This window comes from Longibacter salinarum (genome assembly GCF_002554795.1).
GTDB classification, from domain to species: Bacteria; Bacteroidota; Rhodothermia; order Rhodothermales; family Salinibacteraceae; genus Longibacter; species Longibacter salinarum.
Genome location: NZ_PDEQ01000010.1, coordinates 1 through 57671 on the forward strand (window position 1 = coordinate 1; position 57671 = coordinate 57671).

Consider the following 57671-nt stretch of genomic DNA (forward strand, 5'->3'; position numbering starts at 1 on the left):
GATCGTGATCGGGGACGGGGAGTTTCACTGTGTCTCCCTGCTTCAGGCGGTGCAGAAGGCGGGATGGACGTACTGCGTGCGCCTGCATGCCGACACGTTCGTTCGTGCGTTCGTTCGCGAGGACGTTCGTTCAACGGGGGTCGCCTCCTCCGATTCTGCGACGGATCCCGCCCCCGAGGAGACGGATGCCGCTCCCGAGGAGTGGACGTATAGCCGCAATCTCGATCCCGAGCCGGGAGAGCGCCGGGTCCTCTCGCCTGTTCAGGTGACCAAGGCACACGCCTTCGGGCCTGCGCGCCTCGTGTACCACTGGGCGATCGGCGAAGAGCGGCCCTGGCGCCTGGTGACCAACGCCTCCTCGCCGAGCGCGGTGCTCCGGCATTACCGCACTCGGATGTGGATCGAAGAGCTCTTTGGGGACTGGCAAGGGAGCCGCTTTCAACTGCATCGCACGCGGCTGCAGGCCCCGGAGCGCATCGCGAGGCTCGTCCTCGTACTCAGCCTCATCTACGTCTGGCTCATCGCCGTCGCAAGCGCCGTCGTCAAACGAGGCGACCGATGCTCCGTGGACCGATCCGACCGACGGGACCGAAGCTACCTTGCAATCGGCCTGCGATGGATCCGGCGATGTTTGCAGAACGACGCCCCCATCGACATGCGATTTACCCCCTATTTTTGAAAACTGTCCGGTAGCTAGGGTTCAGAGTTCAGGGTTCTTCGCCCTCAAACCGCGAACCCCAAACCCCAAACCCCAAACCCCAAACCCCCACCTTAGATCTTGCCGTCTCCGTTTCGTAGGTTAGCAGCGGACGATTCGTAGACCCTCAAATTCCCCCTTCTGCTGATGGCAAGTTCGACACGCTCACTTGGTCTCAAATTTCTCGGCGTCTGGCTCGTTCTTTACGGACTGATCGACCTGCTTGACCTGTCATTCGCGTACGACGGCTTGATCATGGCGATTCTCGCTATTGTTGCAGGCGTCATCCTTCTGATCGGAGGATGATCCGTCGGTCTGGATGATGCGTCTGGGTGGGTTCACGAGACGCGTTCGGTGTCCCGCCCACAAGAAAAAAGCCCCGCTTCCATTGCTTGGAGGCGGGGCTTTCTCTTTGTGCTTCGGCGTTGTAGCAATCCGTGCTTACGCGGCGGTCGAAGCGCTTGCCGTAACTGCACGGCGCTTGAGAGCCGAGAGCCAGCGCGTGATGTCGATTTCCTTCGGGCACGCCTGGTTGCAGTTAAAGATCGTGTAGCACTTCCAGAGGCCATCGGGCGAGTCCACGATTTCCAGCCGGTCTTCCGTGCCGTCGTCGCGGGTATCGAACGTGTAGCGATACGCCTTCAGCATCGCAGCGGGACCGAGATAGTCCGGGTCTGCCCAGGTCGACGGGCAGGCGTGCGTGCAGGCGCCACACATGATGCACTTCGTGGCGTCCTCGATGATCTCGTGCTCCTCCGGGCTCTGGGCGCGTTCGCGCTCCGGTTCCGGTGTGTCATTGATGAGCCATGGCTTCACCGAGCGGTACTTCTCGAAGAAGCGACTCTGATCGATGACGAGGTCTTTTATAACCGGTGCAGACGGAAGCGGTGCAAACGTGACGGTTTCGCCGCTATCGTCGACCAGGTCTTTTACCAGCACAGAGCAGGCGAGCTTGTTTTCGCCGTTGATCTGCATGGCGTCGGAGCCGCAGATGCCGTGTGCACAGCTCTTGCGGAGCGAAAGCGTGCCGTCGATGTGCCACTTCACATGAAGCAGCAGCGCGAGGGCGCTATCGAGCGGATCGGCGGGAACCTCGTATGACTCCCAGTGCGGCGCATCATCCTTCTCGGGATTGTAGCGCTTGATTTTGACGGTCAGATCCATACCAATTGTCGAAATTCAATGTCGAATACCGGTGTCGGGTGCGGGCGTCGGCCGGGGCGACGCTGCCGAAGCAACGCTCCCCGGTGACGGCTCTGCCATTCGACACGTGCTAGTACTTCCGCTCCTTCGGTTCGAAGCGCGTGATGACGACGTCTTTCTCGGCGAACTCGTAGTTGCCGTCGCACTCGCTGTAGAAGAGCGAATGCTTGAGCCAGTCGTCGTCGTTGCGATTCTGGTAGTCCTCGCGGGAGTGGGCGCCGCGGCTTTCCGTGCGGCGGTGCGCCGAAGCGGCGATCGCTTCCGCGTAATCGACCATGAACCCGATTTCGATCGCGTCCATCAGGTCGGTGTTAAACTGCTTGCCCTTGTCATCCACGACGACGTTCTTCGCACGTTTCCGGAGCTCCTTCAGGTCCTCCAGGGCCGTGGTCAGCGTCTCGTCGTTGCGGAAGACGGAGACGTTTTCCATCATCGTCTCCTGCAGGTCCGTCCGTACATCGACGGTCGGTTCGCCTTCGTCGCGCGTGACGGACATAAGGCGGTCAAGCTCGTTGCGCGTCCACTCTTCCGGGTTCTCCGGTAGCGGAGCGTGGGAGGCGCCCTCGTTGATCTCTTCAGCCATGGCCATGCCGGCGCGGCGGCCGAACACGACGAGGTCGATCAGCGAGTTGGTGCCGAGGCGGTTGGCGCCGTGAACGCTCACGCATCCGCACTCACCGACGGCGTAGAGGCCGGGAACGGTGGTGCCGCGAGAGCCCTTCTCGACCTGGCCGTCCGCGTTGGTCGGGATGCCGCCCATCGCGTAGTGGCAGGTTGGGGCGACCGGGATCGGCTCCTCCTTCGGGTTCACGCCCATGTAGGTGCGCGAGAACTCCGAGATCTCCGGCAGCTTCTTGTCGAGGACATCGTCGCCGACGTGCGTGAGGTCGAGGTGGACGTAGTCTTTGCCCTTGACGCCTCGGCCTTCGCGAATCTCTTTGAAGATGCACTGGCTGACCATGTCGCGCGGGGCGAGGTCCTTCACGGTTGGCGCGTAGCGCTCCATGAAGCGTTCGCCCTCCGAGTTTCGGAGGATGCCTCCCTCGCCGCGAGCGCCCTCGGTGATGAGGATGCCCAGGCGATAGAGCCCCGTCGGGTGGAACTGGACGAACTCCATGTCCTCCAGCGGGATGCCCTTCCGCAGCATGATCGCCATGCCGTCGCCGGTTCCGGCGTGGGCGTTGGACGTCGTTTTGAACGCACGGCCATAACCACCGGTGGCGAAGCAGACGATCTTCGCGTGGAAGGTGTGGATTTCCCCGGTCAGGATTTCGTAGGCGATGACGCCAACGGCTTCACCGTCTTCGCCGAGGATGAGGTCGAGGACCTGAAACTCGTCGTAGAAGCGGACGCCCTGCTTCGTGCACTGATCGTACAGCGTGTGCAGGATCGTATGGCCCGTTCGGTCGGCGGCGTGGCAGGCGCGGCGGACGGGGGCTTCACCGAAGTTGCGGGTGTGTCCACCGAAGCGTCGCTGCGAGATTTTCCCCTGTTTGTTGCGGCTGAAGGGGACGCCGTAGTGTTCGAGTTCGTAGACCGTGCGGGGCGCGTCTTTGCAGAGCACCTCGATCGCGTCCTGGTCGCCCAGGTAGTCGCTCCCTTTAACGGTGTCGAAGGCGTGCCACAGCCAGTGGTCTTCTTCTTCGTTACCGAGGGCAGCACCGATGCCACCCTGGGCAGCGCCGGTATGCGAGCGAAGTGGGTGCAGCTTTGAGACGACGGCGACATCCGCTCCGCCTTCACGGGCGTAGAGCGCGGACATCAGTCCTGAGCCTCCAGCTCCGACGACGACAACGTCGTGCGTGAAAGTCATAACGTGAGTGAGTGCAAATGATCAGGAGAGGGCAGAAGGTGTGGGCCGGGATGCCGGTCCAGGCCGGGCACGTCGCGGTGTCGAGCGAACTGCTGGGACGATCACGCGGGACACCGCAAACGCGAGAGGCAGGGGACCGGAAAGCCGGTGTCTGGGATCACCAGCCGGCCGTTATCACCGAGTAGAGACCAATGATGAGCAAGACAAGTGCGACGGACCATGAAAGAACGCGGGCCATCACACGACCGAGTGGATTCCGAATGTAGTCGGTCAGCACGTTATTGAGGCCGTAAAACCCGTGATGCAGGGCGACAATCAGGAAGAGGATGTTGAATCCTTTCCAGAGCACTGCGTACACGGGGTCGGCGAGACGCTGCATGACGACGTTGTACGGCGTGACTTCGGCATCGGCACCGAATTTTGCTTTCACGCCGGCGGCGGCTTCATCCGAGTATGCGGGAAGCTCGCCCTGCTGGGCGACGACGTCGGTCGTGACGGACGCGACGCTGTGGTCGTAGTGCTGGACCCAGAAGTGCGTGATGAGCATGAACACGAGGAACGTCCCCGTGATGCGATGCAGAAACCAGTTGACGGCGTTAGACTTCGACTTTGCCATGATTCAGGAGGCTGAACGGTTGGAGCAGGCGGGCAAGCAAGGCAAGGAGATGCTGCTACACAACGCCGTAGTGCGCGAGGAGGGCGTAGATCGATGGGTACCCGCCCACGAGGATGAGCACGACGGCGACGGCACCGAGCGTTGCGAAGAGTTTCTTCTGGTTGGGGCTCCAACCGAGGAAATCGATAAGAACGATCCGGAGACCGTTCATCGCGTGGTAGACCACGGCAATCAACAGGCCGAACTCTCCGACCTTGTAGATGGGCGCGTGGTACTTCGCGATCAGGGCGTTGAAGGCGTTCGGGTCCGTGAGCGACTTCAGCCCCCAGACGTGAATCATCAGGTAGACGACCAGCCCGACGCCGGTGAGGCGATGCATGATCCAGGCGAACATGCCTGTGCGGATGCGATAGCGCTGGAAGCGCCCGGAGTCTTCGACGACGGACGGCTGCTTGGCTTGCGCCGCAGGGCGTTCTGCGGTTTCGACGGCCATGAGAAAGAGGGGATTGGGTGATGCAGATCAGGAGACCAGCTTCCAAGGAGGAAGACGGCCGTCACATGTGTGACTGTCGTATGACTCGGAATGAGGGAAGGTTTCGACGAAAAGCGGCGTGAGCGCCGCGAATCGAGGTTTTGCCGTGTCCGTGCTGCAGAAAAACGGGCCGGTGATTGGCACCCGCTCGTTGGAGCGAGCGGGTGCTCAAGTCAGCCGTTGATCCCGGATGCGAGCACGGTCCATAAACCGGGTCTATTCGAATACTCGACCGATCTACCGGTTTTCGACGGGGACAAAGGTCTTGCCTTTTGGCCCAACATATTCGGCGCGCGGGCGGATCAGGCGGTTGTCAGACCACTGCTCAAGCAGGTGAGCCGTCCATCCCGCCGTACGGCTGAGGGCGAAGATCGGCGTGAAGAGGTCCGGGTCGAGGCCCAGCATGTAGTACGTCGATGCGGAGAAGAAGTCGACGTTCGGGTTAATGTTTTTGTCCCCGATCATGGTATTCATGATCTCGAGGCTGTAGTCGTACCACTTCCGCTGGTTCTTCTCCTCGCTGAGGTCTTCGACCATGTCGCGGAGGATTGCGGCGCGCGGATCCATCGTGCGATAGACGCGGTGGCCGAAGCCCATCACCTTCTCCTTATTCGCAAGGCGCTCGCGCACGTACTCGGCCGGGTCCGCTCCTTTCTTATCGATGTCGAGCAGCATGCGCATCACTTCGCGGTTGGCTCCACCGTGAAGCGGTCCTTTCAGCGCGCCAATGGCTCCGCTGACCGCGGAGTACATATCCGAAAGCGTCGATCCGATGACACGGCTCGTGAACGTCGAGGCGTTGAGGCCGTGATCGGCATGCAGGACGAGGCAGACGTCGAACGTATGCTCCGCAGCCTCGCCCGGCTTCTCGTCGTTCAGCATGTAGAGGAAGTTGTAGGCCATCGATCCCTCATCAAGCGGCGCGACCGGTTCCTTGCCTTTACGCAGGCGATCGAACGCAGCAATGATCGTCGGGATGGCAGCGAGCAGACGCGTAGCCTTGCGGCGGTTGGCGTCCTCCTCCATGACCTCCGCCTCATCGTCGAAGAAGCTGAGGGCGGATACGGCCGTACGCAGGACCGCCATCGGGTGCGCAGAACTCGGTGCGTTGCGGAGAATGTCGAGCACCTCGTCCGGCAGCTCGCGGTTGGCGCGGAGGCTGCTGCGGAGCTCGTTCAGTTCGGACTCGTTGGGCAGTTCGCCATTCCACAGAAGGTACACGACCTCCTCGTACGTGGCGTGCTCGGCGAGGTCTTCGATGGTGTAGCCGCGATAGATCAGTTCGCCCTTCTCTCCATCGATAAAGGAGAGTTCGGAGTCCAGCGCAACGACCCCTTTGAGGCCGGGCGCTTTGATTGGGGCGTCTTTTTCTTTGACTGCGTCTTGGTCTGCCATGTCAGGTCGTGCAATTCGTGGTTGCGGTACCGATGCGTTCGGTCGTGCAGGTCGCCGGGCGAAGGGTCGGCTGCGGGAACGACCTCGATGGCTTCATCAGTCAAGCGTGATAGATCCTGGGAGTCGTTCCATCAGCAAAGTGGAATCATCAGCCGGGACATACGCCGGAACGTGCACGAGGAGCCTCCGCCAAAGACACCGCAATGCGGGCCAGGGCGGGCCTCCATGAGAAATCAAGTGGGTACAAAGAACAGGGTGCTCGGTGAGGTGGCACGGTCGGACGGCGCGTCCGGCCCGTCGCTGACGGGCCCTGGGTCATGCCAATACTCGCCGGTAATAATTCGTGCTCGTCCGGGTGTGAAAGCGAGGGCCGGTGGCGAACGCGAGCGTTTGTCTTCGCTCGTCGTGCAGGCGATAGAAGGAGCGAATCCAACTCAGTCACAGATTCGTGCGAAACGACGGCCCGCTGCATTCATGCTTTGCCGAGACGGATCGCGCTCGGAATACAAGCGCTTCCAGCCGTCGTCCGGAAGCTTCACTATTGTCCAGATTAGACGGACAATCGGCATCACACCAAAAGCTTCATCGAGCCGGGAGTTTCGCAAACGGATGTGCCCCTGGACACGATCCATTCATCACCATGCAATAATACGTAATCCTATCGTCTTCCATGCAAGAATTTTGATTTAATCGAACAAAAGCATCGTGCATGAAGTCCCCGTCTTGGCGTAGGGGATTTCCCGTCGGCTATAACGTGCTTGGCGGATGCATCGTAAAAACGTAAGCGGAGCCATTCATGCCTACTCGTTCGATCCTTTGGTAGGGACGCAGGAGGTACGGTGCGCAAGATCAACAACGCCTTGTGCTGCACGTGTGGCGAGGACCGACCATCGGGAGGTCCGTACCGTTGGAAGACCAAAAGCTGTTCGCCAAGCACGTTCTCAAATCGTCTTACGGGCTGGGCGTACGATGTCTGCAGATGGATTGTGAAACGCATGGGATCATTTTGGGGCAATAGGCGATATTCAGTATCGACAGCCGCTTAGCGTCCTCAGTGTCATGTATCTGCACTTGGGATGTGAGAGGAATGCTTTCGTCACCTGCCTTTATTTTGCGGGCCTTCGGGCTCGTGACACGGCAGCTCGCGATGCTCGGGTGATCCGCGTTTGTTACGGGTCCCGCCGCGCGCCGGGCAAGCGCCGGGGTGACGGACGTGCCGACGTGGGTCGAGGCCGGTCGCTCTGCACAGCAGTAGCGCGGCTCTCCTTACCGTCGCACTTGAGATCGGGTGCTTATCACTTGCTCTCACCTCGCCGCGGCATCCACAAACCTGACATGCTCACGAGCGAATCCGTGCCTGCCTCACTTCCGAGGTACGAGCTCCCTGCTCTTCGTCAAGCAACACTCCGGACGGCTCTCCGAAGCGCTGTACGCGCTACACGGCGTGCTTTCCTGCCTTTGCTCGACGCTTGGACTCTACTTCCGGTCTGGCACTGTTCCTTGCTTGTTCCGTTGCGTCGCCCGCGTTCGTCTCACTTCGGACGCGCCCGCGACGCCTGGCGCTTGCGTCATCCCGCGTCCTTGCTCGCCACTCGCGCTGTACACACCGAGTGGCCTCTCGCAGGGACGTCCCCCGGATCGACGTTCGTGCCTCCACCCGGCAGATTGACATTCACAGATTGACCGATGATGGTCGCCGCGTCGTTCGTACCCGCTTGGGTCGCGCCGCGACGATTGTGCCTTCGCGCTGCTTCGCAGGGCACAACGTATGGTTTCGCTCCCCTGGTTCGGCTCTTCGAATCACCGGCGGAATCAGACGGCTCCATCAACTCGCCGGAAGCGCACCCGGTACACGCAGGGGTGAGGCCGCACACATCCAACCCCTATATGTCGAAAGAAATTGTCGTAAACGTCGAAGATAGCCGGACACGCATCGCCATCGTCGAAGATGGCAAGCTGGCCGAGCTATACATCGAAAATGCCGAAAACAAACGTACCATCGGCAACATGTACCTCGGGCGGATCCGAAAGGTGATGCCCAGCATCCAGGCCGCGTTCGTTGACATTGGCCAGGAGCAAGACGCATTTCTACACTTCTCGGACCTCTCCGACAATCTCGGCGCCCTCGTCGACTTTCTCGGGCAGGACAAGCCCCGCGTCGAAACTGTCGATCTCCCCGAGGAAGAGGGCAAACGTCCCGACCTCCGCCGCGGCCAGGAAATTCTGGTGCAGGTGACGAAGGAGCCGATTTCGAACAAGGGAAGCCGCATTTCTACGGACCTGTCGCTGGCCGGTCGCTTCCTCGTCCTTGTCCCGCTTCAGCGCTATGTCGCGGTCTCGCGGAAGATTACGGAGGAAAAGGAGCGCCGCCGCCTGAAGGCACTTGCATCCAGCCTCGTCCCGGAAGGGTTTGGCGTCATCGTCCGCACCGTCGCCGAAGGGCGCGACGCGAAGTCGCTCGACAAAGACCTGAAGCTCCTGATGGAGCGCTGGCGTCGAGCCGAGGAGAAGCTCGATTCGGTCGAGCCTCCGGCCCTAGTGCACGAGGACGTTGATATGGCCTCGTCCATCATCCGGGATCAGTTCTCGGACGACTACGACCGCATCCTTGTCGATCACAAGCCACTGTTCCACAGCATCCGCAGCTACGTTCGTGCGGTGGCGCCGAAGATGGTCGATCGCGTTGAGCTGCACGATAAAACGGATCCGGTCTTTGAGGCGGCCAACATTCAGCGCGGTGCCGACCGGGCCTTCAAGGACCGCGTCGAACTGCCCTCCGGCGGGTATCTCTTTATCGAGCGTACGGAGGCGATGCATGTTATCGACGTGAACTCGGGGCGCTCCGGCCGTGGCAAGTCTCAGTCACAGAACTCGCTGGACGTCAACCTTGAGGCCGCTCGCGTCATTGTCCGGCAAATCCGCCTGCGCGATCTGGGTGGCATTATCGTCGTCGACTTCATCGACCTACGCGACGAGAAGGATCGCAAGAAGGTCTACGATGAAATCAAGAAGGGCTTCAAGGACGATCGAGCCGTGACGAAGGTGCTCCCGATGAGCGACTTCGGACTGGTCGAGATCACCCGCCAGCGTCTACGGCCGAGCCTCACCACGACGTTCTCGTCCGCTAACGGCGAGTCGTCGGAGGAGGACCGGGACAGTAGCAGCGGGAGCGGCAACGGCAACGTGCAGCGCATCGAGCGGAAGCTGGAGCGCACGGAAATGAAGCTTGAGGAGAGCCGCCGTCAGCTGAACCAGAAGGAGAGCGAGATCGAGAAGCTCCGTGAGAAAGCGGATGAAGGAGGCAGTGGCCCCGATCCTTCAGAGCTGCAGAGCCTCCGCGACAAGCTCAAGCATTACCAGCGCGAAGCCCGAGAGGCTCGCAAACGTGCGAAGAAAGCCGAATCCGATGCTAGGAAAGCGACGGAGAAGGCGGAAACCAGCACAAATCGGGCGCCTGCTGCCTCCGGCGACGGCGTAGCCGTGGATCCGGAGCAGGTCGTGCGCTCGATCGAGGAGTGGGTGGAGGCACACCGGAGTGACCGCCGCGCGGTGACCCTGCACGTCCACCCGTTCACTGCGGCCTTCCTGCACCGTCCCGTGCCGAGCTATCAGACGGAATGGTTCATGAAATACTATGTCCGCGTGCACATCGAGTCGGACCCCACGATGTCGCCGCTCGACTACCGTTTTGTTGACACCCGTTCGGGAGCGGTTCTCGAAGAGGCCTGATTCCCCAATCCGGTTCCTGTCATGTTGCGATGCCCCGGCGCGTGCCGCTTCTTGCGGTATCGCTGGGGCGTCGTCGCTAATGACGGCAATCCGAACGCATATCACTGCCGAGGTGACCGGAAAAGGCGACGCTGTATCGTTTTTTAGATGGATCGATTCTCCGCATGAAAACCAAGACCGTCCTCGAAGAGCTCGAACAGGCAGCCGAGCAGCTTGGCTACGTCGTTCGAAAGGAGAAGGGAAACTTTCGCGGCGGCGTCTGCACCATTGACGGTGACGCCGTTATCATGCTCAACAAGCGCCACATTCCGGACGTCCAGCTCGTTGTGCTGGCAGATAGCCTTCGTGACGCACCGATCGACACCATCTATCTGAAGCCGGCCGTGCGCGACGCTCTGGAAGAGGCATGGGACCAGCTTGACGCCCGCGAGGCGGCCGCTGCCAAGGGACCGTCGGGTAACGGAAGCGATTCGACCGCTGATGGGACGGACAATTCGGACGAGGAAGCTCCGGATGCGGCCGGAGAGGTGCCGCATGCCGGATGAACTCACCGTTACGCTGCTCGGTACGGGCACGTCGACGGGCGTTCCGGTTATCGGATGCGACTGCGAGGTCTGCCAGTCCGATGATCCGCGCGACACGCGGACGCGCTGCGCCTGCTATATTGATGCGGGCGACGTTACCTTGCTGGTTGACACGGGGCCCGACTTCCGCGCACAGATGCTGCGCGAGGATCTGCGGCGCATCGACGCCGTGCTCTACACGCATCACCACTTCGATCATATTGCCGGCCTGGACGACCTCCGCCCGTTCTTCTTCTGGAACCGGCGACCGATGCCGTGTTACGGGCACCCGTTGACCGTCGAGACCCTCGCGGAGAAGTACGACTACGTCTTCGGGACCGATCCCTATCCCGGAGCTGCGGACCTTTCCCTCTGTAGCGTCGAGGATACGTTCCGCGTGCCCACGCGCCAGCCGGCGCTTCCCCGGGGGATGAGCCCGGACGACCTCCCGCGGGGCGACGAGGTCGTTGCCGTCGATCCCATCCTGCTGTATCATGGCGATATGCCGGTCTACGGATACCGCGTTGGCGACTTTGCGTATCTCACGGATGTGAACGAGATTCCGAGCGCGAGTCTAGAGAAACTCGAGGACCTCGACACCCTGGTGCTTGATGCACTACGCCCGAACCCGCATCCGACGCACTTTTCGTTCGATCAGGCTGTGGATGTGGCCCGGCGGATCGGGGCACGACAGACGTACTTCATCCATATGACGCATAACGTGCTCCACGCCGAACAGGAGGCCCGACTCCCCGAAAACATCCACCTTGGATACGACGGCCTGCAAATCCAGGTGAACAACCGATCTGATTAGGTAGGCTTGTGGAGCGTTGCAGTTGGCCGTGCTCCTGACCGATGTCCTCTTCACCCGAACCCTTGCTCCTCGTGAAGCTGCTCGTACTGAACGGTCCGAATCTGAACCTGCTCGGCACGCGTGAGCCCGATGTCTACGGCAATGAGACGCTCGACGATGTAGAGGCGGCGCTTCGGTCAAGCTTTCCGGATGTCGAGTTTTCTTTTCGACAAGACAACGGGGAAGGAGCGCTAATCGATCTCTTGCATACGGCACACGAGCGGGGGTTGGACGGCGTTGTCTTCAATCCCGGCGGGTACACCCACACGTCCGTTGCCCTGCGTGACGCCGTTTCTGCCATCGATCCGCCCGTAGTGGAGGTGCACCTGTCGAATGTGCACGCCCGCGAAGCCTTCCGGCACAAATCCTACATCGCTCCGGTCTGCGCCGGGCAAATTGCAGGACTTGGCACGACCGGTTATCACCTCGCCGTCCGCTACTTCCTCGACGCGTGATGTTTCAGCAGGCAAAACGAGCGTTGCACGGCCGTGCAACGCTGTACTGCAACATCTACCAAGCCGAACGCTGCTACGCGCCAACGTCCCAACGCGTCAACGCCCAAATTGACGGCGTCACCGATCGCCATTAGCTTGTTGCGCCGTCCGCCCACCATCGCCTGACCTGTTGCCGCGCCCATGTCGTCCCCCGAACCGAACGACCCTCTCGAACCTGACGCGAGCTCGCAGGCGTCGGATGTAGGCAGGGTCGAAGCGGAGGACACGGAGTCGACATCATCATCGGGGGGCGGAGCATCGCTCGTCGCTGGTGGCATCCTGGTCAGTCGCATCACCGGCCTGCTTCGGGAGCGCGTTCTGGCGTATTTTTTTGGCGTCAGCGCCGTGATGGATGTTTGGACCGTGGTTTTCCGTGTGCCCAATATCCTGCAGAACCTGCTCGGGGAAGGGACGATCTCGGCGGCATTCATCCCGATCTACAGCCGCCTGATCGAAGAGGAGCGGCACGAGGAAGCCGGACGGTTCGCCGGCGCCATCTTCGGCCTCCTCCTGGCCACAGCCTCTGCCATCGCTGCGCTCGGCATTATCTTCGCCGAACCGATCGTCACGGTGTCGGCACCTGGGTTCGTTGACGACGCAGCGAAGGTTGCGGCGGGCACCCTGGAGGTCGACCGATTCGCGCTCTCGGTTCAGGGGATCAAACTGATTTTCCCGATGACGGGCGTGCTGGTGCTGTCAGCCTGGGCCCTCGGCGTGTTGAACAGCCACCGTCGCTTCTTCGTCCCGTACGTCGCGCCGGTGCTATGGAACGTTGCCATCATGGCCGCGCTTGCGGGTGGAGCCCTCTACTCCATCGGCGGATTCCTTCCCACGGAGTACGACACCGACACGCTCTCGTACTTGCTTCTGGTTGGATGCGGGGGAGCGTTTGCGGGCGGCCTGCTGCAGTTTGGCGTCCAGCTCCCGTTTGTCGCGAAGGTGATCCCGTCGTTCCAGTTTTCGTTCTCCACGAAGGTAGCGGGTGTACGCGACGCCATCCGTGCCGTCGGTCCGGTGATTGCCGGGCGCGGCGTGGCACAGGTCTCCGCATTTGTGGATCAGGTGCTCGGGTCGGCGTATCTGGTGGCCGGAGGACTGAGCGCCCTTCGCTTCGGGCAACTCCTGTACATGCTGCCGATCAGCCTCTTCGGTATTTCCGTGACGGCAGCGGAGCTCCCTGAGTTATCTCGGCTGACGAAAGACCGGGTGGAGGACTTCGTGGCACGGTTGAAACGCTCGCTTGGACAACTGGCCTTCCTCACAATACCCACGGTCGTCGGGTACCTGGCGCTCGGTTATCTCTTCGTGGGCGCCCTGCTCCGAACCGGGCAGTTTGGCGTGCAGGACCAGTGGCTCGTGTATTTCACGCTGGTGTCGTACACGATCGGCATTCTCGCGACGAGCATGTCTCGACTCCTGCAGAACGCGTTTTATGCCATCGGGAATACCAAGACGCCGGCTCGGCTTGCCGTTTTCCGCGTTGTGATTTCCGTGGCTGTTGCCTTTCCGGCGATTTTCTGGTTTCGCGAGTTCACTGTGACCGGCGTCACCGGCTTCGCGTTCGACGAACGGACGTTGACGCTCGGTGCCATGGGCCTCGGGGCGGGGGCGTCCGTGGCCGCATGGCTCGAACTGGGTGCCCTTCTCTGGTCGCTGAAGCGCGAGCTTCCCGTAGAGGTGCCGTGGGGGAGGCTGGCAAAAATGACGATTCTCGCACTCCTATCCCTGGCACCGGCTCTGGTCGTATGGTGGGTGATTCCAGGTGCCCCGATCGTTCTACTGGCCGCGGTCGTCGGAGCCGTCTACGCCGCTGCCTACCTTGGGGTCGCCTACTTCTTCGGCTTCTCAGAACTTGATCCGTGGATTCGCCGCTTCGTGAAACGCAGCGGATGATGTGCGATCTGAGCGTTTGGGCAGCCTCTGTGTGTTCATTCACCATGAGTTTCGACTATGCGTCTGCGCTTTTCTCGGGAGGAGGACCTTCCGGCTATCGTCCGGATCTATAATCAGGCGATACGACAGGGAAAGAAAAGCCAGCCTGTGACGGCTTTTCGTGAGCCGCTTACTGTCGCTGATCGCCGGGAGTGGTTCGAGCGCCACGGCCCATCCTCGTATCCCATCTGGGTGGCCTAAGAGGACGACGAAGTCGCCGGCTGGTGCAGCCTGAGTCCCTATCGGTCGGGGCGAGCGGCGCTTCGTCGAGCGACAGAGGTGAGCTACTACGTCGACGCCCGGTGCCGACGGCAGGGAATCGGCTCGGCGCTCATGGATCGCGCCTTAACGGCTGCACCCGGGCTCGATTTTGACACGGTCATAGCGATCCTGCTGGCGGGCAATGACGCAAGCATCGGGTTGCTCCTCCGCTTCGGTTTTTCGGAATGGGGCCGCCTCCCGGATCTTGCTGTTTTCGGAGAGGATCGCTACGATCACCTCATCTATGGATGTCACGTCGGAGATCTCGCTGCCAACGTTGCGGATGATGCCGGCTGACGTGTACCTTATCGACGTTGACCGGCCCGCGTCCTCCGCTCGTATGCTGCGCATCGGCACGGTACCGACCCGCTTCGCCTTCACTTCTCCACCGATTCTGCCATGGGCCGCATCGTTCGCACGGGCTCGACGCCCGCCAAGCGACGTCATCAGCACCGTCGGTCTTGCGCCGAGGTCCTGCGTCTCTTGGCCAAACGAAACCTGGCCGGTGACTTCGATCGAGAAGCACGTGATATGGTCGCGTTTCTTGTCTGGAACCTGCATGGCATCTATCGGACCATCGACGAGAGTGCGCAGACCTGGGACGAGAAGGGGTACTGGCGAAAGGCGGAAGGCTTACGCGATCGCTGGCTCTGGGCACGGACAGCAGCCCGGGAGCTCGAAGAGATGATCCGTAGCGACCGTTGGGAAGACGTCGCCCCCGCGCTCGTGCCGCTCGTCCCTCAATTTCAGGATGTAACCGTTCGGTCGATCACACGAAATGCCGACTGGTGGTGCGGCGCGCATCGCGCCCTACTCAATCAGAGCCGTCCCGCGTCGGCTCCACCGACCGAGGCGGATTCATCCGGCTTTGTCTCATAATTGGACGGCATATGTCCCGTCGATCAATCCGTCTGGCGCGTCGTTTGTGCTGTTGACGGTCCGTTGGGCCCCCGGCCCCAGCACGTCCACGTTTTCGCTTGCTTTGCTCGCCCTGAGTACATTTTTGCCGTATGGCTTCTTCGAACGCGCCGCTATCGCCGGGCACTATGCTCGTCGCCGCGCCCATGATGCGAGATCCGAACTTTCATCGGTCGGTCATTCTTCTGTGTGAGCATGGAGAGAACGGCACCTTCGGATTGATTCTGAATCATCCGCTCGATATGCAACTCGGAGACGTGATCGAGGAGTTCTTTGCCTACGATCCTCCGGTGCATCTCGGGGGACCGGTGCAGCGAAATACACTCCACTACGTCCACCGCCGGCCGGAGGACGTGCCTGAGGGCGTGGCGCTGGCCGACGGCGTCGTATGGGGAGGCGATTTCGAATCGTTGAAATCCATCGTTCGTACCGGCGACGTGGACTATGGGGACGTGCGTTTCTTTCTCGGCTACGCAGGGTGGTCGCCGGGACAACTAGAGGAGGAGGTTGAGGAGGGCGCCTGGATTCCAACATCGATCGTCCCGGACCTCGTCTTTGACAGCGGAGTCCAGGAGTTGTGGCGCGAGGTCTTGCGGCGAATGGGAGGCGAGTACGCTCTCCTCTCGACGTTTCCAGACGATCCTCGCCTTAACTAGGGGCGAGCCCGGTCCTTTTGCGCTTTGTAGCAAGAAAAGATCGATTTCGAGAAACGCAGCCACAGAATGGACGTAGTAACCTTTTGCACAGCACGTACGAGTCCGAAGCCAGTCTCAGCGAACTATCAGCGCGGCCATGTCGTTTTCCGATTCCTTTCTATCGCAAGAAGCGATGCAAAAGCTCGAGGCGATGATCGTCGAGGAGATGCCGATCACAAAGCATCTCGAGTTTTCGTTGGCCGCCGAGGCGGACGGCAAGCTCCGTGCGTCAGCTCCGTTGAAGCCGAACGCGAACCATATGGGAACGGCGTTCGGGGGCAGTTTGAGCATGCTCGCCACGGTGACGGGATGGGCGATGATGCACCAGCTCGTTCAGGATACCGTCGAAGACATGAAGCGACGGGTCGAGGTGATCATTCAGGAGGGAGATATCGAATACATCAAACCCGTCCGCGACAATATCTCGGTGATCTGCGAGCGTCCGGATGATGATACGATTGAACGCTTCCAGCGTATGCTGGACCGCTGGGGTCGTGCGAGACTCGACCTGAAATGCAAAATTGACGCTGCAGGTGAGCGCGCTGTTACGTTCATCGGGCGGTATGTCGCGCTGGCTGAAGGTGAGGATGGAGCGGAGTAGTTTGCCTTCGGACACGTGCGCTGCTTACGTGATGCAGCGTAACGGCAGAAACACGAAAGAGAGCCCTGGATCCCGGGGCTCTTTTTTTGTTCTATGAGGTTTGCGAGCGATTCCCCACCCGAATATATGCAGATGGACTCATGCCATCACGGATTATACGGGTGATCATGGGCTCAGTCTTCGATATGATCCGGCGTCTTTTATCACCGGTAATACTGCGAAGTAATGTCGAACACGTCGTGAAGAAAAAGGGGAATAGAAAATTTCTTGATGTCGCGTGTCCGGTTCGGTGTATGTTTTACGCCTCACTCAACTGACGGCGGGACTGACAATCCACCGTTGACATCTGCGTTTTCAAATCGAAGCGCAGATTCCCCCTCCCCTAATAGATTCTTACCTACCGATGCACAAGGTTACATCCCCCGCGCGGTGGACGATGGTCCTCGCGCTTCTCGTATTCGTTTTCACTGGTTGCGACTCGAATGAGGAGAGCACACCTCCTGTCGACGACGTTGTCGTCATCGGGACGCAGGTTGAAAAAGACTTCCTCAACACCGGACAGTTCGGTGTTTCCGCTACGCCCCTTTCTGCGGAAGGACGCGGGATCATATCCAACGATGTGAAGGGTGAAGTCACGATCAGCGGCCCGAACAGTTCGGCTCTCGTTGCGAAGTCCAATGGTTCGATCAACGGAACCGTCAAGATCGAGCGACTGAACCGAGTGAGCGGTGACCCGCTCGCCGTCGTCGTCGACATTGACGACAGCGGAAGCATGGGGTCAAACGATCCCGACGACGACCGGGTGACCGGTGCTCAGGCGTTTGTAGACGAGGTGTCTGCCAACGCGAGCAACTGGGAGATTGCGATGGCCCGCTACAGCGGCTCGACCCCGGCCCTGAACCTGAACTACACGGACATGCTTCTGGACTTCAGCAATGATGTTCAAGCGCTCAAAGACTCCGCTGCGAACGTTGAGTCTTCGGGTGGCACGCCGACCTACGAGTCTCTCGCCGAACTCCTCATTTACTCGGAGAGCGAGCGTCCGAAGTCGAACCATGAGAAGGCCATCGTTCTTCTATCTGACGGCAACCCAAACTCCATCGCGCTCCGCGACAGCGTTTGCAATGACGCCAATCGGAAAGAGTCGCCGATTTACACGATCGGTCTCGGCCCCGCGTCGGATGTTTCCCCGGCGTCAGAGCAGTCGCAGTTTGCGATTAATGAGATGCGGGCGATCTCCGACTGCAGCGGTGCTTCGTACGCCGGTATCGACCCGAGCGATGCAACGGCTTCGTCTGAAGAGATCTACCGTGCAATCGCGACGGCCGCATCCCAGGGATCGATCATCTTCACGATCGAAATCGATCCTACGGCCCTGCAGAATCACTTCAACCCTGGCGACCTGCTGACGGGAAGCATCAACCTGACCGCCGGCGGCCAGAGCGCAGGCGGCGACTTCTCCTTCACTGTGCCCGATCCGAATGCTTCGCTCAATTATAAGTACACGGGCGAGTAGCATCGAGACCTGGCACACTCCCCTGTAGGGGGAAAACGGGCGGCTTCCCTCGGGAAGTCGCTCGTTTTTTTTGTTGGGTGATTTTCGGACTTACGTATCGATCAGCCTCTGATTAAATCATCTGCTCGTACATTCGGTACGCCGTCTGATTCATTCCGAGGTTCTCGTAGGTCGTCCGAGCAGCGGCATTATCCTTTTCCACGTAGAGGCGGATGCCACAGACGTCGTCCTCGTTTCGCGCCATCGCTTTGACGTGGGCGTACAGGGCCGAATACACGCCTTCACGCCTCGCCTCCAGACGGACGTACACGCTCTGAACCCACCAGAAGGTGCCATTCCGCCAATCGCTCCACTCCGTTGTAATCATGAGTGAGCCGACGACCGTACCGTTTCGCTCGGCGACGAGGTAAAAGCCTTTTTTCGAGTCTAGCATCAAGGCACGTACGCCGGCTTGAAGTGTGGACGTGTCGAGGGATTTGTCCTCGGTCTCCTGGGCCATGGCTTGATTGAATTCGACGAGCGTTTCGACATCGGAGAGGTCGGCAGTGCGAATCTTCATGTTTGAGTTTAAGGTTCAGAGTTCAGGGTTCAAGGGTACGCCCCGGGTACATGGGTAACAGATCACCTCGTCACAGAGCATGTTGTTCAGTGGGGGGCCGAGTAGACTGAAGGGAATGTCTACCGAGACATTAAACAAAACGAGCGTCGCACGGCTGTGCGACGCTTGATCTCTTTGAAAATGGAAGGAGAGCCGAGCATCGAGGTGAACCGGAAAAGGCGAGTCGGGATTGTCCTTAGGTATTATCCATGGTGCCGAGGCCACAGAGTTCAAAGAAAAGAAAAACCGTGTTCACGTTTCTTGACGGCTAAGGCGGTGGGCGTGGCGGGTGGTCTCCGGGATTTTGTACCGCGGGGAGACGCGGAGCGTGAGGTCAATGGCTTCCTCAAGCGTGATGCGATGGCCGATGCTGACGTAAACGGGGTTTACGTTTGCCCGGGTGCGGAGCGCGACACCAACCTGTTCGTCTCCATCGACGAGAGGCACGGTGCTACCTTTCTCCGTGGATAGGGTACCGAGAGGCTCGCCGGTGAGGATCGACTTGGCGACGCCGAACGAGGGGTGATTCAAGACGACGCCGAGGTGACACGCAAGCCCGAATCGGCGGGGGTGCGCTCGCCCCTGACTGTCCGTGACGAGAACATCGGGCAGGGCGCCCATGTCCTGCGCGAGTTGATCGAGCGCTGGCAGAATGGCGGGCATTTCTCGAAAGCTCAGGTATCCCGGGACGTAGGGAAAGGGGATGTCGCACCGGTGTACCGACTCCGCAGCCACCGATAAATCTGGAAGCTCCAGCACACTCACTGCTGCCTGGGCGATGCCCCCTCGGATGCTGACATCAATGCCTGCGATGGTCCGGACGGGTCGGTCGTACGTCTCATCGAGATGGGTTGTCTGAACCTTTGAAGCCAACTGCTCCTGGATGGTCCGCGCTTCAGCAGTTGAGACATCCCACTCGTGAGCGTGTACGATCGGAAGCGACATGGAATTGAGGGCTATAAAGGGAATAACGGGTTGATCCTGTCCAGCATCTTCTCTATCGTCCACGAGCACACCCCGATGGGGTTGCGTGCGGCACAGAGAGGCGAAAGTCAATGCAAAAGTTTCCGTGAAATGGAAATCTTTGGAATCCTATCGCGGTCTTGAGCATTGAGGCTTATCCCGAGCGCAAAAACCGCCGCGTGTATGCGTTTTACGACGGCGATTTTGATGGGTCTATAGCTCAGTTGGTTAGAGCGCTACGTTGACATCGTAGAGGTCAGTGGTTCGAATCCACTTAGACCCACACTTCCTTTCCATTCCGCATCGCACGATGGGTGTTCTTCTCACTGTACAGGCGACCACGCGAACGCCGGTCTTCGGCCCCGCGTACCCCTGCCCGTGAGAGATGGACCCGGTTTGTAGCCCACCCCGTGCGCTGCACGCGCTGATTCTGGCGCTCCGTCCCTCCCGGCGGAGCGCTTTTTTTGTGCACCTCTGTCGGATCCACGAAATCGTACAGGATCGGCATTCCATACACGTTCGCCCGTTCCTTCCTCCACCTGCTATTGTCGCTCGCACGCCATGGCTGAAGTCGACCAGCAAACCATCACTCTTACTCTTCCTGACGGATCCGAGCGCTCGTATCCGGCGGGCACGACCGGTTATGACGTCGCAGCAAGCATCGGCGCCGGGCTCGCCCGTGCCGCTCTTGCGATTAAGGTCGACGGCGAGGTCCGCGATCTGAATCGCCCGATCGAGGAGGACGCTGACATAGCCATTCTGACGTGGGACGACAAAGAGGGCAAGGAGACCTTCTGGCACTCGTCTGCCCACCTCATGGCCGAGGCCCTGGAGGAGCTGTACCCGGGCGTCAAGTTCACGATCGGTCCGCCCATTGATCAGGGCTTCTACTACGACATCGATCCCGGCGAGCACCAGATTTCCTCGGACGATTTCTCCGAGATCGAGGACAAAATGTTGGAGCTTGCGCGGCGCGACGTTGAGTACGAACGGCGGAATGTTTCGAAAGACGACGCCGTTTCGTACTACAAGGACATCGGCAACGAGTACAAGCTAGAACTCATCGAGGGGCTCGACGACGGCGACATCTCGTTTTACGAGCAAGGCAACTTTACGGACCTCTGCCGCGGTCCGCACATCCCGTCCACGGGCGACATCAAGGCGCCGAAGCTTCTGAGTGTGGCCGGCGCATACTGGCGCGGGGATGAGTCCAACAAGCAGCTGACCCGGATTTACGGCATCACGTTTCCGAAACAGAAGCTGCTCGAGGAGTTTCTTGAGCGCCGGCGCCTCGCGAAGGAGCGCGATCACCGAAAGCTGGGGAAAGAGCTCAACCTCTTCACCTTTAATGCGGAGAAGGTCGGGCCGGGACTTCCGATGTGGCTGCCGAAGGGTGCCCAGCTGCGGGAGACGCTCGAAAACTTCCTCAAACAGGAGCAGCTGAAGGCAGGATACGAGCCGGTCGTGACGCCGCACATCGGCCGACTCGATCTCTACCGCACGAGTGGGCACTATCCGTATTATAAGGAAAGTCAGTTCCCGCCCATGCTGTTTGAGGGTGAGGACACCGAGGACGAGGAGGAAGACGGCTACCTCCTCAAGCCGATGAACTGCCCGCACCATACCCAGATCTACGATCACGACATGCACTCGTACCGGGATCTACCGGTGCGACTGGCGGAGTTTGGGACCGTCTACCGCTTCGAGCAGAGCGGCGAGCTCGGTGGGCTGACGCGCGTTCGCGGCTTCACGCAGGACGATGCCCACATCTTCTGCACGCCGGACCAGGTCAAGGGCGAGTTCAAGAACGTCATCGACCTGACGCTGAAAGTGCTGTCTGCGCTCTCGTTCGACGACTTCGAGGCCCAGATTTCACTCCGTGATCCGGAGAAGAAAGACAAATATGTTGGCGACAACGCGCTCTGGGATCAGGCCGAGCAGGCCATCCGCGAAGCCGTCGCCGAGAAAGGGCTCGAGGCACGGGAGGAGACGGGTGAGGCCGCCTTCTACGGGCCGAAGCTCGACTTCATGGTCGCCGACGCGCTCGGTCGCGAGTGGCAGCTTGGAACGATCCAGGTCGACTACAACCTGCCGGAGCGGTTCGACCTGACGTACATCGATGAGAACGATGAGAAGCAGCGTCCGGTGATGATTCACCGCGCGCCGTTTGGTTCACTTGAGCGCTTCATTGGTGTGCTGATTGAGCACTGCGGCGGCAACTTCCCGACGTGGCTTGCTCCGGTCCAGGTGCAGGTTATTCCGGTGAGCGACGACTTCAATGACTACGCCGAGAGCGTTGCGTCGAAGCTTCGCGCCGAGGACATCCGCGTGAAGGTCGATGAAAAAGATGAAACAGTCGGTTACAAGATCCGCCAGGCCGAGACCTCGAAGGTGCCGTACATGCTCGTCGTGGGCGCCCGCGAGGAGGAAGCAGGCACGGTGGCCGTCCGCGCGCACGGAAGCGGCGAGCAGGACGTTGTCCCCGCCGATGACTTCGTCCAGCAGATTACCGCCGAGGTCGAAGACGCGATCGGCTGAGTATACGTTTGAAGGTGTGAACGTATGAAAGTATGGATGTGATGAGGTGCGAGCGTGGGGCTTCGAGCCCCGAATGTGTCCCACTTTCACACGTCCAGACTTCCATACCTCCAGACACCCCCGTGCTCGGCCTTTCTCCTATCTTAACGGAAACCTCACAGGTGAGCCTGCGTGTATGGGTACACCAAAGCAATCATTATCTCCGAACTAAACGAATAGACCGTTATCGCAAGCGCCGACAAAGTTCGCGTCAATCAAGAAATTCGCGCCAGCAAGGTGCGAGTTGTAGAGCCGGACGGAAGCCACGATGTCGTGGAGACCGACGAGGCCCTGAAGCGGGCCCGGGAGCATGATCTCGATCTGGTCGAGATTGCGCCCGACGCGAATCCGCCCGTGTGCAAAGTCATTGACTACGGCAAGTACCGCTACGAGGAGCAGAAGAAGGAGAAGCGGCAGCGGAAGAGGTCGAAGTCGATGCAGATGAAGGAGCTGCGCTTCCGCCCGCGCACCGACGATCATGACTTCAACTTCAAAGTTGACCACGCGCGTCGTTTTCTCGACAATGGAAACAAGGTAAAGGCCTACGTCCAGTTCCGTGGTCGTGACATCATTTACAAGGATCAGGGGATGGATCTGCTTCGCCGGTTGATCGAGGAACTTCAGGACCTCGCTAAGATCGATCAGGCCCCGCAGATGGAGGGTCGCCGCATGGTGACAATCCTTGCGCCCGACAAGACCAAATAGTGCCTGACGTCCGCGTCCGCAGCATCCACAGCCTGCGTGACGTGACGGGAGGATTTTTTACGCTGGAAAGTCCCGACCCGTCTGAAATACACAAACTACGCAGCCGAATTCACCGTATCCGGTGGGTTCGGCTGTGTGCTGTTAGAGGGAAGAAGTCGAGCAACTCGGGTGGAATTTCGTGAAGAAGCAATGGGGTTCACCAAATATCTACTGAGGTAGGGGTTGCCCGGCGTCAGGGGATGGAACGTGCCCCCGTACGTGTCATACACACACGTCCCGCATCGCTCGCGGGAGCTCGCCAGCCTTCGAACCAACCGTCCCCCTCGGGGAGTGATGCTTATGCCTAAACAAAAATCGCACAGCGGCGCCAAGAAGCGTTTCAAAAAAACGTCCAGCGGCAAGATCAAGCGCAAAAAGGCGTATCGACGCCATATCCTGACGAAAAAGGATCCTAAGCGTAAGCGCCAGCTCCGCAAGGACACGACCGTATCTGATGCGGACGAGAAACGCGTGAAGCGTCTGCTGAGCAGTTAAACCCCCGAAAGCTGGCGTGCATACCGCGTGGGGAGCGCGCCTCGTGCGTGCTCCCCGCCGTGTGTATGTCTCCGTCGCCGCCGGCCCCAAGATGTCGGGACCGCTGCGTCGACCTCGTTCTCGGCAATAGTCGAGAGCATTCTGACGTGCAATCGTGCCGTCTGGCTGCACATTCAGAGACTGGGTCAAGATCCTTGGCTCGCCTCTGAGCGCTGGACTGCTGCATGATGCACGTTATTTCCAACTTGTTTTCCGTTTTTTCGTCACGCACGCGTTGCGCCTACGCAACAGCGCGCGTACGTTATCGACCTGCAATCCACAATCGAACTGAGGAACGTCACACATGCCTCGCGCAACCAACAAGCCGGCCACCCGTCGCCGCCGGAAGAAGATTCTGAACATGGCGAAGGGCTACTGGGGCCGTCGCAGCAAGATTTACACGGCCGCCAAGCACGCCGTTGAGAAAGGCCTGCAGTACGCCTACCGGGATCGCCGGCAGAAGAAGCGCAACTTCCGCAAGCTGTGGATCACGCGTATCAACGCGGCTGCCCGCCAGAATGGCGTGAGCTACTCCCAGTTTATGGGGCAGTACCGCAAGTCGGACCTCGATATGAACCGGAAGGTGCTGGCGGACCTCGCGGTTCACGATCCGGATGCGTTCGAGAAAGTCGTGGAGCACGCCACGAAGTAATCGACGGTCCACGCGGTTCTGATGCATGCACCTCACCGCATGCTGTATCCGCGTACTGGCAGGTCTGATCGCGCACGGAGACTCCCGTCGCCACCGGATTCCGGTATGGCGATAGCGGACGATCGGTGCGGACCCGTACGAAATCCCGCCCCTGCTACTGGCAGGTCCGGCGGGATTTTTCGTATGCTCCTCCGACTTGCCGTTTGCCCGCTTCCCCACCACCTCGTTTGACCTTCCCTGTCCGTTATGCCCGACGACCGCATCGACGCGCTCCGCGATCAGATCGAGTCTGAAACGATCGAGTCCGAAGAAGAGGCCGAGACGTTTCGCATCCAGTACCTCGGTCGCAAGCAGGGAAAAATCACGAAACTGTTCAGCCAGATCTCCGAGATCCCGCCCGAGGAACGCCCGGCGTTTGGTAAGAACGTGAACGCGCTGAAGTCGATGGCGGAGACGAAGCTAGAGGCAGCGCTTCAGACGCTAAAACGAGACCAGAGCGCCGGAGCCGCCGATATCGATCTGACGCTGCCGGGGCGCCGCGACTTCCGCGGCACGCTGCATCCGCTCACGCAGACGCTGAACGAAATCCTGCGCATTCTCCGCCGCCTCGGATTCGAGACGTACGAAGGACCGGAGGTGGAGTCGGACTGGCACAACTTCACGGCACTCAACTTTCCGCCGGATCATCCAGCGCGGGACATGCAGGACACGTTCTTCGTGAAGGACGCGCCGGATGCCGAGGAAGGCCCGGCTGTGTTGCGGACGCACACGTCCCCCGCGCAGATTCGGATTATGCAGGCGCAGGAGCCGCCACTCCGGGTCGCGGTGCCCGGCCGCGTGTACCGTAACGAGGCGATTTCGTACAAGTCGTTCTGCCTCTTCCACCAGGTGGAGCTCCTGTACGTCGACGAGGGTGTGTCGATGGCCGAATTGAAGCAGACGCTCTTTGCCCTGGCTCGAGCCCTGTTTGGCGAGGACGTTCGGCTTCGCTTCCGCCCGAGCTACTTCCCGTTCACGGAGCCGAGCGCGGAGGTCGACGTCTGGGGCGAGAAACCAGACCACCCCGACGGAGGCGAATGGATGGAAATCCTCGGCTGCGGCATGGTGCACCCGAACGTCTTCCGCTCCGCGGGCATCGACCCCGAGCGCTACACCGGCTACGCCGTCGGCATGGGCGTCGAACGAATGACGATGCTCCGCTACGGCATCGATGACATCCGGACCTTCTACGAGAACGACGTGCGATTCCTGGATCAATTCTAAGTTCGAAATGCGAAGGGCGGATTTTTGAATGCGAAGGTCTAAATGCGAAGGGCGAAGTTTTTCGGAGCTAACGGTTTTTCTTTGCTGTTCGGATGGAGGTTATGATGATTCGGGTTAACTCATCTGCTTCCTGGTAGAGATGCTCGATTTCTGACTGCCGTTCGTTCGCGTCGATATCTCTTAGGATCTCGAGCCAGTACTTGGACTCGTCAGATTCTTCTTCAGCGATTCCGAGTTTTGAAATGAACTCCGCACGCGAGCGTGCATGGCAGGCGGCTCGATAATTTGCTCCCACGGAGGAGGCGGAGCGCATGAGTTGCCTGCTTACGATACGATAAGCCGGAGTGCGAGGGAGGTTATCGCAAAACCGGAAGACATCGACAGCAAACTTTCTCGTTCGAAACTGAAGATCCTGCATGGGTCCCATGTGCTATTGGATGGATGTCTTTTATGTAAAAGACACAGGGGAGACCGGGGCTCTAACGTTTTGAGATCCTAATAACTGATCTTGTCCTGAAGGACTTCGCAGTTCACCTTTAGCCTTTCGAATTCTAATTTCCTCTTTTCCACCTAACCGACTGAATCATTCCACATGGACATTAGCTATCGCTGGTTGGAACGGTACGTGCACCTGGAGGAGTCGCCGGAGGCGCTCGCGGAGCAGCTGACCATGGCGGGCCTGGAGGTGGACGACGTGTCGCCGATCGGGTCGGACCTGGAGGGGGTTGTCGTGGGAGAGGTTATGGACGTGCGGGACCATCCGAACGCCGACCGGCTGGTGCTGTGCGATGTCGACATTGGAAAAGACAAGCCCTCGCAGATCGCATGTGGCGCGCCGAACGTCGCCGCCGGACAGAAGGTGCCTGTGGCCACGGTCGGGACGACGCTCTACCTGCCGGATCGGGAGAACCCGGAGGAGCGACAGGCGATCACGATCGAGAAGCGCAGCATTCGCGGGGAGTCGTCGCGAGGCATGATCTGCGCGGAGGATGAGCTGGGGCTCTCCGAGGACCACGGCGGCATCATGGTGTTGGATCCGGATGCTGAAATCGGTCGTCCGTTCGCGGAGTACCTGGCGGACCTTGACGTGCAGCCAGAAGATGCTGTCATCGACATCGACCTGACGCCGAACCGCCCGGACGCGGCGAGCCACATCGGTGTGGCGCGCGACGTGGCCGCAATCAACGGACGTCAGCTCTGCCGCCCGGAGGTCAACATCCCGACCGCTGGCGGCGACGCCGCCGATCAGGTGAGCGTCGACATTCAGGATCCGGCAGGATGCGAGCGGTACGTGGCCATGGTCGTGCGCGATGTGGAGGTGAAAGAGTCGCCTCTGTGGCTGAAGCGTCGGCTTTCCGCGATTGGTTTGCGTCCGCGCAACAACGTGGTCGACATCACCAACTTCGTCCTGCACGAGGTTGGCCAGCCGCTGCATGCGTTCGACCTGAACACGATCGCGGACAACCGGATCGTGGTACGTTCATCGGAGGGCGAGGAGACGTTTACCACGCTCGACGATAAGGAGCGCACGCTACCAGACGGCACGCTGCTGATCTGCGATGCGGAGGAGCCGGTCGCCGTCGCGGGCGTCATGGGCGGAGCAGAGAGCGAGGTGTCCGACGAAACAACCGACGTTCTGATCGAGAGCGCGTACTTTGACCCGTCGACGATTCGGAAGACGGCGAAGGCGCTGTCGCTACAGACCGACTCGTCCTATCGCTTCGAACGCGGTGTGGATCGCGACGGACAGCTCTGGGCGGCGGCCCGGGCTGCAGAGCTCATTGCCGAGCTCGCCGGGGGAACGATCGTGCCGGGCTGCGTGGATGCCCATCCGACGCCTTCCGAGACGCGAACGGCGACGCTTCGACTGGATCGCCTGACGAGCGTCCTGGGTGTCAACATTTCCCGGGAGGACGCCATTAACCATCTCGAATCCGTCGGCTTCGTGGTCTCAGACGATGGCGGCACGCTGAATTGCGAGATTCCGACGTGGCGCCCCGACGTGTCGATCGAGGAAGATTTGATCGAAGAGGTGGCTCGCCTGTACGGTTACAACGCCATCCCGGAGCCAGCACGCGTTCCGATTCCCAACGTGACGCCGGGACAGCGACCGGTGGAGACGCTCCGCCGTCAGGTGCGCACCCTGCTGAAGGGCCGTGGCTTCCGCGAGATCTACACGAACAGCATGCTGCGGACGGAGCGCGCCGAGCAGTTTGCCATCACGCCGGGACGCGATGCCCCAGTGTCCGTCGTGGAAACGCAGAATCCCATCTCGCAGGAAATGGCGGCGCTGCGTCCGCGCCTTCTCCCCGGTGCGCTCCAGGTCATGCAGTACAACCGAAACCATGGACAAAAGGCGCTCCGTCTGTTCGAGACCGGCCACGTCTTTCGCCGGGCGGAAGGGGATGAAGAACCTATCGTGGAGGGCTTCAGCGAGCACGAGGCGCTGCTTCTGGCCATGACGGGGCCGCACTCGCCGGGCGGCTGGGACACGGATGTTCGCCCGTCCGACTACTTCGACCTGAAGGGGATCGTCGAAATGCTGCTCGACGATCTGCATCTGAACGACGTATCGATGACGCCCCACGACGGAGAGGCAAGCAACAATCACGTCGAACCGACCATTCATCGCCTCGACGTGCATGCGGGAGATCGTTTCCTCGGCACGCTATCCCAGGTGAACCCGTCAGTGACGGAAGATGTAGACCTGGAAGATGCGGTGTTCGTCGCCGAGCTGAACCTGGAGGCGCTGGTCGACGCAGCTGCACCCAATGCCCGTACCGATTACGAACCAGTCAGTCGGTTCCCGGTCGTGGAGCGCGACCTGGCCGTCCTCGTGGCGGATGCGCAGTCCGTCGGGCCGATGCTCGACACGATTCGCACCGCCGGACAACCGCTTCTCAAGGATATCGACGTTTTCGACGTGTATCGTGGTGAAGGCGTCGGCCGAGATGAGAAAAGTGTGGCCTTCACGCTCCGTTTCGGTGCCGACCGCACCCTGACCGATGCCGAGGTCGATACGAAGATCGATGCGGCCGTGAAAGAACTCGCCCGCTCCTTCGGAGCAGAACTACGCGAGTAACCCGACATACGGCGCTCATTTGCGGGGTCATCTCGCAACGTATACGCCTTCAGACGAATAGAAAGACGGGCGTCGACTTGAGTTGTCGTTGCGTAAGCCCTATTGTAAAGAAACGTTAGAGGTGAATTGTCCGTCTGATGCGTGCCACAAACCTCTATTCGATGCCGATTGATTGACCCTTTTGTTGACTAGATTGGCCGGCATCCAACCCATAAAAATTACCGTCAGGTCGACGTTGTCAACTGCGACCGCATGCGGCATTGGTACTCGTTCAGGTGCCGGTTTGGCCTGCTGTGATTCATCGATTCGGCGCCTCGTTGCGTCGTAGCGATCATGAGCGATCCCCAGCGAACCTCTTTGCCCCCTTCCTCCGCGTCGAATGGTTCCGTGCCAGACGACGAAACGGCTCCTCCATTCGAGGAGGCGGAAGATCCGAATGTCCCCGAGCCGTTCCGCGAGGCCGTGGCTGCACTGCACGAGCAGGTGCAAACAGCTGCGGATGCGATCCGAGAACTGCGCGCCGAGAACGAGCGCTTGCGGCAAAAAGTTGAGGATCTGTCGGAGCGACCGGACGTGTCCGACGACGACGCGTTCATTCTTCTCGACGACGACCGTGCCGATCTTCGCGAGCGCATTCAGAGTTTTATCGACGCGATCGACGAGCATCTCGAGACGTCTCCAGCGTCAGGAATCGACCCGGAGTGGCCCGATGAGCCGCCGGCGGAGCCTGAACCATCGGATTCCGAACCACCGGATTCCGAGTTGTCGGATGAGATGGACGAGACGCTTGATGAGCCGCCTGAAAATGAGTCGGGCGAGACGTCCGATCCTGCCGCATCGACGTTACAGGATGGCCTTCCGGATGACGGCGAGTTTGAGGTTGAAGTACCGGACCCGTCTGATGAAGGCGAAGACCGTCCGACGTCGAAGCGAAGCCCTTGCAGGGACGAGTACACGTCTGAGCCTCGGACCATTGGGCCAGGATTGCAGCCCCGCCGCTCCGCCCGTCGCCGTCGCTGACGGTGTCCGTTCCGCATCACGTATCCGGTGAATCTCGCCTTTCTCTCCGCCCCTCGTCTGTCTCACACGTCTTGCCTCCCATGGCGGAATCGAGTACGAAGTCCATCCGCGTTCATATTCTCGGTCGTGAATACGCACTTCGCGTCGAGGAAGAGGACGAAGAGCATACGCGGACGATGGCTGCGTTCGTGAACCGCCGGATGGAAGCTTTCAAGGATGCACATCCGGAGCAGGCAGAGCTTACAACGGCTGTGATTACGGCCCTTGCGCTTGCTGATGAGCTCCACCAGATGCGCGACTCAGCTACGGCGGATACGGAGCATGTCACAAGTGAGCTTCGTCGTCTGGCGGAGACGCTGTCCGATGTGATTGAGGAAAAAGCCTCACCACCTGAACGGAGCGAGGAATCGGTCGATACGCCTGCCCTCGCGATGGGCGCCGCGCAGGGGACGCCCGTGGATGAGGAGCAATCAGAGACGCCGCCGTCGGAGCAAGGCGAGTAGTGGTGTGCCGGGCGCGAGCCGACGGTACATACATCTCGCCCCTCGCCCCTCACACCTCACATCTCCTTCACCTAATTTCCAGATAGGGTAGCGGGTTGCGGGAAACGTGTATCCAGCAATTCGGTACGTGAGAATCCAGCAAGCCGACGCCCGGCTCTGCAGCGTTTTAGGTAAAGAAGAATCTGCAACCTATCAAAAGGGAGCTTACCTCCGATACCGGACGGCAGGCCTCACCTCTGCGCCGACATGGAGCATCCTTGCGATGCTGCTAGCGCGAGGCTTTCCGCCCCGCGGAAAGATAACAGTGGACGTCGAAAGGCTTCGGGCGGCTACCCACATTGTCAAAGAAGAGGTTCTTCTTCCCTGGCGCTGCATCTGGCGACGCTTGCTGCTCATGCCGACGCCCCGGCCCGGACCGAGCCCGCTGCTCGTGTTCGACCGGGGCGTTCTTTTCGTATCGTCCTTCGTTCTCTGGTCCCGACCGGGGCCTCGCTCTGGTTCTTTCTCCAATGATTCAGCTCACTGACGTATCCCTTTCGTTCGGCGGAACGCCCATCTTCCGCGACCTCTCCTGGACCATCACCCCAGACGGCCACCGAATCGGCCTTATCGGTCCCAATGGAGCGGGCAAGACGACGCTTCTGAAGGTGATCTCCGGCGACCTTCTCCCGAATGAGGGGCGCGTGGAAACGGGCAAGACGTCCGTTGGCTACCTGGAGCAGGACATTCAGGAGCTTCCGCCGGAACGGTCGGTGCGCGAAGAGGCGGTCCGTGCGTTTGACGACGTGCTCGAGCTCGAACGGAAGGAAGAGCAGATCACCGCGGAGCTTGCCGAGACGACGGACTACGAGAGCGAGGAGTATGAAAAACTTCTCGATCGGCTGCAGCGCGTTCAAGAGGCGCTCAATGCCCGAGAAGCGCATCGTATTCGGTCGCAGACCGACGCCACGCTCACGGGGCTGGGCTTCGATCCCGACGATCTAGATCGGCCGATACGGACTTTCTCCGGCGGCTGGCGTATGCGGGTTGCCCTCGCCAAGCTCCTGCTGCAGCGACCGGACATTCTCCTTTTGGATGAGCCGACCAACCACCTCGACATCGACAGCATTGACTGGCTGGAAGGGTATCTGAAAAACTACCCCGGGAGTGTCATTATCGTCAGTCACGATCGGTACTTCCTCGACCGGATGGTGAATCAAACGGCGGAGCTAACCCGCGGTCAGATTGACCTGTACGATGGAAATTATTCGTACTACCTGGAGGCGAGGGAGGAGCGGCGCGAGCAATGGCGCAACGCGTATGAAAATCAGCAGCGCCGGATCAAGGAGATTGAGGACTTCATCGCGAAGTTCCGGTACAATGCCTCCAAAGCCAGCCAGGTGCAGAGCCGCGTCAAGAAGCTGGAGAAGATGGATCGCATTCCGGAGCCTCCGAGCGAGGAAACCACGATCTCGTTTCGCTTCCCGGAGCCTCGACGTTCGGGGGCGATCGTGCTCGACGTAACGTCGTTTTCGAAAACGTACGAGTCCGAGGAGGGACCGGTGGACGTGTTCGACGACGCCGGACCGCTGTCCATCGAGCGTGGCGACAAGATCGCGCTCGTCGGGCCGAACGGGGCGGGTAAATCTACGCTCGCCCGGATTCTCGATGGAAGTGAGATCTTTGAGGGCGAACGGAGCCTCGGGCACAACGTCGACATGTCGTTTTTCGCCCAGCATCAGGCCGACGAGCTGGAGTCGGGGCAGACGGTGCTTGACGCCGTGCGCTCGGTGTCGCCAGGGACGCCGGAAACGGAGCTACGCACCCTGCTCGGCACCTTCCTCTTCCGTGGCGACGATGTGTTCAAGGATGTAAGCGTGCTTTCGGGTGGGGAGCGGAGCCGGGTCGCGCTGGCGCGGACGCTGCTTTCCCCGGCGAACTTTCTCATCCTGGACGAGCCGACCAACCACCTCGACATCCAGTCCAAGCAGGTCCTGATCGAGGCATTGCAGCAGTACGGCGGCACCTTCGTGATCGTGAGCCACGACCGCCATTTTCTTGATGAGGTTGTCGAAAAGGTCTGGCGCGTCGGGAACGGCGATGTCCGCGAGTTCCTCGGCAACTACTCCGATTACCGCTGGCAGGTGGAAGAAGGATCGGCAGCTCAGTTGGCTGATGCGCAATCATCCGGCTCGTCGGCCGAAGCAAAATCATCGTCCTCCAGTCGATCGAACGGCCGGCGCACGAACGGCAAAAACGAGTCGTCGAAGACGGCGTCGGATGATCCTCTGTCCGGCCTGAACTCGTACCAGATCAAAAAGAAACTGGAGGAGACGGAGGCAGAGATTTTGGAAAAGGAGGAGAAGCAAGAGGAGATCGAGGATAAGATGGCCGATCCGGCGGCTTACGATGAGAATGGACAGGCTCGAGAGTTATCCCGCGCCTACAACGCGCTAAAACAGGACCTTGCTACGTTGTACGATCAGTGGGAGGCGCTCACCGATCGTGTCATGGCGATGGATGAGTAGCCGGCCTACGCCCATCTGTGACGCCGGTTGGCCACAGTGCGGCTGGTACTATGCCCGGTCTTTCTGATTAACGTCCGTTGCCAATGTCTCGTCCCATTCGTTCCCATCCTGCGATCCGCTGGGCGACTGCTGTGGTCCTGGCGATCACGCTACTGGGAGGACTCTCCGCGCCAACGGTGGCGCAAATTTTCGAGCTGCCACGTCCCGACACCTCCGATACACGATCATTCGGCGTGGCAGTGGCAATCTCCGGCGATGTCGCTATCGTCGGGGCGAGTGGAGAAAACGAGTGTGGCACCAACTCGGGTGCGGCCTACGTCTACGAACGTGATACAACGAGCGGTGCATGGAACCGGACGGTCCGGCTGACACCAAGCGAGTGCCGTGAAGGATCGTTTTTCGGAGAGACGGTCGATGCTGATGGCGATCGGGTCATCGTGAGCGCGTCGAGCGAGTTCTTCGCAGCCCCAAAGTCCAACGCCGCGTACATCTATGAGCGCCAACCCGACGGGGCGTGGCGACAAACCGCGCGCCTCACCGGAGCTGTTGGACGGGACGAGGGCGCCTTCGCGGCCGATGTGGCGATCCGGGGAGATCGTGCGGTGATTACGACATCGGGAGACGTGGACGGGAAGTTCGGGGGGAGCGTCTACGTTTTCGACTATGATGCCGGGCGCGACTCTTGGCGCCGCACGACTCGGTTGCGTGCAAGCCAGGGTGTGAAGCACGGCGTCTTAGGAGGTTCGCTGGCGATGGACGGATCGCGCATCGCGGTCGCAGCATCCACGTACTTCGACCGAAAGCCGGGATCGGTCTACATTTTCGAACAGGACGATGCCGGCGCGTGGACCGAATCGGAGATCCTGACCGGTATCGATGATTTCTTTATTTCTCTTGCGCTCCATGAGAACCGGCTGATCGTCGGCCAATCACGGGCCGGCAACAAAGGGTCCGGCATCGCAACCGTGTACCAGGATCTGGGCGCCACGTGGACAAAGGTTGTCACGCTTCGCCCGTCGACGCCGTATGAGTCTGGCGCGTTCGGGTCGACCGTGTCCATCGATGGCGAGTGGGCCCTCGTGACGGGTTATGATGAACAGCTCGGCCAGGACTTCAACATCGATCGGGTGGTCTACGCCTTCCGCCGACAACAGGACGATGGATCGTGGCCCCAGCGTCGCATCATCGATATCGGCCGTGTGGCATTTGGTGCAGCTATCGACCAGGACGGCTCCGCGGCGATCATCAGCTCCGTTCCAGAAACAGAGGCCGGGTCGGCCTACATCGTCCAACTACGGTAGAAAAGAAGCAGCGACATCGGAGGCATGATGTGCTGATTGATGCGATGTATTTTGCTCGATCGATCTGCGGGGCAGGGTGTAGGCACCGCCGTAGCGCAAAACCTTCTCAATCGAATGCGATCTGGCAGGATGGAAACCGTCGATGTTGCTGCTTTCGAGACGCTGGGCGAAGCTGAACTCGCCCGGCTGCGACTTGAGTCGGCCGGAATCCGATGCGTTCTCGCCGGTGCGGGACAGACTGGGTTGCCAGCAGCGATGTTTTCTCGTACGGCGACGAAGGTACGCGTCCAGGTGGCGAGCGACGACGCTGAGGCCGCACGGGCAGTGCTTGGAGAGGATCAGAACTGATCTGCGACATCACGAAACTATCACGAACCTTCGTGGGTGGAAACCGAGACAGGAATTGCCTCTTACATATCGTGAAAGATCGCGGCTTCGGCATATCTCTCTCTTCTTTGTGCCGATGCCGGGAGCCTATTCGCATGATTGGGTGTCGGCTGGCGTGACGGGCCGGCTCGCCTGATCCCCCTCTCGATTTCGCCCCTCCCAGACGCTCCGGAGCACATGGACCGGAAGGCCACCTTTCTTTTTATATGTATCGCGGTCGGGCTGCTGCTGGCGGGCTGCTCTGGGTCGTCGAAGACAAAGACTCCGGACACGGATTCGTCGCCTGTCACGCCTCCGCCAACGGTGTCGGATAACGGTCCGTCCTCGCCCGAAGCTCCATCCGAGCCGCCGCCGGATGCGGTGACACAGCTGATTCAGGATGCTCTCCGATCCGACGGGAGTGTCTCATATCGAGAGCTTATCGATCGCCTCGGCACGCCGAGAAATGTTAATACGGAGCCAGTGGCGAATACCTACGACCCGAAAGTGGTCGATACACTGCGGACGATGGCATGGTCGGGCATTGAGGCGCTCGTGTACGATGTTGCGAACGAGCCGCGCTCCTTTCTCATCCGGTTCTCCGTGATGAGCGCGCAGTACGAAACCCCGGAAGGCCTCCGGGTGGGAGACTCGACGTCGCGCATTCTGGACCTCATCGGAAAGCCGACGGAGCAGGATGAAGTGAATGGCGAATGGGTGTATCAGGAAAGCGATGCCACGCCGACCGCGATGATTCTCTTCATGAAGCGAGGTACCATCCAGCGAATCGACTGGGAGTTTTACTTCAGCTGATCCCATCTCTGCCGTTACCTTTCTCGCCCTTGGAGCGGCTTCCCATTTCCAAACGTCGAAACGATATTCCGACCGGGTTACGAGAATCCACGTCGGTTTCGAAACCCGCGGGAGATACCAGGATTGGAAGCGACGAATCTGGACCTACGACGCCGGATCCATTCTTGCATGGCATGTCCGTGTCTTGCTTTCGACGTTTTGTCCAGGTACTTGGATGATTTCAGCACAGCCAGACTGTGTCTCGGGTGTACGCTAGGTGTATGTATAGCGCAACCCGCCCCACGATTCGCTCCCTCGATTCGCTCAACTCAACTCCATGGCAGATTCCTCCACGCTTACACGCTCTGAATTACAGGGTGGGGTCCGCATGGTTGATGTTTCCAACCAAACAGATTCTGTCCGAACAGCCGTGGCCGCCGGTCGCGTCGTTCTCGGCCCGGAAGCCTACACGGCGATCCGAGAAAAGAACGTCCGCAAAGGGGACGTACTTACGACGGCCCAAATTGCCGGTATCCAGGGGGCAAAGCAGACCAGCCATCTCATCCCGCTGTGTCACGATGTCCAGATCGATGGCGTCGAGATTGAGTTTACCTTCGACGAAGAGGCACACGCGGTCGATATCCGTGCGTTCACGAAGTCGATCGGACTCACAGGCGTAGAGATGGAGGCGCTGACTGCGGTGTCGATCGCCGCGCTCACCATCTACGATATGTGCAAGTCAATCGCACGTGACATCTACGTTGAAGAGGTCCGCCTCCTTGCGAAAACGGGCGGACAGAGCGGGAACTGGAAAAGCGAACGCCCGGAGCCTAGGCAGGAATCTAAATCAACTCCGGAACCGCCCACCGAGGCCAGCACCCCGTCAGTGAACTAGCCCAGGAGGATAGGTCAGTGAACGAGTTCCGCGAACGTTGGCAGTGAACGAGCCAACAGACCGGCTCGTCTTGCTGTCACTCATACCCTGTTTGGCAGGATGGATCCCGAAAACGTAAGCGGCAACCCTTCACATAGGCCTGACGGTGATCCTTTCGCAATGACGAAGTAGACCTGGTTTGGAAGATCAGCCAGGCATCGTGTTGCGAGCACCGCGAGGCCCGACCGTTGGATGGCCGAAGGTTATCCGGGAAACAGGGTCTCAACGGTGTGTGTGTCGTTCGCCCGGGATTCGCTTGTCGATGTCTCTCGGTGACTGTATCCTTATCGCCGTGTCCAACCCTTCTCTTGCTCATGACGTCCGTTTCCGACTCACCCGTGGCTGATATCTCTCCTGATCGTATCGCGACCTTTTCTGCTTTCGCCTCCCTGGGGTCGCTAAGCATCACGCAGGACCTGACGCATGCGGTGCTCCGCAGCATCGGGGACATGGAGGGAACCGAGCCGGAGCTGGTCGCCGAGGAGACGCTGTGCCTGGTCGCGACGGCAACGGCGCGTGCTGCTGAAGTCGGGCTCCAGGACGAGCCGGCTCACGCGAACGCGATCAGTCAGACGCTACTGAATCTGCCGTTCACGTACAGGGACTACCTGATTGGCCACGCCATGGTCGCAGAGGATGATCCAGAACTTTCTGGCATCGCAGAAGAAGTGCGATCACGGTTGTCGCGGAAGCAAGACTTTTATACGACTCACCTGCCGGAAGGCCAATTTCCCGGTCCGCACGCGTTGAAGGACAAGATGGAGCTGTGGATGGGACGTGTGAGTCCGCCGAAGCTTCCGGAGTCTCCGCAGGAACGTCTGGAGTCACTCGGGCTCGTCGACCAGCTCCTTGCCCACGTGAAGCTGGTTCTCGCGTACGGTCGCCGGGGAGAGATTCCTCAAGGGTGAAACAGAAAGGGGCGCCGGCTTACGGGCCAGCGTCCCTTGTTTAACACATCTATGTCGTCCCGGGCCGTGTCGCGTTACTCCTTCACGCGGGACGCAGAGGTCGATCCAGACTGCTTTTCTTGCTCGGACGTCGACGGCATGTCTTCCATCGACTCCAGCACATCGTCGTTCATGTCCGTTCCGCCGAGTTCCTTCTCGAAGTCGTAGTCGTCGAGCAGGTCAGAGGCGGAGGAGGAGAACACGTCCTCGATCTGCCGGACGGAGGACTGGGTTTCTTCCACTTCCTCCATCAGGGTATCAAGCTGAAAGCTGATCTCCTCCGGATTCTGCATCGTCCAGGACTCCTCGTGGATGTATTTGACCACATCCTCGATTGTACCTAGCTGGGCTCCCAGCACTTCCAGGTTTTCGTGACCTTTCTTGAACCGGGCAAGGCGCTGCTTCAGCACCTTCATGCGTCGCTGCTTTACGCGGCGGACGCGCTCGGAGTCATCGGCCATGTCGTCTTTCAGGTCGCGAATTTGTTGTAGCACCTGTCCTTCCGAGGCGCCGTTCATCTGGCCAAGGTAGCGTTCACGTTGGTGGAGCATCTGAAGATACGACTCGATCAGCCCATCGATCTTCTTCAGATGGCTGTCCAGAAGTCCCTGTGATGCGTAGCTCAGGCCACGATAGTTCGTGCGAATCTCGTCCCGAAGGTCACGGAGACGCTTGACGCGGCGCTGATCCTCTCGATTCAGGCTACGAAAGATCTCATTCTTGGACGGCGCCTGGTTTTTCTCCGCAATCTTCTGCGAACGAACGTGTCGGCGATACCGCTCGTTGCGCGGCATAATGCCCATGTAGAGAAGCTCGCCGGCCATGACGAAAATAAGCGGCAGCCAGGCAGGCATCGCTGTGACACTTGCGATGCCGAGGGAGATGGCGACACCGGCAACCAGGAAAAGCAGGTTGCCGCGGTGCAGAAATGCTTCCCGCGTGTAGTTTATCGGTTCTCGGCTCATACCGGACGGCAGGGGTCGATCAAAAAGCTCCCGGATCACGAGGCCGGGTGGGAGGAAGTCGAATGCGCCTCGTTGCGTTCGTAGTACGCGTCAGGAGGTCACGATGTTACCACGCTTGCGGCTGCCACGAACAATCAGGTATCGCGCATGCGACCGATCGTTTTGTCGGGCAGGTCGTCCTCGCTGTCATTCTCTTCGGGCGACGGGGCGGGTGTGTCGTCAGCTTCCTGCTTCGTGTTTTCGGATGCCTGGGACGGCTGAACCGACTCCTTGAACTGGCGCACGAGGTCACGTGCTCGCGCCTCGCGATCAGCAGCTGACTGTTCGCGCTCGAACGCCGCGACATCTTCCTCTGAGGCCGTCGTCGACGGAGCATTCGCTTCGTCGTCCATCGCAACTTCGAGACGGGCCTGCGACCTGGCGACCTCGGCCGACAGCGAGTCGAGCAGCGACTGGGTGTCGCGGAGCAGCGAAGCGCTTGCGCTCTGCATCTTGCGAACGAGGGAGGCCGACTCTTGCTGTCGCTCCGACGTACGCTTGATCTCACGCAGACGCTTTTGCAGCCGGAGGCGCTTCTTTTCCGCCTCTTTGATCCGTTCGAATTCCTCCTTCTTCATCGCCGATACCCGGGTTTGATTCGACCGCCGACGTGCATGCACGGACGCGTGCCGCCTATTCCGACTGTGTGCGTTGGCGCCCGATGGTCTTGGACGGCTCCTCCCGTTCCTCTTCGGACGGCAGGTCGATCGTCTCCTCCTCGGAAGCGGGTGCGGACTCTTTCTGGTCCGTCATACCCATCTCCATCTTGAACTGGTTGACGATCTCGGCGGCGCGCAGCTCTTCCGCGTCTTCTTCGATCTGCATCGCCTCCGTATCGACGGAGTCGAGGGCCAGCTCCATGCGGGCCTCGTTCTTGGCCGTCTGCTCGTTGAGGCGGTTCAGCATCTCGTCGTGCGTCTGGTCGAGGCCGGAGACCTCAAACTGCTCCAGCGTATCCGCAATTTCCGCCTGCCACTGCGCCTGCTCGTGCTGACGGAGCGCGTCTTTGGCTTCCTGAATCTTCTTCTCCTTCTCCCGCATGAACGCCTTCTTGACCTTCAGCGCCTTCTCGTAGGCGCGCTCGGCGTTCGTGAGCTGGTTCTCTGTGCGCTCCAGCTCCGCTTTCTTCGACTCGAGGCGCATCGCGTACTTGCGGGCGATGTCCTCCCGGTCGGACTGAATGGCGGTGCGAATCTTGGCCGTCAGGTCTTTGACCTGTTTTTCCGTCTTATTAGACTCCTTCTGGAGCATGATCATATTCGCCTTGACCGTGGCGATATTCTCATTCATCTCCGGGACCTGGTCGTTCAGTTCCCGGATGTTTTGTTCGAGAATGAGGCGCGGGTTCTCCATTGCGGAGACCGCTCCTCCAAAGATGGACTTGATAAACCGCGTAAACCGGGACCAGACAGACATGACGGCGGGTGAGTTCGATCAGCAGGTAAAAGCGTGGGTGGTGAATGCCATTCAGTATACTTCTCTTTAACGAGAAATGTTACACAGACACTCAAGCGTTGGTACCGTGAAGCCAACCATTACGGGTGTAGCGGTCCAGAATAGCCGAGGTTGACTCCGGAGCTTCGTCGCCTGCCGTGAACGCGTCGGCTATCGCCTCCTGTGCCGCCGGGACGCGTGATTCATCCTTTGCATACAGGCGCGCCAGCACGTCTCCTGGCTTTACCTGGTCACCGACTCTTCGTTCGAACACGAGGCCAGCCGTCGGGTCAACAGTGTCTTCCTTCGTACGGCGTCCTGCGCCAAGGTCGACGGCTGCAAAGCCAATTGCGAGTGCGTCGATGTCCGTGATCGTGCCGTGCAGGGAGTCCGGGGCGACGACCTCTGCGACGGGCTCGGAGCCAGGGCGGGAGGACGGATCGTCGATGACCGTCGGATCGCCGTCCTGGGTCTCCACCAGCGTCCGAAACGTGTCCAGAGCCGAGCCATCCGCGACTGAGGCCCGGGCCTGCTCGCGCCCCTCTTCCGGCGAATCCGCGACGCCGCCGAGAGCGAGCATCTCGCCGGCTAGGCCGATGGTGACTTCCATCAGTTCGGAGTCGTCATGCTCTCCGCGAAGGCATTCGATGCTTTCGGCGACCTCGGGCCAGTTGCCGACGGCGCGACCCAGCGGCACGTCCATGCGGGTCATGAGCGCCGTGGTCGGCGTGCCGTTCTTCTCGCCGATGGCCGTCAGCGTTTCAGCCAGTTTGCGGGCGTCCTTCTCCGTTTTCATGAAGGCGCCGCGGCCGCATTTGACGTCAAGCACCAGTGCGTCGATGCCCTCCGCCAGCTTCTTGCTCATGATCGAGGCGGCGATCAGCGGGATGGACTCGACGGTGGCCGTGACGTCGCGTAGGGCGTAGAGCTTGCGATCGGCCGGAGCCATCTCGGCGGTCTGCCCGATGAGGACGAGTCCAATGTCCTCGAGCTGCTGACGGTAGGTCTCGATCGACAGGTCGGTACGGAAGCCCGGAATGGACTCCAGCTTGTCGAGGGTACCGCCGGTGTGGCCAAGGCCGCGACCGGAGATCATCGGCACCGGGACGCCACACGCCGCCACGACGGGGGCGAGGATGAGCGAGACTTTGTCGCCAACACCGCCGGTGGAGTGCTTGTCGACCTTTGTGCCCGAGAGGTCGGAAAGATCCAGCACGCGCCCGCTATGGAGCATGGCGTCCGTGAGAGCGGCGGCCTCCGCGTCATCCAGGCCGTTGAGATACGTGGCCATCAGGAACGCGCTCATCTGATAGTCCGGGACGTCGCCAGCCGTGTAGGCATTGATGAACGCGCGGATATCATCGGGATCCAGGGATTGGCCGTCGCGCTTGTGGGCGATGAGGTGGACCGGATTGACGTCAGGCATGCAAACTGCAGGTTTAGGGAACGGAGATCAGATCGAAAGAAGCGCCAGCGACCGGAACGCAACGAGGACCATCCGCTGTGCGAATGGCCCTCGGAGGTCGATGCTGGCGCCGGACGGCGAGATGCCGGAGGCGGTGCGCGCGTGGCACCCTAGGTCCGGTCAGCCGACGAAATGCAGCGGCGAGACGCTTACTCGTCGTCTTCTTCGCCTTCGTCGCCTTCTTCGTCGTCCTGGTTGAGGCCGTAGCGACGATTGAACTTCTCCACACGACCAGCGGTGTCGACGAACTGGCGGCGGCCCGTGTAGAACGGGTGGTTCGTCGAGTCGACTTCGGACTCGTAGTTGTCGCGATCCATCGTGGAGCGGGTGACGAACTCAGAGCCGTCGGCCAGCTTGATGGTGATTTCGTTGTACTCGGGGTGGATGTCCTTCTTCATGACTCGGAAATGCAGATTGGAGGGTGCGCGCAGATGGCTTGGCTCGTAGCCATTTCATCACGGCTACTCGTCCTGAAAGTTTCCCCTTCTACCCGCCCTTCCATTCGAATTAGCCGCGAAAGGGAGCGCGAAGACCGGGATGTGTACATCGGCATGATGTGACGGTCTGCTATGTGGAGCACAGGACCCGGTTCCAGTGTGATTCTGATAGCGAAGTGAATGTTGCCATGAGATAGGCGCCGGTTCGATAGCTTCAAGCGAGGTCACGTTGGCTTTCGGACGCCTGATTTTACAGTCGTGCAAACAGGTGGAGAATGCGGGCTCGGTGTCTTACCATTCGGGTGGAGGTTGACTCTGTTCGCTGTGCCCGCTCTTCTCTTCCTCATTTATCGTTCCGACTATGTCTGTACACGAACTTGCCGGCCAGCCTGCGCCGGAGTCCGCCCTCGCCGACATTCCCGACCTCGTGCGGGCGTATCAGACCGAACATCCGGACCCGTCCGTCGACGCGCAGCGCGTGTCGTTTGGTACGTCGGGACACCGTGGGACATCGTTGAATCGAACCTTTAACGAGGATCATATCCTTGCGACGACGCAGGCGATCTGTGAGTACCGTGCGCAGGTGGGGACGGACGGGCCGCTCTTTCTCGGCATGGACACGCACGCGCTTTCTCTGCCCGCTCATGCCACGGCGCTGGAGGTGCTCGCGGCGCACGAGGTGACCGTTATGGTCGCGGCGGATGACGGCGTCACGCCGACGCCGGCGGTCTCACACGCGATTCTCACGTACAACGATGGGCGCACGGAGGGGCTCGCCGACGGTATCGTCATTACGCCGTCGCATAACCCGCCCACGGATGGCGGTTTCAAGTACAACCCGACGACAGGCGGTCCCGCCGGGACGGAAGCGACATCGTGGATTCAGCAGCGGGCGAACGAGATTCTCGAGAACGACCTCTCCGATGTGAAGCGGGTCGGCCAGGATGAGGCACGTCGGGCGGATACGACGCAGGAGTACGACTTCCTCGGCAACTACGTCCGCGACCTTGACTCGGTCATTGACATGGAGGCGATTCGCACATCCGGGTTAAAGCTGGCAGTCGACCCGCTCGGCGGTGCCGGTGTGCATTACTGGATGGCGATTGCGGAGCACTACGATCTCCCGCTGGATGTGCTACGGACGAGTATCGACCCGACATTCTCTTTCATGACGCTCGACTGGGACGGTGCCATCCGCATGGATCCGTCGTCACCGTACGCCATGCAATCGCTCATCGATCTGAAGGACGAGTACGATGTGGCGTTCGCGTGCGACACCGACCACGATCGCCACGGTATCGTCACGGCCGGTGGTGGGCTGATGCAGCCGAATCACTATCTCTGCGTCATGCTCGATCACCTGCTGACGCACCGTCCGGACTGGCCCTCAGATGCCGGACTCGGGAAGACGGTCGTGAGCTCCGGGCTCCTCACGCGAATCGCCAAACACCACGACCGGAAGGTGCACGAGGTGCCGGTGGGCTTCAAATGGTTTGTCGACGTGCTGCTCGACGGTCGCTGCGGATTCGTCGGGGAAGAGAGCGCAGGCGCGTCATTCCTGCGCAAAGACGGGACGACGTGGACGACCGACAAGGACGGCATCATCGCAGGTCTCCTCGCGGCGGAGATTACGGCGAAGCGCGGCAAGGATCCGAGCGAGATCTACGAGGAGCTGACGGAAAAATTCGGCAGTCCGGTGTTCAAGCGCGTGGATGCTCCCGCGACGCCCGCCCAGAAGAAGGTGCTAAAAAACCTTACGCCCGACCAGGTGGACTCCGACCGGCTGGCGGGTGAGGAGATCACGGCCATCCTGACCAACGCACCGGGCAACGACGCCCCGATCGGGGGGCTGAAGGTGGAAACCGAGAACGGCTGGTTCGTCGCCCGCCCCTCCGGTACCGAAGCGATCTACAAGATCTACGCGGAGAGCTTCAAGGGCGAGAAGCACCTCCAGAGCCTGCTGGACGAGGCGCAACTACTGGTTGGCACCGCCTTCGACCGCGCACCGGCTGTGGGGTAGTTCAGAGTTCAGCGTTCAAGGTTCAGCGTTCAGAGTTCGACGGGCTGTCGAATTACCTGACCGGGAATGACCACCGGAATAATAAACAAGCATCGACGTGAACTGGAAAAGACGGTCAGGATGGTCCTGAGGTGTTACCCATGTTGTCGGGACCATAGGGTTAGAGTTGGGGATAACGCTGAGGCACTTCGAATTATCGCCGTGGCCCGTTACTCGTTTAACCCGACTCTCCCCCTTTCTCCCTCTCGCCCTTTCTCGTCTTTCCCCTCCTCCCTCAAACCCCAAACCTCACAGCTCATTCCCCCGACGCTTTGTTGCTGGCGGCTTGGCCGGAGCCGTCGTCGCTGGCGAGTTGCTCCTCGAGGTCCTCGATGCTGTCGCGGAGTTCGGCAGCGCGCTCGAAGTCGAGGTTTTCCGCCGCTTCCTGCATCTCCTCCTTCATCTGATCGATGAGGTCCTGCTTCTGGTCGTTGTCGAGGTACTTCACGACCGGGTCGGCCACCTTCGACGATAGCTGCTCGGGTCCGCCGTAGTGCTGGCGCTTCTGTCCGGAGTGGTCGTCGCCCTTCTCGTCGGCAATCGCGGTGCCGCGTCGGATCTGGTCGTGCGACTTCTTGATCGGGGCCGGCGTGATGTCGTTCTCCTCGTTGTACTCGAGCTGGATCTCCCGGCGCCGCTCCGTCTCGTCCATCATGCGGCGCATCGAGTCGGTGATCTCGTCGGCGTACAGGATCACCTGCCCGTCGACGTTACGGGCCGCGCGACCAGCGGTTTGGATGAGGGAGCGTTCGGAGCGGAGGAAGCCCTCCTTGTCGGCATCGAGAATCGCGACGAGCGACACTTCCGGCAGGTCGAGGCCCTCACGCAGGAGGTTGACGCCGACCAGCACGTCGTACTCCCCCAGTCGCAGACCGCGGATGATGTCGACCCGCTCGAGGGCGTCGATGTCCGAGTGCATCCAGCGGACGCGCACACCGTAGCTGTCGAGGTAGTCGGCGAGGTCCTCGGTCATTCGCTTCGTGAGCGTTGTGACGAGCACACGTTCGCCCTTCTCCGAGCGCTTGCGGATTTCCTCCATTAGGTCGTCTACCTGATTCCCGGTCGGGCGGATATCGATTTCCGGGTCGGGAATGCCCGTGGGGCGCACCACCTGCTCGACGAAGACGCCTCCGCTCTGCTCCAGTTCATAGTCGGCGGGCGTGGCACTCATGAAGATGGTCTGTGGCGTTTGCTGCTCGAACTCTTCAAACGTGAGCGGCCGGTTGTCGAGCGCTGACGGGAGCCGGAATCCGTGCTCCACCAGCTTCAGCTTCCGGGCGCGGTCGCCGTTGTACATGGCGCGCACCTGGGGAATGGTCACGTGGCTCTCGTCGACGACCAGCAGAAAGTCATCCGGGAAGTAGTCGAGGAGACAGAACGGCCGTTCACCGGGCTGGCGGCCGGTCAGGTGACGCGAGTAGTTCTCGATGCCAGAGCAGTAGCCGACCTCCTGCATCATCTCGATGTCGAATTCCGTGCGCTGCTCCAGCCGCTGGGCCTCCACCAGTTTGCCTTCCTCGCGTAAGACCGCGAGCCGCCATTTGAGCTCCTCCTTGATGTCGTCGATCGCTCGCTGGAGCCGGTCCTGTGGCGTGACGAAGATCTGCGCCGGGTAGATCGTCAGGTGCTGGTCGAGTTCCTCGATCTCCTTGCCGCTCGTCGCGTCGAAAACGCTGATACGGTCGATCTCGTCGCCCCAGAACTCGATGCGGAAGGCACGTTCTTCGAAGTAGGCGGGGAAGAGGTCGACGACATCGCCGCGCACACGGAAGGTGCCCGGCTCGAATTCGATGTCGTTGCGCTGGTAAAACAGGTCGATGAACCGGCGGAGGAGGTCGTCGCGGTCGATCACCATGCCGGGCTCGACCTGGATGATCTCCTTCTTGAACTCCTCCGGCGAACCGAGACCGTAGATGCAAGACACACTCGCCACTACCAGCACGTCGTCGCGGCCGCTGATGAGCTCGGAGGTAGCGCGGAGGCGGAGCCGCTCGATCCGGTCGTTAATGGCGACATCCTTCTCGATGTACGTGTCGCTCGGGACGATGTACGACTCCGGCTGGTAATAGTCGTAGTAGGAGATGAAGTACTCCACGGCGTTATTCGGGAAGAACTGCTTCAGCTCGCCGTAAAGCTGCGCCGCCAACGTCTTGTTGTGGCTCATCACCAGCGTCGGCCGGTTGATCTCCTCAATGACATTAGCAACGGTAAAGGTTTTGCCGGTTCCCGTCGCGCCGAGCAGCGTCTGGTACTCGTCCCCACGATGGAGGCCGTCGACGAGCTCATTGATGGCGTTGGGCTGGTCGCCCATCGGCTCGAACTCGGACTCCAGCTCGAAGGCGGAGTGCGGATCGACGTCGACGGACATGTTGGGGGGCGAAGACGACATACAGAGACGTGCTGTTGAAGCGGGTACTACGGATCACACGTCAAACGTCGGCACGGCGGGCGGGTTGCGCGGCATCTACTGGAAAATGCGACGGGTGCGTAAGGGCGCATTGCGATGAGCCCTTACGTCACGCCGCGGCTTCTACTGCCAGTCGTCCGTGGCATACACAGCCTCCCCGTCGATGTAGGTCGCGACGACGCGGGTGTCGAGGATGCTGTCGTCCGGCACCGCCATGATGTCCTGCGACAATACGACGAAGTCCGCCTTTTTGCCGGCTTCGAGGGAGCCGATCTCCTGCTCCTGGAACGCGGCGTAGGCGGCGCCGAGTGTGAAGGCGTGCAGAGCGGCTTCCCGGGACACGGTTTCTTCCGGCATCCAGCCGCCTTCTGGCATGTCGTCGGCATCCTGTCTGGTCACAGCGGCATGGAAGCCTTCCAGCGGATCGACGTCCTCGACCGGGAAGTCGGAGCCGAACGCGAGGTGCGCGCCGCTCTCCTTGAGGGTTTGCCAGGCGTAGGCTCCTTTCAGGCGCTCGTTGCCGAGTCGGTCGACTGCCCACGGCATGTCGCTCGTCGCGTGCGTCGGCTGCATCGAGGCGATCACGTCCATGTCGGCGAACCGGGGCAGGTCGTCGGGGTGGAGGATCTGCGCGTGCTCCACGCGGTGCCGTCCGATGCCTTCGCCGAGGGAATCGAAGGCGGCTTCGTAGGCGTCGAGCGTGACGCGGTTGCCTCGGTCGCCGATGGCGTGCGTGTTGACCTGAAAGCCGCACCGGATCGCATCGATAACGTCCTTACGCATCTCGTCGGGTTGCGTCATCAGGAGACCTCGGTTGCCGGCGTCGTCGCTGTAATCCTCCAGCAGGGCGGCGCCGCGGCTGCCGAGGGCGCCGTCCATGTACATTTTGACCGATTGCACGCGAAGACGGTCGCCCGACGCGATCGTCCCCTTCCGGCAAAAGTAATCGAATGTGTCGCCCCGTCCGGCGATCATGGCGTACATGCGGACGGGGAAGCGGTCCTCCTCGATGAAGCGCTGGTATCGATCGACATCGGCACGGGTTACGCCCGCGTCGTGAACGCTCGTCAGGCCGTACCGTGTGGTTTGATCGAGGGCGCGCGTGAGGGCTTCGTCGAGGCGGTCCTCGGAGTATTCCGGGATTTCGCTTGTGATAATGCCAGCCGCCGCGTCGATCAGGATGCCGGTCGGTACACCCTCGTCATCGCGCCGAATGCTCCCGCCCTCCGGGTCGTCCATTTGCTCGAGTGCCTCCATGCCGACGGTCTGCTCGATCGCCGCCGTGTTGACCCAGCCCGCGTGCCCGTCGACGCGCTCGAGATAGATCGGGCGGTCGGGGAAAGCAGCATCAAGGTCCTGCCGCGTGGGGAAGCCGGCGGAGGGCCAGTCGTTCTGGTCCCAGCCGCGCCCCTGCAGCCAGGCGCCCTCGGGAAGGTCGCTGGCAAATGCTTTGAGCGTATCGATGATAGCCTGCTTCGACGGCGTGCCGACGAGGTTCGCCTGCAAGAGGCTTCGACCGAGTCCCATCAGGTGCACGTGAGCGTCAATGAGGCCGGGCACGATGGTACGGCCCTCTGCATTCCGCTTTTCTGCGTCCGGATACGAGGCGAGGACATCGTCATTCGAGCCGACCATGACGAGCCGGTCGCCGCGTACGGCAAACGCTTCCGCCTGCGGCTGGTCTGCGTCCACGGTGTAGACATTGGCGTTGTGAACGACGTAATCCGCCGCGGGCTGGGCGTCGGCGGGTGGCGCCAGCACAAGCGTAGCGGCCAGGAGCAGGAGGGAGGCGACGAGACGCATAGTGTGAGGTGTGAGGATTGGGATATGGGAGATGAAAGGCGAAAGCGAAAGGGAGAAAGGGGGAGAAGGAGAAGGGGATGGAGATCGCGTGGAATTAGAGGCGCGATCATATCTCCGAAATCCCTGATTCTCAATACTCAATCCGCATTTAGAATTTCGACTTCGAATCATTTTTCGATCCAGAGGGTGACGGGGCCGTCGTTCGTAAGATGGACATCCATCATGGCTCCGAACACGCCGGTCGGGACGGGGCGGCCGAGCATGTCAGATAGGCGATCCACGAAGTCGAGGTACAGTTCCTTCGCGGGACCGGGGGACGCTGCGTCTGTGAACGAGGGCCGGTGGCCGCCGGATACATCGCCGTAGAGGGTAAACTGCGGGACGACGAGTACGCCCCCGCCGGTGTCGAGCACGGACTCGTCCATCTTGCCGTCGCTGTCGGGGAAGACCCGGAGGTTGGCGACCTTATTCGCGAGCCATTCGCTCTCAGCTTCAGAATCGCCATCGCGGACGCCCAGTAGGACCAGTAGACCGTCATTGATTGCGCCCGTCGTTTCGCCGTCGACGACGACGGATGCTTCACTTACGCGCTGAACCAGGGCTACCATGTTTAGGTGTGAAGGTGTGGATGTGTGGAAGTGTGGACGTGTTGGGATACCGGTCCGGAAGGGGTTTACAGGCGCTGTTCGAGGAAGTGTCGGAACGCGTGCATCGCTTTCTTGCGATGGCTGATGGCATTCTTGGCCCCGGCGTCCATTTCGGCAAAAGTCTGTTCGTGGGCCTCTGGTACGAAAATCGGGTCGTATCCGAATCCTTGATCGCCGCGGGGAGCCTCTGCAATTTCACCCTCGCACACCCCGTCGAAGTAGTGTGGTGTTCCTTTTTCGTCGATGAAACAGGCCACGGTGCGAAAGCGAGCCGAGCGATCATCAACAGTGCTCAACTCGGTGAGCATCTTTGCTGTGTTGTCAGCGGCCGTAGCATCGGGGCCGGCAAAGCGGGCCGTATGAACACCCGGTCCCCCGTTGAGGGCATCGACTTCAAGTCCGGTATCGTCGGCAAGGGCCGGAAGATCGAACCGGTCGGCGTATGCTCGTGCCTTCTTCTCCGCATTGCCGCGCAGGGTCTCTGCGTCTTCCTCGACATCGATCGGCTCGTCCAACGTATCGGCGGCAAGGATTTCGACATCGAGATCGGACAGTAGCGCGCGAATTTCCTCGACCTTGCCGGGGTTGCGCGTTGCGAGAAGGAAGCGAAAAGCCATAAAAGAAGATAGGGGGATGGGAAAAGCGACCGGCGGATAGTTAGGCGACACCCGGCGAAAAGCTAGCGACGGAGGGAAGAGGTGTCAAGGCGATTCGTAACAGCCACGCCACCGTTCACGTGATTCGGGCAAACGAAGAATCTACCCTCCGCGCTTGACATGCTTGTTTTCCACACCGTATCGGGAGTAGCGGCCCTTCTTCTGGGGATCGCAACCTGCGTACTGTCGAAGGGAACGACCCTGCACAAGCGGGTCGGGTGGATGTACGGTGCGTCGATGTACAGTCTTTGCCTGTCGTCGTTGTTTATTCCGGCCGACATTCTGACGTTCGCACGTGTTGGCGGACTGGACTACGGCATCTTCCACGTCTTTGCGTTTTGGGGAATGATTCAGCTTTCCGTCGGTCTGTATATCATGATCCGACGAGAGGCCTTCGACCACCCGGTCGAGTGGCATCTTTACAACATGCTGTGGTCGGTCGTCGGTCTCATTATGGCGACCAACTCGCATCTCTTTCAGTACATCGGGCCCTGGGTGACCGGATATTTCGGCGTATCCGTGGGGTGGAGTGTCGCAATTACGGGACTTGTGCTGTGGGGGCTGCCAGCCACGATCGGGGCGATATGGATCGAACGGCTCCGGCCGGTCTACCGAGATTCGGGAGTGGATGCGGTGCCGGCAGGATATTAGATTTCCCGGGTTCACGGAACGGAGACCGAGAAACGAGAGAAGGTATCATAGAAAAAGGACGGCTCCATGGTATGGAGTCGTCCTTTTGATTTCTGATACGAAGAGACGCTTCGTATGGGTACGCGAAAGCAGCGATCCCGGGAGGGGGACCGCTGCAGGTCGCGATCAAACGAGCGCTGTTCTCGTGCGACGCTGAACCGTCAGGTCGCAGCGAGCGAGCGGATTACTTCCGCTTCCGGTTCTTGCCGCGATTGCGGTGGCGACGCCGGCGAGACTTCTTAGCGCGAAGCCGCTTCTCCTCCGAAGGCTTCATGTACGCCATGTTCTGCCGGTATTCGCGCAGCACGCGGCTGCGGTTTACCTGGCGGCGGAAGCGCTTGAGCGCGCGATCGATCGATTCGTTTCCTCGTACTTTAACACCAACAGCCAAAATAAATCCCCTCTGGAAAAGGTATTGTTCGAGTGACGGTTTGCTCGGGTCGTCCCCTGCATCGACAGGAGACGTCACGGGTTTGCGGACAGGGTACAACAGAACCGCAACGAGCATGTTTCTGCCGCGATGGCAAGCGCCGAAAACGCGGTAACGGGAGTCCGTACGATACGCGCGTCGGGAAGGTGGTGCAAGGTTGGGGGGAGGAACTGACGATGAAATCAGTGTTTGAGATCGCCCCGAATCCTGCGTTTGAGGCGTTCAACGAAAAAAGTCGCTCATATCAAGTCACGTCGCCGTCGCGGCAGGTGCAGTCAGGACAATCCTGATTGGGCGGGTTCGCCTGTCGTTTCCGATTCGGCCAAATCGTATCTTCATATGTGACTCCAGGGTTGCGTTTTTCTTACCCCCTTCCAGTGCATGGTGTCGCGCTACCGTTCCGGGGCAGGCGGCGTTGTGCTTCAATGCAAAGGCTCAGCAGATGAATCTGTGTCCCCTTTCCCTACCTGCATGGCATCGTGATCCGCCGGCGTGGCCATGTAGATCGGAGAGGGGCTCGAGGTGGGGAGCATGGGTGCACGTACGACGGAGGGAGATAAACCGGTATGGGTCCATAGTAATAATGCCGGAGTCGTCGGTGAGCTATGCCTGTCGTTGACAGAAGCTGGAATCAAGGCGGAAGTCTTTCGTGACGACCTCTTGCCAGAAAAAGGGCTCATCATCGTCGTGGCTGCGTCCGGATCTCAACTGGTCGAGAAGCTGATCGGGGATGTGGGAGACGGGCGGATCGTCGTCGTGGTGACGGACCGTATTTCAGCATCCGATGCCTGGAAATTGCTCGACCTCGGTGCTGTTGATGTGATCTCGTACCATTGCCCATCGCAGGTTGCCCGGTCCATTCAGGGGCGACTCGACCGGTGGACTGCAATTGAGCACTGGATCGATGCGCCGATCGTGAGCCGTCATCTGATCGGTCGAAGCCGTGCGTGGAAGCAGGCCCTTCGTCGAGCGATTGAAGCGGCTCTATTCTCTCAAGGCCCGATCCTGATCCAGGGAGAGACAGGGACTGGAAAAGAGCTTGTGGCCCGATTGATACACACGCTCGACCCGCGACCAGATAAGGAAAAAATTGTGGTTCTCGATTGCACGACGATCGTCCCCGAGTTGTCTGGAAGTGAGTTTTTCGGACACGAAAAAGGTGCCTTTACAAATGCCCTCAAAACACGGGTGGGGGCGTGCGAACTGGCGGATGGAGGCACCCTTTTCCTGGATGAGATCGGTGACCTCCCGGGGACGCTGCAAGCGGAGTTACTGCGCGTGATCCAGGAAAAGACGTTCAAGCGTGTCGGAAGTCATACGTGGCGCTCGGCCGAGTTTCGACTGGTTTGTGCAACGCACCGGGACCTGCGGAAAATGATCGAGGGCGGGACGTTCCGCGAGGACCTGTATCACCGAATTGCGGGATGGGAGATGGTCCTTCCACCACTGCGCGATCGTCGCGAAGACATCATCCTTCTTGCGAATCACTTTCTCGCAGAAATCGGGACCGAGACGCCCATTCATCTCGATCCTTTGGTTCAAGATGCCCTCATGGGTCGAGACTTTTCTGGGAATGTGCGCGAGCTACGGCAGCTGATTCGCCGCATGGGCGGACGGCATCTCGCCGGAGGCTTGATCACGATGTCAGACCTGCCGGCCGAGGATGGACGTCTGTTGGGTCGCGAAACGGGGCTCAGGAATAACAACGTTCGTCAGTACATTCGACAGGCTATCGCGTCGGGAATTGGGTTAAAGGAGCTATGCCGCAGGACCGGAGATCTCGCGGTAGAGATCGCACTGGAGGATGCCAATGGAAACGTTAGTCAGGCGGCTGAGCGTTTGCAGGTGACACGCCGGACGATCCAGATGCGTAAAGCGCAGTCATGAGATCAGGATGCTGGGGACATCGGTGCGTTTGGGTACACGTGTTACACTGATTGATCCAGGACTCGGAAGCTCAGGGAAACGCTCTCCCATTATCTACCATCGGATTTTGACGACGCCGGTCGGTACGTTGCGAACACGTTTATTGATGTAGAACGTGTTTCGTCCGAACTGTTTGATGCCGTCCACCTCGCCGATCCACTCCATATACCGCTTGGTATGGCGAGCGATGTAATTCCGCCATTCCTGGTAATTTGGAGCACGACCGTAGCGGCGTTTGAAGTAGATGTACGGGTTTGCGAAGTCCGTGGCGTTTCCAACCGGATTCGGAAGCTGGCCTCTCAACCCCCGTATAGCCATTCGTCTGGACGATGTCTTCAGATTCCGCCACGATCGGTTTCGCAGTGGCCGGCCGGGGTGTAGCGGACTTGAGTATTTGTAGAGAAACGAGGCGAACGTGGGGTAGCTGGATCTATGGTGCTGGAGGAATGCATACAGGTTCAGCATCGACCAGACGATCGCGGCGGTCTCGGGCGTTTCGCGGCCGCTATTTTCCCCCTCGAGCATGCGCGCGGTCACAAGCAGATCTTCCGGGGTGAACTGGTAGAGGCCGATGGTCCGAGTAAAGTCTCTATTTGACTTCAACGTGAGCTTGCCCAGCGCGATCTCCGACAATCTCGGAGGGGTCGGAGCATCGGCAGGGCCTTGATGCGTAGATCTGCCGCGCAGAACGCGCCGCATGGCCCGCCACGTTTTAGGACCGAGAATGCCGTCCACAACAAGGCCGTTGGCACGCTGCCATCGTGCAACCGCCTGCGAAAACACGGAGAGTGCAGGCGTCTGGCGTCGAAATCCGAGGAGCCGAACGATGGCGTTGAACGCACGGTCCCAGCCGAGCCGTCGAGCCCAGTACAGGTTGCGCCGGTTGGCTCTTTCGAGACGAATGCGGGGCACGTGCTCGAATGACATCGATTGGGACGCAGTGCCCGCACGAGGTCGCGAAGGATAGCCTCCGATCTCGTGCTTCTTACGCTGATTCCGACGAGAGCGGCGGGCCCGGCGTTTAACAGGTTTTTCCGCCCGGCACTTCGGACACATGCAGGTCGAATCTTGAGGCGAGAATGAGCGCCGAATTGTAGGCATGGCGAAGCGACCGGCTGAGCGAAACGGATTCGAGTATGTGTAGCCTCAGGATCCAAAGGCTGCTGGCAAGCTGGGGAAAGGGAGGCGAGAATCGAGGTCATCTCGATCCTCGCCCTCTGCGAGACGGTGATCGGTTATGAAGTCATCCTTCAGCGAAGACTCCGGCGCTTGGACGACGATTGACGAGTTAGCTCCGACTGGACGGCTCCCGGAATGCGCTTTGTGCCGTTCCCCTTCCGGAGTTGGTTGGTTCGCCGACGGATGAGCTTGGCGGGCTGCACGGTTCGCATCTTGGCGATGGTCGCATTGGGGGGCGCGGCCGACAGATCGATCCCGGTCAGAGCCTGATAGGCGTGGATGTAGCTCTTCACCTCCGAGCGCCAGTAGCGAGCCCAGTTCTTCGCCCGGTCCTGATCGATCGTCTGAACCCAGTCGCCCAGGCGGATGGACAGCAAGAGTTGCTCGCCGTACACACCGAGGTCGCGGAAGTGATTGACGGGAAGGCCGGTCCAGCCCTGCATCGTGTTCATGATGTCCACCTGTCCCATCCATTCCTCCTGATACGGCACCATCGGACGTCCGCGCAGGAACTCGCGCATCTCGTCTCGGCTCAGCATATACTGCATCGTCATCATCTCTGAGCGCGCGGTCCAGGGCAAGTCGCCGTACTGATTATGTGCTCCCTGAGCGAGCAAGATGTGAACTTCCTTCAGGGCATTCAGAAGGGCGAAGCCATCTGAGATGATGGTCGTGTTGTTGTCCTCGATGTAGAACTGGGAGCAGCGAAGGAGCAGGTTGTGGAAGGCTTCCAGAAAGTGAACACGACTGTCCGCGGTCCGCATCTGAGGCACGGCTTTGCCTTCGAGCGCCAGCCCGTACTGGTGTGCATACTCATGCACCCGTCGCGACACCGACAGTCGCTGGAACTCGTTCTGCACAAACCCCCAGATCAGATTGTTGAGTGGGCGCAGTGGGTCGAGCGTCAGGTTAGCGAGCGGGTCATTTTGTCTCAGACTCTTATTCTGGAATCGGAGACTGATCGCGCTGAGCGCCTGAACGAGCATACCGGATTCGTGCCAGTACGACCAGATCAGCTCGATCATGCACGGATCCGGGTTCGAGATACCATAGCAGAACGGCGATTCCGTAAAGGCATCACTCAGGCCGTCGCTGAAGTTGGTGGTAACGACTTGCTGGATGTAGGGTAACCGGTCTCGGCCCAGAAACGTCGTCAGGTAGTCCGTTAGCTCACGCCGAATCTCTTCGTGGCTTGCGGATCGTTGGAGACGACTGCTCTCAGCCGCGAGATCCTGTTCGTAAGCGTCCGTGTCGATCGTGATGTCACCACATCCGAAGAGCAGGAGGAACGCATCGGTGGCGACACGAAGTAGGTTGTACGCCTCCACATTCCCCGTCGTGACGAGACCAAACTTTAGCTTGTCTTGCTTGCGTCGAAGTTCTTCGGTGACGGCATTCGGTACCTGGCCGTCATTCGTGTTCTCACAAAACACCTGGTCGATGAACTCCTTGTAGGCGCCAAATCGTAACCCGTCTGTGCGTTGCCGGATTGCGACCCACAACGCCTGGTCCCTCGTCGGGTTGGCCTCGGGTCGCGTCAGCCGAACGTCTTTTGTTTCCTCCGAGAGATTGTCGATGATGTCTGGGTCGGCATACAGGGTTTGATCCTGGATCCGGGCCACCTCAGCCAGTTCGACATCGCCCTCGGACCGGAAGATTGCTTCGATTCGTCCGACGACGTCTTCTCCCCCGGTTCCCTGGTAGAGGGGAATGGACCGATCGCCCGTTCGGGACAGCTCGCGTCCGGGGAGTGGGGAAATCACGACGGGGAAGCGGCCGTTGGATTGGGCTTGTTCGTCGGATCGGGCCAGCGCACCGGAAAACGTACCATCCTTCTTCTTCGGAAAGATTCGGAAGAACACGCTCGGGGTGACGGTCGGATCGGCAAGAGCGGTGTTTGGGATAACAAAATCATCGAAGACGAATCGGAAGGAATCGTCTCCAGTCGATTGCGAGTCCGTATCTGGAATTAGGGCGACGGTTGCGAGTGCATTATCGACACCGGCAGTCCGTACATCCGCTGCGAAGACGGCAAGATGAAGCGCTGGAAGCGTGTCTGGTGTAATCGATTCCTCTCGGGACTCGATGGTGCGAAACGCTTGTGGCTGCAGGAAGACCGAGCCCGTGATTGTATATGTCGGGGTAGGATCAGGCATGGGTTTCGATTGGGTTGAAAGACGGAAAATGGCCTGGATACGTCCTCGAAATTGTCGCTAGTGGGTAGGTGCTTTCGGGATCTCCTTCGGCAGGCGGGTTCGGTCTGGGTGGAGAGTCGAGCGGAGGGCCCAGTAGTTGAGCAGTCGCGCGAGGAGTTGTCCCTCGGCGTCTGCGCTGATGCGCCCGTCCGCTTTTGCCTGGCCGAGAACGGCAAACACGAGGGACGGGTCGTGTCTGATCATTTGCTCGACATCACCTTGCCATCGGGGCCAGAGCGAGCGGAACAGTCTGGGCTGTCGCTCGGGTACCGGGAATAGCGTTTCAAGCGCTCGCCCCTTCATTCTCGCGGGCCGGTGACTCCGCAGAGCGCGAACGAATGTGGGCATGTGCCGATGAACGGCCGCGAACACATTTCGCTCTCGCTTTCGTGCCTCCCGCAGCGGATAGTACCGGTGCCATGACGCCTCCAGCCGATCCCACTGCGGGTCCGGGAAGAGCTGCCGCCCCATCTCGCAACTGAGCAGCACGCGCACCCACGGCGGTGGATGGGGGTCGTCTGCTCCCAATCGGAAAACGAACGCTCGCGGTAGCGCCACCACCCCCATGAGCCCCAGTGTGCTGCCTACGCCGAGTTGTGCGATCGCCCATAGATCAGCGATAATCTCGGAAATCCACCGCTCCCAGTAGATCCAGATGGCTTCTGAACGGGATCGCCGGTTCAGGTCGTAGCGAATCGAACTCACAAGGTCCAGAAGGGCTGCCCCCTGATGTCCGACTTCGTGGAGAAGGGAAGACGCGATGCCACTGCCGATCATCCGTTCGCGCGGTACTCGAATAATCGCGACAGGGTTACGTCCACCGCCGGGGAGGCGCGTCCGGGCCCGCCGAATGGCCGCTCCCTGTCCGCGGTCGAGGTAGCACAGCACGGGCGGTGGGCGATACGGAGCTCCTGGAAGAGCGAGCGCGCGGGCTGCGACCGTATCGAGTCCTCCCAGACGAGCGCCGTGGTCGTGTTCGCTTCGCTGCGTCAGTACGTCGGCAAACAGATCGAACTGCGTCAGCACGCGATTGAACATCAGCTTCAGGTGCACGAACCGCCCGTGTGCACGATTGGCGGACGTTCGTCGGCCCGTTGGACTGTCGAGCCATCGCAGGTACTCCTCGACACGTCTTCGCAGGTGTTTTCGACCCTGTACGAGATAGCGTTCGATCGCCTGCTGGGTGACCGGCCCGGGAGCAGCTGCGGGCGTCATCGGCATCAGCAGCGCAAACGGCTTCACGCGCGACAGCCGATCCAGCAGAGCAAGGGCTTCTTGTCGAAGCAACTCGTGGGATGAAAGGGTAGACGGACGAGGCATTGGAAGCGAAGGCATTGGAGAACAGGCCGGCGGACTGTACCCGACCGTCGGGTGGGTCCGATGCGTCATTCACGCACAGAAGCGACACCTCCTCAGGTCTAGAAGAAAAACTCCTTGTCCGCCCCGTTCTTCTTCGCCAACCCAGGAGCGTGCTTCGCCGAGGCTTTCTTAATTGCCTGCTTCGCCACCGTTTTCGCGGGGAGCATTTTGGGTGCCTCCATGGCTTCTCGCGTGGCTTCGCCTGCCAGTCTCACGTAGCGGCGGGCCACTTCGAACTCCTGATCTTCTGGGCTCAGACCTTCGAGCTCGAGGCCGAATGCGTCCGAAGCCAGCTTTCCGAATCGCCCTCCATAGTGCCGACCGCGGCGACCGAAGAACTCTCCGCCGATGTCGCGTCCGAGTGCGGGGAGCACCTGTCGTCCCGTGTACCGTAATCCGCGCGTCAGAGCACGTCCTGTGCGCGATCGCATGAAGCGACGGCCGTACCGCTGGATGCCGGGAGAGGGGCGTCGGCGACGGTAGCGGCGGCGAGGAGACCGGTACGTGCGTCGACGGCTGTGCGGGTGACGGCGTCTCCGCCTTCTTCGTCTCCTTCGTCGGCGCCGTTTGCCTCCTCCGAACAGTCCCTTCACGGCTTTGCCGGCGAACTTGGCCGCTTTCGGCAGAATTTTTTTCGCTGCACCGATCGCGACAGGAGCCAGAGCAGATGCAATGGTGCCGAGGAACTGGTCCATATCCTCGTCATCTTGCACGGTCAGCAGCTCGGCGGCAAGCTCCATCTCCGTCTGTTCGTCGAAGGGGCCCGGCATGTCATACTCGAACTCGTCGTAGTCGGAGTCATACTCAAATTCGAACTCGTCATCGTCCTCGTCGTCGTAATCCGCTTCCCACTCGTACTCGAATTCGTCGTCTTCGTCGTCCTCGTCAAGAATGGCATCCAGATCGGACTCGTATTCGAACTCGAATTCGTCGTAGTCTCCGTCGTATTCCATTTCCAACTCTCCGTATTCGTCAGGGTGCTCCAGGGTCGTGCGGTCCAGGTCGTGCATTGTATTTTTTGGTCTGGTTGAAATGGCCGTGTGGAAGCTTGCTCGGGCACGTCGATCCGCTTCGGATGTGCGAACCTGTATTTCAAGCGGTGTGCCATAGCCATAAATAGCTGCCTGGGCTGTCTGGGGATGGTTTTTGTGAAGGTGACAGCCCGTTGGGTGCGAAGTCGATTTCGGCGAATCGGGGACGGAGCGGAGGTTTGCGAACCATTTTTCGCAGCTCGTACCGCTTGAGTCACATCGGTGAACACGTAAAACGCCCCACAGCCGGGAAGCCGTGGGGCATTGGGGGAGGAGAGCGATTGGGGCGGTCGATAGAGAAAGCGGGGTACCTCCGTGGCAACTCGACGCGGAGCTGTAGTGCCCAAC

General features: G+C 60.2%; 51 protein-coding genes, 1 tRNA gene and 1 pseudogene. 31 read left to right on the plus strand and 22 right to left on the minus strand.

Going from position 1 to position 57671, the window contains the following annotated elements; all coding sequences use genetic code 11:
• Positions 1-679 (plus strand): transposase (locus tag CRI94_RS15820; protein ID WP_143815452.1); only part of this gene is annotated, 679 nt, incomplete at its 5' end.
• Positions 680-844: 165 nt separating this feature from the next.
• The gene (locus tag CRI94_RS17770) at positions 845-1003 is read left to right on the plus strand and encodes a hypothetical protein (protein ID WP_179862357.1); all 159 of its coding nucleotides are present in this window, start codon (positions 845-847) and stop codon (positions 1001-1003) included.
• Between the two features lie 135 nt (positions 1004-1138).
• On the opposite strand, the gene CRI94_RS15825 is transcribed toward CRI94_RS17770, so the two are convergent.
• From CRI94_RS15825 to CRI94_RS15845, 5 genes are all read right to left on the minus strand, one after another.
• Complete coding sequence (locus CRI94_RS15825) at positions 1139-1861, minus strand: succinate dehydrogenase iron-sulfur subunit (RefSeq protein WP_098078222.1); 723 nt, start codon at positions 1859-1861, stop codon at positions 1139-1141.
• Positions 1862-1970: 109 nt separating this feature from the next.
• Positions 1971-3713 (minus strand): succinate dehydrogenase flavoprotein subunit, encoded by a 1743-nt coding sequence (gene sdhA / locus CRI94_RS15830; RefSeq protein WP_098078226.1) that lies wholly within the window; start codon positions 3711-3713, stop codon positions 1971-1973.
• A 157-nt stretch (positions 3714-3870) separates the two neighbouring features.
• A complete protein-coding gene (locus tag CRI94_RS15835; protein WP_098078231.1) occupies positions 3871-4329 on the minus strand; it encodes a succinate dehydrogenase hydrophobic membrane anchor subunit in 459 nt (152 codons plus the stop codon).
• A 55-nt stretch (positions 4330-4384) separates the two neighbouring features.
• Positions 4385-4822: a succinate dehydrogenase, cytochrome b556 subunit gene (gene sdhC / locus CRI94_RS15840; protein WP_098078234.1), complete on the minus strand. Its 438-nt coding sequence runs from the start codon at positions 4820-4822 to the stop codon at positions 4385-4387.
• A gap of 276 nt (positions 4823-5098) precedes the next feature.
• Complete coding sequence (locus tag CRI94_RS15845) at positions 5099-6256, minus strand: citrate synthase (protein WP_098078237.1); 1158 nt, start codon at positions 6254-6256, stop codon at positions 5099-5101.
• 1887 nt (positions 6257-8143) lie between these two features.
• On the opposite strand from CRI94_RS15845, the gene CRI94_RS15855 reads away from it, so the two are divergent.
• The 11 genes and pseudogenes from CRI94_RS15855 to CRI94_RS15905 all read left to right on the plus strand — a co-directional run bounded on the left by CRI94_RS15855 (position 8144) and on the right by CRI94_RS15905 (position 17818).
• On the plus strand, positions 8144-9985 hold the full coding sequence (locus CRI94_RS15855) for an Rne/Rng family ribonuclease (protein WP_098078244.1): 1842 nt from the start codon (positions 8144-8146) through the stop codon (positions 9983-9985).
• A 164-nt stretch (positions 9986-10149) separates the two neighbouring features.
• Positions 10150-10530: a hypothetical protein gene (locus CRI94_RS17775; RefSeq protein ID WP_179862358.1), complete on the plus strand. Its 381-nt coding sequence runs from the start codon at positions 10150-10152 to the stop codon at positions 10528-10530.
• The gene (locus CRI94_RS15865) at positions 10520-11362 is read left to right on the plus strand and encodes an MBL fold metallo-hydrolase (protein WP_098078247.1); all 843 of its coding nucleotides are present in this window, start codon (positions 10520-10522) and stop codon (positions 11360-11362) included. The genes CRI94_RS17775 and CRI94_RS15865 overlap by 11 nt, the downstream gene beginning before the upstream one ends.
• Positions 11363-11433: 71 nt before the next feature.
• Entirely contained in the window at positions 11434-11856 is a 423-nt protein-coding gene (aroQ, locus tag CRI94_RS15870) for a type II 3-dehydroquinate dehydratase (protein ID WP_098078585.1), read from the plus strand.
• A gap of 180 nt (positions 11857-12036) precedes the next feature.
• Positions 12037-13788 (plus strand): murein biosynthesis integral membrane protein MurJ, encoded by a 1752-nt coding sequence (gene murJ, locus CRI94_RS15875; RefSeq protein WP_098078251.1) that lies wholly within the window; start codon positions 12037-12039, stop codon positions 13786-13788.
• Between the two features lie 57 nt (positions 13789-13845).
• Positions 13846-14028, plus strand: coding sequence for a GNAT family N-acetyltransferase (locus CRI94_RS15880; RefSeq protein ID WP_098078256.1), 183 nt, complete (start codon positions 13846-13848; stop codon positions 14026-14028).
• Positions 14029-14040: 12 nt separating this feature from the next.
• Positions 14041-14385 (plus strand): annotated as a pseudogene (locus tag CRI94_RS15885) (N-acetyltransferase family protein); the annotation flags it as partial.
• Between the two features lie 102 nt (positions 14386-14487).
• Positions 14488-14967 carry a hypothetical protein gene (locus tag CRI94_RS15890; protein WP_098078262.1) on the plus strand — a complete coding sequence of 160 codons (480 nt, stop codon included), beginning with the start codon at positions 14488-14490 and terminating at the stop codon, positions 14965-14967.
• Positions 14968-15098: 131 nt separating this feature from the next.
• The gene (locus tag CRI94_RS15895; RefSeq protein ID WP_098078266.1) at positions 15099-15662 is read left to right on the plus strand and encodes a YqgE/AlgH family protein; all 564 of its coding nucleotides are present in this window, start codon (positions 15099-15101) and stop codon (positions 15660-15662) included.
• 136 nt (positions 15663-15798) lie between these two features.
• Positions 15799-16302, plus strand: coding sequence for a YiiD C-terminal domain-containing protein (locus CRI94_RS15900; protein ID WP_098078271.1), 504 nt, complete (start codon positions 15799-15801; stop codon positions 16300-16302).
• 403 nt (positions 16303-16705) lie between these two features.
• Positions 16706-17818: a vWA domain-containing protein gene (locus CRI94_RS15905; RefSeq protein ID WP_098078276.1), complete on the plus strand. Its 1113-nt coding sequence runs from the start codon at positions 16706-16708 to the stop codon at positions 17816-17818.
• A gap of 112 nt (positions 17819-17930) precedes the next feature.
• Here the strand turns inward: CRI94_RS15905 and CRI94_RS15910 are convergent, their stop codons facing one another.
• Both CRI94_RS15910 and CRI94_RS15915 read right to left on the minus strand, forming a co-directional pair.
• Positions 17931-18377: a GNAT family N-acetyltransferase gene (locus CRI94_RS15910; RefSeq protein ID WP_098078280.1), complete on the minus strand. Its 447-nt coding sequence runs from the start codon at positions 18375-18377 to the stop codon at positions 17931-17933.
• Positions 18378-18668: 291 nt separating this feature from the next.
• Positions 18669-19361 carry an endonuclease V gene (locus tag CRI94_RS15915; RefSeq protein WP_098078283.1) on the minus strand — a complete coding sequence of 231 codons (693 nt, stop codon included), beginning with the start codon at positions 19359-19361 and terminating at the stop codon, positions 18669-18671.
• A 227-nt stretch (positions 19362-19588) separates the two neighbouring features.
• Here CRI94_RS15915 and CRI94_RS15920 point away from each other — a divergent pair.
• The 6 genes from CRI94_RS15920 to pheS all read left to right on the plus strand — a co-directional run bounded on the left by CRI94_RS15920 (position 19589) and on the right by pheS (position 25149).
• A tRNA-Val gene (locus CRI94_RS15920) sits at positions 19589-19662 on the plus strand.
• 278 nt (positions 19663-19940) lie between these two features.
• Entirely contained in the window at positions 19941-21917 is a 1977-nt protein-coding gene (gene thrS / locus CRI94_RS15930) for a threonine--tRNA ligase (RefSeq protein WP_098078292.1), read from the plus strand.
• 225 nt (positions 21918-22142) lie between these two features.
• Positions 22143-22661: a translation initiation factor IF-3 gene (gene infC / locus CRI94_RS15935; RefSeq protein ID WP_098078295.1), complete on the plus strand. Its 519-nt coding sequence runs from the start codon at positions 22143-22145 to the stop codon at positions 22659-22661.
• 339 nt (positions 22662-23000) lie between these two features.
• On the plus strand, positions 23001-23195 hold the full coding sequence (gene rpmI / locus CRI94_RS15940; protein ID WP_098078588.1) for a 50S ribosomal protein L35: 195 nt from the start codon (positions 23001-23003) through the stop codon (positions 23193-23195).
• A 343-nt stretch (positions 23196-23538) separates the two neighbouring features.
• Positions 23539-23886, plus strand: a complete 348-nt coding sequence (gene rplT / locus CRI94_RS15945; protein WP_098078298.1) for a 50S ribosomal protein L20 — start codon at positions 23539-23541, stop codon at positions 23884-23886.
• 246 nt (positions 23887-24132) lie between these two features.
• Complete coding sequence (pheS, locus tag CRI94_RS15950; protein WP_098078303.1) at positions 24133-25149, plus strand: phenylalanine--tRNA ligase subunit alpha; 1017 nt, start codon at positions 24133-24135, stop codon at positions 25147-25149.
• Positions 25150-25216: 67 nt separating this feature from the next.
• Here pheS and CRI94_RS15955 read toward each other — a convergent pair whose 3' ends face one another.
• The gene (locus CRI94_RS15955) at positions 25217-25576 is read right to left on the minus strand and encodes a four helix bundle protein (RefSeq protein ID WP_218919411.1); all 360 of its coding nucleotides are present in this window, start codon (positions 25574-25576) and stop codon (positions 25217-25219) included.
• Positions 25577-25741: 165 nt separating this feature from the next.
• On the opposite strand from CRI94_RS15955, the gene pheT reads away from it, so the two are divergent.
• The 9 genes from pheT to CRI94_RS16000 all read left to right on the plus strand — a co-directional run bounded on the left by pheT (position 25742) and on the right by CRI94_RS16000 (position 36562).
• Positions 25742-28231: a phenylalanine--tRNA ligase subunit beta gene (pheT, locus tag CRI94_RS15960; protein ID WP_098078306.1), complete on the plus strand. Its 2490-nt coding sequence runs from the start codon at positions 25742-25744 to the stop codon at positions 28229-28231.
• Positions 28232-28618: 387 nt separating this feature from the next.
• Positions 28619-29251: a cell division protein ZapB gene (locus tag CRI94_RS15965; protein WP_143815453.1), complete on the plus strand. Its 633-nt coding sequence runs from the start codon at positions 28619-28621 to the stop codon at positions 29249-29251.
• Between the two features lie 80 nt (positions 29252-29331).
• Positions 29332-29754 (plus strand): cell division protein ZapA, encoded by a 423-nt coding sequence (locus CRI94_RS15970; protein WP_098078315.1) that lies wholly within the window; start codon positions 29332-29334, stop codon positions 29752-29754.
• A gap of 509 nt (positions 29755-30263) precedes the next feature.
• On the plus strand, positions 30264-32261 hold the full coding sequence (locus CRI94_RS15975) for an ABC-F family ATP-binding cassette domain-containing protein (protein ID WP_098078319.1): 1998 nt from the start codon (positions 30264-30266) through the stop codon (positions 32259-32261).
• Positions 32262-32344: 83 nt separating this feature from the next.
• Positions 32345-33562, plus strand: a complete 1218-nt coding sequence (locus CRI94_RS15980; protein ID WP_098078323.1) for an FG-GAP repeat protein — start codon at positions 32345-32347, stop codon at positions 33560-33562.
• Between the two features lie 129 nt (positions 33563-33691).
• Entirely contained in the window at positions 33692-33910 is a 219-nt protein-coding gene (locus CRI94_RS15985; protein WP_179862359.1) for a putative signal transducing protein, read from the plus strand.
• A 216-nt stretch (positions 33911-34126) separates the two neighbouring features.
• Positions 34127-34741: a hypothetical protein gene (locus CRI94_RS15990; protein WP_098078331.1), complete on the plus strand. Its 615-nt coding sequence runs from the start codon at positions 34127-34129 to the stop codon at positions 34739-34741.
• Positions 34742-35057: 316 nt separating this feature from the next.
• Complete coding sequence (gene moaC, locus CRI94_RS15995; protein ID WP_098078335.1) at positions 35058-35615, plus strand: cyclic pyranopterin monophosphate synthase MoaC; 558 nt, start codon at positions 35058-35060, stop codon at positions 35613-35615.
• A 353-nt stretch (positions 35616-35968) separates the two neighbouring features.
• Positions 35969-36562, plus strand: a complete 594-nt coding sequence (locus tag CRI94_RS16000; RefSeq protein ID WP_098078340.1) for a hypothetical protein — start codon at positions 35969-35971, stop codon at positions 36560-36562.
• Between the two features lie 74 nt (positions 36563-36636).
• Here the strand turns inward: CRI94_RS16000 and CRI94_RS16005 are convergent, their stop codons facing one another.
• The 5 genes from CRI94_RS16005 to rpmE form a co-directional block, all read right to left on the minus strand.
• Entirely contained in the window at positions 36637-37566 is a 930-nt protein-coding gene (locus CRI94_RS16005; RefSeq protein ID WP_098078343.1) for a hypothetical protein, read from the minus strand.
• Positions 37567-37700: 134 nt separating this feature from the next.
• A complete protein-coding gene (locus tag CRI94_RS16010) occupies positions 37701-38183 on the minus strand; it encodes a hypothetical protein (protein ID WP_098078347.1) in 483 nt (160 codons plus the stop codon).
• 55 nt (positions 38184-38238) lie between these two features.
• Positions 38239-39021, minus strand: coding sequence for a PspA/IM30 family protein (locus tag CRI94_RS16015; RefSeq protein WP_098078352.1), 783 nt, complete (start codon positions 39019-39021; stop codon positions 38239-38241).
• Positions 39022-39112: 91 nt separating this feature from the next.
• Complete coding sequence (locus CRI94_RS16020) at positions 39113-40465, minus strand: thymidine phosphorylase (RefSeq protein ID WP_098078355.1); 1353 nt, start codon at positions 40463-40465, stop codon at positions 39113-39115.
• Between the two features lie 188 nt (positions 40466-40653).
• Positions 40654-40902, minus strand: a complete 249-nt coding sequence (rpmE, locus tag CRI94_RS16025; protein WP_098078359.1) for a 50S ribosomal protein L31 — start codon at positions 40900-40902, stop codon at positions 40654-40656.
• A gap of 400 nt (positions 40903-41302) precedes the next feature.
• Here rpmE and pgm point away from each other — a divergent pair, with 400 nt between their 5' ends.
• Complete coding sequence (gene pgm / locus CRI94_RS16030; protein WP_098078362.1) at positions 41303-42961, plus strand: phosphoglucomutase (alpha-D-glucose-1,6-bisphosphate-dependent); 1659 nt, start codon at positions 41303-41305, stop codon at positions 42959-42961.
• A gap of 295 nt (positions 42962-43256) precedes the next feature.
• Here pgm and uvrB read toward each other — a convergent pair whose 3' ends face one another.
• The 4 genes from uvrB to rdgB all read right to left on the minus strand — a co-directional run bounded on the left by uvrB (position 43257) and on the right by rdgB (position 48474).
• Positions 43257-45389 (minus strand): excinuclease ABC subunit UvrB, encoded by a 2133-nt coding sequence (gene uvrB / locus CRI94_RS16035; protein WP_245846230.1) that lies wholly within the window; start codon positions 45387-45389, stop codon positions 43257-43259.
• A gap of 141 nt (positions 45390-45530) precedes the next feature.
• Positions 45531-47210, minus strand: a complete 1680-nt coding sequence (locus CRI94_RS16040) for an amidohydrolase (protein WP_098078370.1) — start codon at positions 47208-47210, stop codon at positions 45531-45533.
• Positions 47211-47377: 167 nt separating this feature from the next.
• On the minus strand, positions 47378-47818 hold the full coding sequence (dtd, locus tag CRI94_RS16045; RefSeq protein ID WP_098078374.1) for a D-aminoacyl-tRNA deacylase: 441 nt from the start codon (positions 47816-47818) through the stop codon (positions 47378-47380).
• 65 nt (positions 47819-47883) lie between these two features.
• The gene (gene rdgB, locus CRI94_RS16050; protein ID WP_098078377.1) at positions 47884-48474 is read right to left on the minus strand and encodes an RdgB/HAM1 family non-canonical purine NTP pyrophosphatase; all 591 of its coding nucleotides are present in this window, start codon (positions 48472-48474) and stop codon (positions 47884-47886) included.
• Positions 48475-48633: 159 nt separating this feature from the next.
• On the opposite strand from rdgB, the gene CRI94_RS16055 reads away from it, so the two are divergent.
• Positions 48634-49164: a DUF2306 domain-containing protein gene (locus CRI94_RS16055; RefSeq protein WP_098078380.1), complete on the plus strand. Its 531-nt coding sequence runs from the start codon at positions 48634-48636 to the stop codon at positions 49162-49164.
• Positions 49165-49387: 223 nt separating this feature from the next.
• On the opposite strand, the gene rpsU is transcribed toward CRI94_RS16055, so the two are convergent.
• On the minus strand, positions 49388-49672 hold the full coding sequence (rpsU, locus tag CRI94_RS16060) for a 30S ribosomal protein S21 (protein ID WP_245846231.1): 285 nt from the start codon (positions 49670-49672) through the stop codon (positions 49388-49390).
• Positions 49673-50164: 492 nt separating this feature from the next.
• Here rpsU and CRI94_RS16065 point away from each other — a divergent pair, with 492 nt between their 5' ends.
• Positions 50165-51520, plus strand: coding sequence for a sigma 54-interacting transcriptional regulator (locus tag CRI94_RS16065; RefSeq protein WP_098078385.1), 1356 nt, complete (start codon positions 50165-50167; stop codon positions 51518-51520).
• Positions 51521-51613: 93 nt separating this feature from the next.
• Here CRI94_RS16065 and CRI94_RS16070 read toward each other — a convergent pair whose 3' ends face one another.
• The 4 genes from CRI94_RS16070 to CRI94_RS16085 form a co-directional block, all read right to left on the minus strand.
• Complete coding sequence (locus tag CRI94_RS16070; RefSeq protein WP_179862360.1) at positions 51614-52471, minus strand: peptidoglycan-binding domain-containing protein; 858 nt, start codon at positions 52469-52471, stop codon at positions 51614-51616.
• Between the two features lie 338 nt (positions 52472-52809).
• Positions 52810-54894 (minus strand): hypothetical protein, encoded by a 2085-nt coding sequence (locus CRI94_RS16075; protein ID WP_098078394.1) that lies wholly within the window; start codon positions 54892-54894, stop codon positions 52810-52812.
• A 57-nt stretch (positions 54895-54951) separates the two neighbouring features.
• A complete protein-coding gene (locus tag CRI94_RS16080; RefSeq protein ID WP_098078398.1) occupies positions 54952-56253 on the minus strand; it encodes a hypothetical protein in 1302 nt (433 codons plus the stop codon).
• A gap of 98 nt (positions 56254-56351) precedes the next feature.
• Positions 56352-57302 carry a hypothetical protein gene (locus CRI94_RS16085; RefSeq protein ID WP_098078403.1) on the minus strand — a complete coding sequence of 317 codons (951 nt, stop codon included), beginning with the start codon at positions 57300-57302 and terminating at the stop codon, positions 56352-56354.
• Positions 57303-57671 lie beyond the last annotated feature (369 nt).

Bases quoted from the DNA above. Each gene is read 5' to 3' on its own strand.
- CRI94_RS17770 (WP_179862357.1), top strand. From the start codon at position 845: ATGGCAAGTTCGACACGCTCACTTGGTCTCAAATTTCTCGGCGTCTGG.
- CRI94_RS15825 (WP_098078222.1), bottom strand. From the start codon at position 1,861: ATGGATCTGACCGTCAAAATCAAGCGCTACAATCCCGAGAAGGATGAT.
- sdhA (WP_098078226.1), bottom strand. From the start codon at position 3,713: ATGACTTTCACGCACGACGTTGTCGTCGTCGGAGCTGGAGGCTCAGGA.
- CRI94_RS15835 (WP_098078231.1), bottom strand. From the start codon at position 4,329: ATGGCAAAGTCGAAGTCTAACGCCGTCAACTGGTTTCTGCATCGCATC.
- sdhC (WP_098078234.1), bottom strand. From the start codon at position 4,822: ATGGCCGTCGAAACCGCAGAACGCCCTGCGGCGCAAGCCAAGCAGCCG.
- CRI94_RS15845 (WP_098078237.1), bottom strand. From the start codon at position 6,256: ATGGCAGACCAAGACGCAGTCAAAGAAAAAGACGCCCCAATCAAAGCG.
- CRI94_RS15855 (WP_098078244.1), top strand. From the start codon at position 8,144: ATGTCGAAAGAAATTGTCGTAAACGTCGAAGATAGCCGGACACGCATC.
- CRI94_RS17775 (WP_179862358.1), top strand. From the start codon at position 10,150: ATGAAAACCAAGACCGTCCTCGAAGAGCTCGAACAGGCAGCCGAGCAG.
- CRI94_RS15865 (WP_098078247.1), top strand. From the start codon at position 10,520: ATGCCGGATGAACTCACCGTTACGCTGCTCGGTACGGGCACGTCGACG.
- murJ (WP_098078251.1), top strand. From the start codon at position 12,037: ATGTCGTCCCCCGAACCGAACGACCCTCTCGAACCTGACGCGAGCTCG.
- CRI94_RS15880 (WP_098078256.1), top strand. From the start codon at position 13,846: ATGCGTCTGCGCTTTTCTCGGGAGGAGGACCTTCCGGCTATCGTCCGG.
- CRI94_RS15890 (WP_098078262.1), top strand. From the start codon at position 14,488: ATGGGCCGCATCGTTCGCACGGGCTCGACGCCCGCCAAGCGACGTCAT.
- CRI94_RS15895 (WP_098078266.1), top strand. From the start codon at position 15,099: ATGGCTTCTTCGAACGCGCCGCTATCGCCGGGCACTATGCTCGTCGCC.
- CRI94_RS15900 (WP_098078271.1), top strand. From the start codon at position 15,799: ATGTCGTTTTCCGATTCCTTTCTATCGCAAGAAGCGATGCAAAAGCTC.
- CRI94_RS15905 (WP_098078276.1), top strand. From the start codon at position 16,706: ATGCACAAGGTTACATCCCCCGCGCGGTGGACGATGGTCCTCGCGCTT.
- CRI94_RS15910 (WP_098078280.1), bottom strand. From the start codon at position 18,377: ATGAAGATTCGCACTGCCGACCTCTCCGATGTCGAAACGCTCGTCGAA.
- CRI94_RS15915 (WP_098078283.1), bottom strand. From the start codon at position 19,361: ATGTCGCTTCCGATCGTACACGCTCACGAGTGGGATGTCTCAACTGCT.
- thrS (WP_098078292.1), top strand. From the start codon at position 19,941: ATGGCTGAAGTCGACCAGCAAACCATCACTCTTACTCTTCCTGACGGA.
- rpmI (WP_098078588.1), top strand. From the start codon at position 23,001: ATGCCTAAACAAAAATCGCACAGCGGCGCCAAGAAGCGTTTCAAAAAA.
- rplT (WP_098078298.1), top strand. From the start codon at position 23,539: ATGCCTCGCGCAACCAACAAGCCGGCCACCCGTCGCCGCCGGAAGAAG.
- pheS (WP_098078303.1), top strand. From the start codon at position 24,133: ATGCCCGACGACCGCATCGACGCGCTCCGCGATCAGATCGAGTCTGAA.
- CRI94_RS15955 (WP_218919411.1), bottom strand. From the start codon at position 25,576: ATGGGACCCATGCAGGATCTTCAGTTTCGAACGAGAAAGTTTGCTGTC.
- pheT (WP_098078306.1), top strand. From the start codon at position 25,742: ATGGACATTAGCTATCGCTGGTTGGAACGGTACGTGCACCTGGAGGAG.
- CRI94_RS15970 (WP_098078315.1), top strand. From the start codon at position 29,332: ATGGCGGAATCGAGTACGAAGTCCATCCGCGTTCATATTCTCGGTCGT.
- CRI94_RS15975 (WP_098078319.1), top strand. From the start codon at position 30,264: ATGATTCAGCTCACTGACGTATCCCTTTCGTTCGGCGGAACGCCCATC.
- CRI94_RS15980 (WP_098078323.1), top strand. From the start codon at position 32,345: ATGTCTCGTCCCATTCGTTCCCATCCTGCGATCCGCTGGGCGACTGCT.
- CRI94_RS15985 (WP_179862359.1), top strand. From the start codon at position 33,692: ATGGAAACCGTCGATGTTGCTGCTTTCGAGACGCTGGGCGAAGCTGAA.
- CRI94_RS15990 (WP_098078331.1), top strand. From the start codon at position 34,127: ATGGACCGGAAGGCCACCTTTCTTTTTATATGTATCGCGGTCGGGCTG.
- moaC (WP_098078335.1), top strand. From the start codon at position 35,058: ATGGCAGATTCCTCCACGCTTACACGCTCTGAATTACAGGGTGGGGTC.
- CRI94_RS16000 (WP_098078340.1), top strand. From the start codon at position 35,969: ATGACGTCCGTTTCCGACTCACCCGTGGCTGATATCTCTCCTGATCGT.
- CRI94_RS16005 (WP_098078343.1), bottom strand. From the start codon at position 37,566: ATGAGCCGAGAACCGATAAACTACACGCGGGAAGCATTTCTGCACCGC.
- CRI94_RS16010 (WP_098078347.1), bottom strand. From the start codon at position 38,183: ATGAAGAAGGAGGAATTCGAACGGATCAAAGAGGCGGAAAAGAAGCGC.
- CRI94_RS16015 (WP_098078352.1), bottom strand. From the start codon at position 39,021: ATGTCTGTCTGGTCCCGGTTTACGCGGTTTATCAAGTCCATCTTTGGA.
- CRI94_RS16020 (WP_098078355.1), bottom strand. From the start codon at position 40,465: ATGCCTGACGTCAATCCGGTCCACCTCATCGCCCACAAGCGCGACGGC.
- rpmE (WP_098078359.1), bottom strand. From the start codon at position 40,902: ATGAAGAAGGACATCCACCCCGAGTACAACGAAATCACCATCAAGCTG.
- pgm (WP_098078362.1), top strand. From the start codon at position 41,303: ATGTCTGTACACGAACTTGCCGGCCAGCCTGCGCCGGAGTCCGCCCTC.
- uvrB (WP_245846230.1), bottom strand. From the start codon at position 45,389: ATGTCGTCTTCGCCCCCCAACATGTCCGTCGACGTCGATCCGCACTCC.
- CRI94_RS16040 (WP_098078370.1), bottom strand. From the start codon at position 47,210: ATGCGTCTCGTCGCCTCCCTCCTGCTCCTGGCCGCTACGCTTGTGCTG.
- dtd (WP_098078374.1), bottom strand. From the start codon at position 47,818: ATGGTAGCCCTGGTTCAGCGCGTAAGTGAAGCATCCGTCGTCGTCGAC.
- rdgB (WP_098078377.1), bottom strand. From the start codon at position 48,474: ATGGCTTTTCGCTTCCTTCTCGCAACGCGCAACCCCGGCAAGGTCGAG.
- CRI94_RS16055 (WP_098078380.1), top strand. From the start codon at position 48,634: ATGCTTGTTTTCCACACCGTATCGGGAGTAGCGGCCCTTCTTCTGGGG.
- CRI94_RS16065 (WP_098078385.1), top strand. From the start codon at position 50,165: ATGGGTGCACGTACGACGGAGGGAGATAAACCGGTATGGGTCCATAGT.
- CRI94_RS16075 (WP_098078394.1), bottom strand. From the start codon at position 54,894: ATGCCTGATCCTACCCCGACATATACAATCACGGGCTCGGTCTTCCTG.
- CRI94_RS16080 (WP_098078398.1), bottom strand. From the start codon at position 56,253: ATGCCTCGTCCGTCTACCCTTTCATCCCACGAGTTGCTTCGACAAGAA.
- CRI94_RS16085 (WP_098078403.1), bottom strand. From the start codon at position 57,302: ATGCACGACCTGGACCGCACGACCCTGGAGCACCCTGACGAATACGGA.